Here is a 57671-nt window from a genome sequence, read left to right on the forward strand (position 1 = left end):
GTGCTACCGGTTCTGGCTTGTTAGCCACAACGGCTTCTGTTGTCAAGATAAGACTTGCAACTGAAGCTGCGTTTTGAAGGGCTGAACGGCTAACCTTAACAGGATCGATAATACCTGCTTCAATCATGTTCACCCATTCACCTGTTGCAGCGTTAAAGCCTGTACCAGCTTCTGCATTTTTCAAACGATCGATAACGATTGAACCTTCATAGCCTGCATTGTAGGCAATTTGGCGAACTGGTTCTTCCAAGGCACGAAGAACAATGCTACGTCCTGTTGCTTCATCACCTGTCAATTCTAAAGCTTCAACAGCTGGAATGACATTCACTAAGGCAGTACCACCACCTGCAACAATACCTTCTTCCACTGCTGCACGGGTAGCATTAAGGGCATCTTCGATGCGGAGTTTCATTTCTTTCAATTCAGTTTCAGTTGCAGCACCGACCTTGATAACTGCTACTCCACCTGATAATTTAGCCAAGCGTTCTTGGAGTTTTTCTCGGTCGAATTCTGAAGTTGTTGTTTCGATTTGAGACTTGATGACAGCTACACGGTTAGCAATCGCTTCAGGATTTCCTGCACCTTCAACAATGACTGTGCTATCTTTATCTACAGACACTTTAGCTGCTTGACCTAAAGCTTCGATGGTAGCATCTTTCAACTCAAGTCCAAGGTCTTCAGTAATAACGGTACCACCTGTCAAGATTGCGATATCTTCAAGCATAGCTTTACGACGGTCACCGAAACCAGGAGCCTTAACAGCAACTACGTTGAAAGTGCCACGAATTTTGTTCAAGACAAGGGTTGGTAGTGCTTCACCATCAACATCATCTGCAATAATCAAGAGCGGACGACTGCTTTGAAGAATACTTTCTAGAAGTGGCAAGATTTCTTGGATATTTGAAATCTTCTTGTCTGTGATTAAAATGTATGGATTTCCAAGGTCTGCAACCATTTTTTCATTATCAGTAACCATGTATTGTGATAGATACCCACGGTCAAATTGCATTCCTTCTACGACTTCAAGCTCTGTTTCCATACCACGTGATTCTTCAATAGTGATAACACCATCTTTACCAACTTTTTCCATGGCTTCAGAGATGTACTCACCTACTTTTTCAGAACGAGAGGATACAGCAGCAACCTGCGCGATAGCTTCTTTGTTGGCAACTGGGATAGCGTTATTCTTCAAGGCTTCTACGGCTGCAGTAACTGCCGATTCAATCCCACGACGAATCCCAATTGGATTTGCACCGGCAGTAACGTTTTTGATTCCTTCACGAACGATCGCCTGTGTCAAGACTGTTGCAGTAGTTGTACCGTCACCAGCGATATCATTGGTTTTAGAAGCTACTTCTGATACCAATTTGGCACCCATATTTTCAAAATGGTCTTCCAATTCGATTTCTTTAGCGATTGTTACACCATCATTGGTAATCAATGGAGAACCAAATGATTTTTCAAGAACAACGTTACGACCTTTAGGTCCCAAGGTTACTTTAACAGTGTCTGCTAGGATATCCACACCGCGAACCATAGCAGAACGAGCGTCTGATGAAAATTTAATGTCTTTTGCCATACTTATTTTCTCCTTCTATTCTTCAACGATTGCTAAAATACTAGCCTCACCTACGATGAGGTATTTTTCATCACCATCTTTGACATCAATGCCTGCATGAGCTTCAACTAAAACCTGATCTCCAACTTTTACACTTGGAGCAACTAGTTCACCACTCAAGGTACGAACACCTTGGCCAGTAGCCACTACTGTAGCTGTTTTTGTTTCTTCTTGGGCTGATTTTGCGAGGACAAAGCCTCCAACAGTTTGTTCTTTTTCTTCAACTTTCAAGACCACACGGTCTCCTAATGGTTTCAACATCTGTTTTCCTCCATAATTCAATCATATTATTAGCACTCTTTGCATATGAGTGCTAAACCATAGTTCTATTGTATCACTTAGTCAGAAATAGTCAAGAAAAAAACACCTCAAAATGAATGAGATGTTCCTTAAAGATCACTTTAGAATTATTAACTTTCGATTAAAATCATCGACGACTTTTTGGAGATTGATCCGTCCTCGATAGATACCATATCCAAAAACCACCATTCCCAATATTCCAACCAAGGCAAGTAAAATTCCAAAAATTAAAATTGGGAGGAAGCTTTTATGAAAGAGATAAATCAAGACCATACCTATACTGGCAATGATAAAGAGTAAGCTAAACCAACGGCCAAGATTTTCAATCATATGACGTTGATACTTAATTTCTGTTTCATATCCATTAATAAGTTCTTGTTTTGTAACCATGAGGATCCTCCTGACAAAAATTGAGAATGAAGGGTAAGAGAAGGAGGTTAGTCTACTTCATTCTCAAAATTTTCTACTAGTAAATATGTGCTTTTCTTGAGCTTAGTAATTAAGATGTGGGTCAAAGATACCTAAAGCAACACCGACCAAAGCGACAACAACTAGAAGCAACATAACTTTGTTTGGTGAAACTTTTTTCTTAGACATTAACCACCAGCAAATAGTGATGAAAGTTGCTGTCAAGAGACCTGGATAAACACCATCAATCTTTTCTTGGATATTTAAGAATACTTTCCCTTCAGAATTCTCGAATTGAAGAGCTGTTGTAACAGATACCCAAGTTGCTGCTACCGCACCGATAACCATACCGCCGACAACGCTGATTGCTTTACGAAGTGCTTGTCCTTTTGGTCCTACTAGGAATTCAACGGCTTTATCTCCTAATTGATACCCTTTAAAGAAGGCAAAGCGCATGCCAAAGTATACCAAGAGGTTCCACACGATGATATAGAAGATAGCCCCTGCAACGTTACCACCTTTAGAAAGACCGAGGGCAATCCCCAAAAGAACTGGAATCAAGGTCCCAACGACCAAAGAGTCACCAATACCAGCGATTGGTCCCATCAAACCGGCACGCATACCATTGATGGTTTCACCATCCACTGCATCTCCGTTTGCTCGCGCTTCTTCCAAACCAGCTGTAATCCCTACAACAAGAGATCCAAGTTGTGGTTCAGTATTGAAGAAAGCAGTATAAGTTTGCATGGCATCTTTTTGTTCCTCTTTTGTGTCATACATTTCTTCTACGATTGGAAGCATAGAAGTTAAGTACCCGAAGGTTTGCATGTGTTCTTGAGAGAAACAAGTCAAATGGCCATAATACCAATGATGAAATGCTTTTGCTAATGTTTTCTTTGAAATTTTCTTTCTATCAGCCATCTTAAATATCCTCCTCATCATCGTCTACGTACACCACTCCAGCTGGAGCTGCTTTCATAGATTTAATCACTTCAAGTTCATAGTAGATTACTGCAAAGATTAATGAAACAACAGCACTAGCTACCAAGTTCAATCCAAGAGATTTAGCCAAGGTAAATCCAACAAAGAATGGAATGAAATCAGTTGCTTTTGTAACAATTTGTTTCAACAAGATAGCAATACCGACACATGGGAGAAGGGCTCCAACTGTAAAGAGGGCTTTCATCCAGAAACCATCCATAGGAAGGTAAAGTTTCATCAAATCAACCATGTTTTCACCATATTTGGTGATAATCATAGTTGGAAGGAAAGAGAAGAGGAAGTGAGAAATCCAAGGATAAACCCAGTCAACTGCGTAGAGTTTTTTGAAGTTTCCTTCTGCAACAGCTTTCCAACCAATGTGTTGCCAAAGCAAGTTCATTGTAGCTGTACCGTAGAAAAGAACAGTACCGATTGTCCCAACGGCCGCACCGATTGGGGCTGCAGCTGCGGCAATTCCAGCTTCGTCTGTGATGTTATTGGCATGCACAAACAAGATAGCAAGAGGAACACCGATATAAGAGATGGCACGAACATCGGCAGATACGGTACCACCAGGTGTTACCAAGGCGATATAAACGACTTGAAGGGCAACCCCGACCATAATACCAGTTGTCACATCTCCAAGAATTAAACCTGAAATCAACCCACCGATCAAGGGACGACCGAGTGTATAGTTCCCGATACTGGTACCTCCCATACCAGGCATTGAAGACAAGCTGGCGAAAATACCAAGCAAGATTGCTTGAATCCATGAAATTGTCATAACAAACGCTCCTTTTGTTTGTAAATTTATTTACCTAACAGATAAGACTGTTAGTTTTAAAAACCAAATTTAGATTTGAAATCATCCCAGTAACCAATTGAAACATCCGGCAACAATTGGAATTTAACCTTGTAACCTGCTGCCTGAATAGCCTGAAAGGCTTCTGCTTCTTCCTGTGTGATGGATTGGTTATTGCCCAATTTCACTGCACCAGGTCGATCATTTGCAGGGCCAACGATGATTTCTTTAACATCTCCTGGGACAAAACCTTGATCCACCAAAATTTCCTTCATATCGATTGGATTTTTGGTAATCAAGAAGTACCGACTGTCAGATTCCGTTACTTTTGCTGACTTTTCTTTAAAGGCTTCTTTTGTCCATACAAAGGTTTTCTTGTCTGATGCTCCTTTGTAAGCTTGGATCAAAACCTTGTTTGATGCTGCTGCATCGTTTACGGCAATCAAACCATCACATGGTTTTTCTTTTGCCCAGCGTGTGACTGTTTGACCGTGAATCATGCGGTCATCAATCCGTACAAATGTTACTACCATAAGGTACCTCCCTATTAAATATCGTCATCATCTTCTTCAGCACTAGTGGCTGAAACTTCAAAAGGTTGTAGTGCAGATTTTGCTTCTGATAAGATAGTTGCTGACAAATCGTCTCCATCCAACACATCCTTCATCACAACTGCTGTCAGAGCCATGGTCAGGTTCATCCCACCAAGGATCAAAGCTCCATCTAGCTTTCCAGCTTCTTCTAGGACAGTGGCTGCCGTAGTTAATGGACTACCACCTACAATATCTGCTAAGACCAGCACAGAATCATCTGCTGTCAATTCTGAAATGCTCTCTCTAAAATCAACTGCAAAGTCATCGACCGATTTTCCTTCTTTAAGTCCAACTGCGATGACCTGATTCATCTTGTCACCAGCAAACATAGCTAGCGATGTTTTTAGTCCTTCTGCCAATCCACCATGACTGACAAAAATGAGATATTTCATTTTGCTACGCCTCCTTTATTTGACTCTATTGTAGAATATTTGGAAGCGCTTTTACATTGTCAAATGTCACATGATAAACATGACATTTAGCAACAAAAAAATGACATCTGTCACTTGACACAATGTCATCTTATTTTTTTTAAACTCCTACCTGAAGACTACTTTCAATTTCCCTCTGAATTTGAGGCAAGCGGTTCTCGACATCTTGATCGCGCAAAGCATTGCCAATCAAGTAGTCCAGCTTTTCCAACATTTCTTTAGAGACATTCTTGGGACTACTTTCAACAGCTTGTTCCATGATACGATTCAAGGTCTGATTGGTCAAGGAATCCGTGCCAAAATCATCTACCTGTAGAAGATCTTTACTAGATTGACTTTGTACCACCTGTGGCATAACGGAAATCCCTTGAGATTGAGCAAAGAGGAGTTGTTGAATTTCTGGATCTTCTGTCAACAATTGCATCAATTCCCAAACTAACTTGGAATGAGGAGTCCGAGCAGACATGGCAAAAGAAGTCGTCGTAACCAAAGTCGCATTGGTAGTTTTTGACTTAGCAGGCATAGGGATACAGGTCCAGGTAAAGTTTGAATATTTAGAAACGTGGTAAGGATAAGGTTTATAGGTTCTATATTGAGCCAAAGTCATGGGATAAAAAGCGACTTTCCCTTGGTCAAAATCTTTGTAACTCACCTTGTAGTTCTTATTCAGGTCTTCCAATTTTTGCAGAAAAGTCAATGATTCTTTGACTTCTGGAGCCGTAAGTTTAAGCATCCCACCTTGAAAGAGACTTCCCCCATTTGCTGCCAAAGCTTCTTTCCAGGTATATTCTGTACTCCCAAACTGATCCAATTGCCCATCTCCATTGGTATCTTTTGTTAGTTTTTTACAAATTGTATAGAACTCTTCCAAGCTCCAACCTTCCTTGGGAACATCAATGCCTTCTTTGTCCAGCAAATCTTTATTGACACACATCAAAATAGGATTACTTTCATAAGGTAAGGCATAGGATTGCCCCTGATAGACACCTGATTCAAATGCAATAGGATAAAAAGCAGCTTGGTCTTCTTGATTCATATAGCCATTTAACTTTTCTAGAACGCCACGCGCCGCCAATAAGGATAGATCTTGCTCAGAGACCATGAACACATCCGGCGTCTTTCCTGAAACAATCTTTTCTGAGAGCCAGTCTGAATAATCTGACTGTGGAATCCCATTTTCATATTCCACATGGACATTAGGATGGGACTCTTCAAATTTTTGAATCGCAAGGTCCAAAGCATGGGAGCGTTGACTGGTTGGTACATCCCAACTAGACCCTGCATAAACGCCTATATGGAGCACGATCGGTTGTTGTTTCCACCAATAAAAACCAGTACTCACAGAGACCACAAAAAGGAGAACAATTCTCAAACAAAGATGCTTTCGGTTTAATTTCATTCCGTATTTCCTTTTGAAAAATCGCGTCTAGTCACTCCTGTTTGAACTGACCAAATTGCTAATTGCGTTCGATCTCTTAGGTTTAATTTCGCCAAAATCGTTGATAGGTAATTGCGCACAGTTCCTTCTGATAAGAAGAGTTTTGCAGAAATTTCTTTGTTTGACTCGCCATAACCGACTTCCTGAATAATTCGCCATTCTGTCGTGCTCAAATCCTTGACATTGTCCTCATCCACAGCAATAGAGAAATTCGATTTGGCCATTTGAGAGAATATCTGAAAGACCTTGCTTGCGATATTGGGGTTGATCATAGCTCCACCCTGATGCACCACCTTAATAGCCTCATAGAGCTCTTCTGTCGAGGCTCCTTTTAATAGATATCCTGAAGCACCATACTTGAGTGCACTATAGATAAATTCATCATCGTCAAAAGTTGTTAAAATAATAATTTTGATATCCGGATAGTGTTCTTTTACTTCTTTTGTCGCCAAAACCCCATCCATGCCTGGCATCCGAATATCCATCAGGATCAGATCAGGATGCGTCTGTGGAATGCTGGACAAGACATGATTCCCATCTTCCACTGTAGCTACCACTTCGATGTCGGAGTGAGCCGACAAAATAATTTTCAAAGATTCTCGAATCAAGGCTTGGTCATCTGCCACCATTACTTTTATCACCATATCTTATCTCCCTTCTTTATATTTTGGTAAACTGACACGTGTGAAAAATCCATCACGACTTTCAAATTGAAGCTGTCCTCCTAGTATGGAAATACGCTCCATCATCTGTTTGAGTCCATACCCATAAGTTAAGTTTTCAAACCCAACCCCATTATCTTGCAAAGCGATCAAATAATTCTCTTTATCCTCAAAAAAATGGAGTCTTAGTTGGCTGGCGTGACCGTGGCGAACCGCATTAGTCATAGACTCTTGTATGACACGAAAGATCGTATCTTCAATCATGACATCCATATCGACATCTACCCATTCATAGTTTAGATCAACTTGTAGGTTGGAAAGAATTTGATACTCGCGGATGGTCTTTTCTAAAGCATCTTTGAGAGTTCGTCCCTCAAGGGCTCCCGGACGAAGACGATTAAGAGAACCTCTCACATCTTGGATTCCTTCACGGACCACTTCTGATACGTTTTTCACCTGCTCTTTTGCCCGATTTGGATCGATATCAATCAAGACCCCAACAGCATCTAAACCTGCTGAGATGCCTGTTAGTGCGTGCCCCAGAGTATCATGAATCTCACGAGCAATCCGCTTACGCTCCCGATCCTCTGCAATCTTCTCAGACAAGGCCATATAATTGTTCAACTCCGTATTAACCTTGGACACCATGGCCAATTCTTCCTCTACTTCGTGGTTCTCCGCAAGAACGTTCATAATATAAAACAAAAGTGAAATAATGAAGAGTACCATATTCGAGGCATAAAGGGAATTCTTTAAGAAAAAGGCCAGAATGCGGATAGATTCAGGATAAAAATGAATATAGACATCTAAGGACGGAATCGGGAAGAAAAGCGAAAAGACATCTGAATTTGTCACAAGGAGCATCAAGAAGCTCACTAGGATAAAGGCAAACCAATACTTCCGGTCTCTCTTGGTATTCAACTCTTTGGAACCATAGAAGATATCCGCAAAAACCAAGAGAATGAGCCCGTTATAAGCTACATTTTGAACCCACATTAGAAGCAGCATCAGGAGAATCTCCAGAATATTCCTCCTATCAAAAATAGACCATCGACTCGTTTGAGGCCGATATCGACTCATCGATATCAAAGCAATCCCAGCAAACAAAACTGCAGACAACCAAAAAGTCGTAGATGGAGCAAAGGGAATGCGCTCTAGGCGCTCTAATAATAGAGAGGCTTGACGTTGAGCTATGATATAGTTAGTTGCTTGAAGATAGATGATACTGTTTAGCATAACAGCGATAAAATTGACGACCATAAGAATGGCCAAACTGTATCGAACACCTCTAAACTTTCTCATTACTGCCACCCATTCACATCAAATTGATCAATGTTTTCCTTTGTCATCATTTCAACTGGAATGCTCACCTCTTTGGTATAGCTCTTCCCTTCAGCAATATCTTGAATGACCTCCATCACACGGTCTCCCATCTTCAAAGGAGACTGTGCAACAGTTCCCACAACATCATCCGTCGAGTGCAACAAAGATTTCATATCTGGTGAACCATCGATTCCATAAATCGCAATGGGGTAAGTTATTCCTTGCTCCTTAATTGCAGCCAGAGCTCCTATAGCTGAGCGGTCATTTAAGGCAACCAAAGTATTGATTTCAACCCCTAACTGTAAGAAGTTTTGGACAGCCGGCATAGCAATCTCCGTCTGCCCCTTGGTTTCCAGTTCCGAGACAATCTGATAAGAACTGTGCCCCTCTATAGTGTCTTTAAAGCCCTGAATCCTCGTATCTGCTGAAACAGTCCCCTTATGTTCCAAAAGTAGGACTCGAGCACTAAAAGAACGTTTCATCAACTCTTTAGCAATCAATACTCCCGCTTGGTAGTTATCGGATACAATACTTGCATCTGGCTTAAAATTCTTCAGTTGGGTATCGACCACAATGATTTTAATTCCTTGTTTTCTAGCTTTTTCAAGTGCAGTTAAAATTGACTGGCTATCCCCCTTGACCGGATTGATCACTATCATATCAACTTTTTGAGCACAAAAATCATCAATCTGTTGGCTCTGTCTTTCTTCGTCCAATTCTGGATCTCGGACGTAAACAAGATCTCCTCTTTCATCGGCAATTCGACTAATTTCCGAATGAATACTTTTATAGAATCCATTGTTCATGGTCATATAGGTGACACCAATTTTAGTCTGATTCTTGATGCCACTTGTTTGACAACGGCCGAAAACCCATAAGAGAACACAGACCACTGGAATCAGCAGTAATAGACGCTTTCTCAGCCATTTCAACAATTCTATTTTCTCTTTATTTTTCTTCAAATTTCATTCCTTTTCCGAAAATTTTGAATATATTTTACTTTATTTTACTATTTTTTCAAAAAAAGTGCTTGATTTTATTGTACAAATTTATTCAACTATTTTATTTCTAAGAAGTATCTTCCGAATTATTTGACTATTATAAAGTAAAAAGCCGGTCTATTGACGAACCAGCTTTCTTTATTATTACTAGAAGGGAAGTTCCTCCTCTTCCAAAACAAGATCTGCTAAGTCTTGGCCTGCATTATTTTCACGCATAGCACGCTGGGCACGGCTTTCTAAGAGTTGAAAACCTGTACAGAGAACTTCTGTTACATAGTTGGTCTGGCCATTCTTCTCAAACTTACGGGTACGAAGTTCCCCATCCACAGAAATGAGACTACCCTTGCTTCCATAACTAGCCAAGGTTTCAGCCAATTTGCCCCAGACCACAATATTGATGAAGTCTGCTTCACGTTCCCCATTTTGATCTTTATAACGGCGATTCACTGCGATAGTTGCTCGTGCAACGGACTTGTCATTGTTGGTTTTGTGCAATTCTGGTGTAGACGTTAAACGTCCAATCATAATAACTTTATTATACATTTTTCATCCTCCTACTTAATAATTCGGAAGAATACAAAAAAAGTTACAAAATTTGTAACTTTTTAAAAATAATATTAATCTCTATGAATCATAAATCCAGTTGCCTGTTGATTAGCCATGATGGTCATATCTGTGATTTGTACACGTCGTGGTTGACCGGTTACATAGATAACAGCATCTGCAATATCTTGCGCCTGCAAGGCTTCAAGTCCCTGATAGACCGTCACCGCCCGTGCCTCATCTCCATGGAAACGGACCTTAGAAAAGTCAGTCTCTACAATACCAGGCTGAATAGTTGTCACCTTGATATCTGTAGCTATGGTGTCAATCCGAATCCCATCTGAAAAAGTCTTAACTGCAGCCTTGGTTGCTGAATAGACCGCTGCACCAGCATAGGCATAAATACCTGCAGTAGATCCCATATTGATGATATGCCCTTGATTAGCTGCTACCATGGAAGGCAAAAGACAGCGCGTAACTGCCATCAAACCCTTGACATTGGTATCTAGCATGGTCAACATATCCAACTCTTCATAGTCCTGATAAGGAGCTAAGCCTAAAGCAAGTCCAGCATTATTGACCAAGATATCAATCTGACCTACAGTCTCTAATATTTCTGAACAAACAGTCTTTACCATGCTCATATCTGTAACATCTAACGGAAAGGTCCAGACTTTTTGATTTGGAAATGCTTCTGAAAACTCGTTTTTTAGGACCTCGAGTCTTTCTGTTCGACGCCCTGTGAGTACAACATTCTCACCTTTCTCTAGATATGCACGCGCAATGGCTTCACCGATACCTGATGTTGCACCTGTAATGACTACATTTTTTGCCATCCTATTTTCCTCAAGCAAAGATTATAAATCACTTTTAGTGATTAAGCAGTCCAGTGTGTAGCTGGGTCAAAGGGTGTTCCAACTACCTGGTCGTCTGATAATTCAATGACACCACGTTTTTGGGGAGCATTTGGCAAGGCAAGCTCACGAGGACTACACATCATACCAAAACTCTTTTCCCCACGAAGTTCCCCTGGGAAAATGAGATTGCCTTTTGGCATCATGGCTCCAGGAAGAGCAACAATGGTTTTCAAACCAACACGTGCATTGGGAGCACCAGCAACGATTTGCACTGTCTTATCACTCGCAACTGCCACTTGGCAGATATTGAGGTGATCACTATCTGGATGTGCCACCATCTCTACGATTTCACCAACGACAAATTTCGGTTCCTTGTCATTGATAATCTTTTCGGTAAAATCTTGAACTTGCAATTCTTGGTTCAAACGAGCTACTTGGTCGTCTGTCAAAAATATTTGGCCACGTTCCTCAATTTCGAATAAGCTAGAAACTTCAAAAATATTCCAAGCAACAGTTTCACCAGTTTCCTTTAGAAAAACTCGTGCCACATTGCCTTTACGCTCAACATCTAGTTTGGCATCTCCACTATTTTTTACGATGACCATAAGGACATCGCCTACATGTTCTTTATTATATGTAAAAATCATTCTTTCTTTTCTCCTATTTTAATCCTGCTAAAAATTCGTTAATTTGGTCCTTGGTTTTACGGTCACGATTGACAAAGCGTCCAATCTCCTTGCCCTTATCTAAGACAACAAGACTTGGAATCCCGTAAACATCCCACAGCTTGGCCAAGTCCATGTACTCATCACGGTCTACTCGTATAAAGATAAACTCTGGATTTGCCTCTTCAATCTCCGGCAATGCAGGATAGATATAGCGACAATCGCCACACCAGTCCGCAACAAAAAGGAAGACATTCTTCCCATCCTGTTCTACTAGATTTGCTAATTCTTCTAAACTGTTAGGTGAAATCATAAGACTTCCTCCTCATAGATGAGATTTTCATCTTCATAGACAAAGGTATAATGTCGCCCATCTTCAAACATGACACCTCCGACCAAGCGATTCATATCACTTTCGTAAAGCTGTACGTAAAGAGTTGCAATAACTCCCATTTTTGAGAATTCCTCTCGGACTTTACTAGTTAATTCTTCTTGACTTACCATTAGTTTATGGTCATCGGCTACTTTCTTAACTCCAAAAGCAAGAGCTCCGAGACCGATTATGGCAAGACCTGCCTTAAAAATATTTTTCGTTTTCATGCTAACATTGTAACACAAAAAGGCTCAAGGAACAATGAAAAAGGGAGTTTCCCTCCCCTTTCTAATTTCTAAAAATTAATAATTTCTCTCGCCAAACAAACCTTCTGGTAAATCATGGAATCCCTTGCCTGCCTTGAAGTTTTCAAATTTACCCAGTAAGAACTGGTAGGCATCCAAGCGACTCTCGTAGCGAATCATGGCATCTTTAGCGCGCTCATCTTGATCTTCTTCATAGACCTTTTGACTTTCCTTGTGTGCCATATCGTTAATCATGATTTGGGTATTAACCCAGGCTTCAAATTCCTTCATAAATTCTTGCTCGTAACTCATTTTTTCTCCTTATTCTAATCCACGGAAAAAGTCTGTATCAATCTCACGGTAGGGTTGGATGTCCTGGACATATTCCAAGACTCCTTGAAACTCTCCATTTTCATCGTGTACAGCAGCATAAGTGATATGGACAAACTTGCCCCGTGACTCGGACTTGAACCACATCTCGTACTTGTCTTTTTTCCCTTCACGAAGACCTTGCATAATGGTTTTTACCTTATCCAAATACTTGGGTGGATGACATAGCTCGACATTTCGTCCAACTTGAGACGGTGTCCGCTTGAAAATCATTTCATCCGCTGGAGTATTGTCATTATAATACTGGAAAATATCGTCTTTATTGACAAAGGTAATCTCCATCGGCAAATGATTAAGGATAAGATTCGCCTGTTCAACTGATAGATAGCCATTGCCAAAAGCTTGTTGGCTATGACGGTCATGGACTGCTTCCTTTTCCTTTGGTGTAAAGGTGATAGTAAACTGACCCTCTGGCGTATCGATAACTTGTTGAACTTGACCCTCTGCCGTGTCTAACTGAACGGCCTCCTCTGCACTCTTTTCATCAACAAAACTCTGTCTTTCTGACACCCATTTTTCAGACGGACGGATGATGGCATAGCCATAGGCGTCACTTTCCTCAGCAATCTGAATCCAGTCATCTTGGGTAAAAGATTCGAGCAAGATCATTAGGAGGATAGACTCTTCCTTGAAAATCATACTTTCAAACTCTGTCGCAAAAGCCTCAAAATCTGCCTTTACAATACTAATGGATGCTTCTGGTAGTGACCTAACTGTCCCCAATGCTTTTTGATAGAGTTCCCTAATCTGGTCATCGACTCCCCACATGACTTTTGGAGGCGAATCATGGCCATAACGTTCCATGATAGGAAAGAAGAGCTCTTCCTTGCGCTGGTAGTGACGGTCGAACTGACCTACAAGCCCCATCTGACGAACCAACCCCTTACGCATCTCCGCCAGCATTTCCTCGTCTTCCATAGACTCATATGTGTCTAACAATCTTCGAACACGAATCAAGGCAGCACGGAGGGCTAGATTTTCATCCTTAAAAACACGCACAGGATGACCTGGATGCTCTGTATCTTCAACTTCAACACCCTTAACAGCATTCTTAAAGAGATTGGCATGGACATCACAGAGCTCCATGACGTCTTCAAAGGTCACGCCTGAGTCAGAGTTCATCAACTCATGCTCCATGAGGGAAATCTCGATGGCCGATACACCTGTAAAGGTCGCATCAAAACGCTCCTGAACAGACTCAGGTGAGGCACCATTATGCAATTCTAATAAAATATCCCGTAGGATATGAATACGTTCATCTGCCATTAGTCTATCCCAATCACTTCGTAACCATTTGCTTCAAGTGTGCGCACAATCTTATCCATAGGAGTTCCCTCCAGCTTAGACCCCTGTTTGAGCGATACTTTTCGTCCGACTGTATTTCGCATCAAAGGATTTGCAAGAGGTTTAAAACCGAGTTCTACTAGGATATCTAAAACTTCTGGATGCTTGTCCACAACTTCCGCAACAGGAATAGATACATCAATGATATTGTCCATCATAACCTCCATCATATTCTCTAACAGTTTTTTCTTTTTTATTATACCACAAGGGCAAAGATTAAAAAACTAGCAGTAGAAGACTTGCTAGTTTATTTCGTATAATTTCATTATTTCCAATTATATAGACTTTTCCTAGTAAAACCTCAAAGTCTTATCCTTACCATGATCATCAGAGAAGTTTGAAAAACCAATCTATGATCTTGAAAAGAATCCTATAGAACAGTAATTGGACAGCGAAAGAGATGAGGAACCAGAGTATTTTTATCAGACCAACAATTGGTGTTATAAAAATAAGAGTGAAGAGTCTCAAAAGAAATTTCATTCTTTATCCTCCGGCTTCATTAACCAAGTAGCTGTATCCATAAGCTTATCTACGAGAAATAATTTTCCCAAACTAACGACTATGTTTTCATCTTTTTTTATGGTTTCTGCAACTTTTAAAGCTTGGGTTGTAAGAAGATAATTACCATAGGTTTTGGCCAACACTTTTATGAATTCCATATTACTCACCTTCGATGATTTCTGCTTCTTTTCGAATAGTTTCTATATCTTCTTGATATTGCTCTTCATTATAGTTAACTAATTTAGATAACTCCTGTTGCAAGCTTTCTCCCATTGGTTTCATGGTCGCAAATGTTAAGCCACCTGAAATAATACCACCTAGGATAGGAATAAATTTCCCCATTCCTTTGGCTAGGCCTCCCTTTGTCAGATTAACCCCAAAAATCTTCAAAACTTTTTTCAAAATTGGATACCAGAGCGTCTTTGTCAAGGCTTTCTGAGGAACAGTTTTCATCACTTGCTTAGCAACAGCAACACCTCCTGCTCGAAGCAAGGCAGCTGTACCATTTACCCCAAGCATGACACCAAGATATAGCAAGAGGGTATTTTGAGCATCCTCACTTAATTCATCACGAGAAGCCCAAAGGTCATCGTAACCGTAAATATATCCCAATTCTTGAGCTAATTTTAATGAAAAAGCATAAAATTGAGCTACATCTGCTGGTATGGTAATTGCCATGGCAAGACCGCCAGGTAAACCAGCCAAAACAGATGTCCCACTTGCTAGCAAAACATTATCTTTAATACAGGCATTGGCCACTCGATCTAAGGTTTCCTGAGGTAATAAAGCTGTCGGCCCTTCTTCCAATAATCTAGTAATATCCTTTGAAGCCACTTCCTTAGAGAATTTGTCCATTAAAAATTTTGACCGGTTCACTTTGACGACAGGAAGTTTTACTACCTGTTGCAACACTTGCATCGCCACATCTTCTTTAGCCATCTCTATCTCCATTTTTCATTCATATCAAGCTTTATCTTATCATATTTATGGAATAAATGATATTTTCAAGATTTATTTTATTTTCTGAATTTCTATTTATATAATCTGACTAGACAATGACCGACTTATAGCCACAAAAAAGAGGGTTGCCCCTCTTTCTACTTAGTTTTTATCCAGATTGCGTAGCATCTCGTCAATCTTGTTTCCATATTCGATGGATTCGTCTTTGACGAAAGTTAAGTCTGGAATTTTGTACAATTTCAAATTGCGACCAAGTTCACGTTTGATAGTACCAGTTGCTTTTTCAAGTCCGACTTGAGCTTTTTGATTATCTGAAGCCAGGTTACTCAAAATAGTGTAGTAGACCTTAGCAACAGACAAGTCACCTAGCATCTGAACATCAGTGATGGTCACACCTTGGACACGCGGGTCACGGACTTTCTTTTGCAAAATCTCATTGACTTCGCGCTTGATCTCCATGCCCACACGATCCGTACGGAAATGATTTGCCATATTTCTTCCTTTCTCTCAATTGAACCAAAAGCTAGGCCAGCAGACCTAGCTTTGTCTAGTAGATAGAGGAACTAGAGCCATTTGAATCTAGGAAACAAGCCTTAGATAGAACTAAGGGTTCATCAAGGCGCTGTTGACGACGAGTCAAATCAGCTATCGTTTCTCTATTATCGTTTGATTTCTTCCATGATATAGGCTTCAATCACATCATCCATCTTAAGATCATTGTAGCCGTCAATCATGAGACCACCTTCACGGCCGTTTGTAACTTCTTTAACGTCATCTTTATAGTGTTTCAAGCTAGCTAGAGCACCATCGTAAATAACAACACCATCACGGATAACACGGACTTTAGAGTCACGGGTAACTTTACCGCTGGTAACCATGAATCCTCCGATTGTTCCCACTTTAGATACCTTGAAGGTTTCGCGGATGATCGCTTCACCAATAACTTTTTCTTTAAATTCTGGGTCAAGCATCCCTTTCATGGCTTCTTCCATCTCTTCGATCACCTTGTAGATGATGCTGTGGAGACGGATTTCTACATCGTCAGCTTCTGCTTGTTGACGAGCTTGTGGTGTAGGACGTACGTTGAAACCAACGATAAAGGCATTTGAAGCCTCGGCAAGAGTCACGTCAGATTCGTTGATGGCACCGACAGCTGCATGGACGATAGTAACTTTCACGCCCTCAACATCAATTTTTTGAAGTGAGGCAGAAAGTGCTTCAACAGAACCTTGTACGTCTGCTTTGATAATGACGTTAACTGACTTGAGTTCGCCAGCTTTAAGGGTATCAAAGAGATTTTCAAGGCTGACACGTTGTGTAGCTTGACGTTGCTTCATAAGAGCACGTTTAGCACGTTCTTCACCAGCTGCACGAGCTGATTTTTCATCTTCGTAAACGGCAAAGTGGTCACCCGCCATTGGCGCTTCGTTCAAACCAGTGATCGATACTGGTGTTGATGGTCCTGCAACCTTCACACGACGTCCAAGGTCGTTGGTCATGGCACGGACACGTCCGAAGGTATTTCCGACAACGATTGGATCTTGAACGTTCAAAGTACCTTGTTGAACAAGGAGGGTTGCAACCGCACCTTTACCTTTATCCAAACGGGCTTCGATAACAGTACCGATGGCGCGAACTGTTGGGTCTGCTTTGAGTTCTTGGATTTCAGCCACAAGAAGTACAGTTTCCAAGAGTTCATCGATATTTTGGTTGAACTTGGCTGAGATTTCTACAAACTCAGAATCTCCACCCCAGGCAGTTGACATAACACCATGTTCAGCCAATTCACCGATCACACGTTCTGGGTTGGCACCTGGTTTATCAATCTTGTTGATGGCTACGATGATTGGAACATTAGCCGCTTTTGAGTGGTTGATGGCTTCGATAGTCTGAGGCATAACTCCGTCATCTGCCGCTACGACCAAGATAGTAATATCGGTAACAGAAGCTCCACGCGCACGCATTGAGGTAAAGGCCGCGTGTCCTGGTGTATCAAGGAAGGTAATCTTCTTGCCATTTTCCACGATTTGGTAGGCACCGATATGCTGAGTGATACCACCGGCTTCACCTGTCGCAACACGAGAGTTACGAAGGGTATCCAAGAGGGTTGTCTTACCATGGTCAACGTGTCCCATGATGGTAACAACTGGTGGACGCTCTACAAGTTCATCTTCATTGAGATAACCATCTTCAGCGAAGAAACGTTCGATATCAGCATTGTCCACTTCAACCTTTTGTTTAGCATCAATACCGTAATCGACCATGAGGAGTTCGATTGTTTCACCGTCTAAGGACTGGTTTTGTGTCGCCATCACGCCCATCATGAAGAGTTTCTTAACAATCTCAGCTGGTTCGCGCTTGATACGTTTTGCAATTTCCGCGACGGTCATACCATCTGTATATTCAAATTCTGTTGGCAATTCATGGAACTTACGCTCTGTAACAGGTTTTGGTGCCTGACTACGGTTGTTTTTGTTATTGCCTTTTTTATTCTTTTTGTTATTGTTCCAGTTACTATTTCTTTGATTTCTCACTTGATTTTGACTACTTCGATTCTTTTGTTGTTTTCTAGGACCATCTTCTTCGTGATCGAAATCATCACGTTCTTTGTCTGGTCGAGCTTGTTTTTTACGACGTGTATCCACTGGTGCTTCTTTTTTCTCAGGGACGACTTCAACCACTGCTTGAACTTGTTGCGCTTGTTCAGCTAACTTAGCCACTTCTTCAAAGATTTCCTCTGGCTCCTTGCGTTTGTTAGCTTGGGCCAAGGCTTCTTTGGCAGCCTGAGTCTGCTTGAAACGTTCCTCACTTGAACGTGCATATTCTGCATTTTGCTCTGCTTTTAGGGCTGCTGCACGGGCTTTAAAGTCAATACGTGGAGCCGCTTGATTTGAACGTTTGTCCTCTTGTTGACGACGATCGTTTCCACGATTTTGCTGACCTTGCTGTTTCTTAGCTTGGTCATTAAAGCGACGATTGTCGCGGTTTCCCTGACCTTGTTTTCCACCATTACGGCCGTCGTTTTTCTGACGGTTCCCGTTTTGTTGTTGGTCACGGCTATTGCCTTTATTTTGCTTGCGTCGCTCTGCCTGCTCTTTAGCACGGGCTTCACGCTCAGCCTTAAAGTTTCGACTCTGCGGTTTTGCTGGTGCCACTTTTTCTTCTTTAGGGACAACAGCTGTTGCTGGTTTTGCCTCTTCCTTAGCTACAGCTGGTTTAGCTGGCTCAGATTTTTCGGCTTTCTTTTCTGTACTTGCTTTTGGTGCCGCAGGTTTTGCTTCTACTTTCGGAGCAGCAGACTTAAAGCTGGCAGCGATTTTTGCAGCGACAGCTTCTTCCACACTTGATGAGTGGCTTTTCACATCCAAGCCCAACTCTTTTGCACGCGCTACAACTTCCTTACTTTCTTTTCCAAGTTCTTTTGCGATTTCGTACAATCTTTTCTTAGACAAATCATGTCCTCCTCTTCTATTCCATAAGAGACCTCATTTTCTTTGTAAATCCAGCATCTGTCACAGCCAAAACCTTTCTTGATTTCCCGACTGCTATGCTTAATTCCAGTGTTGAAAACACGGTAATAACTTCTACTTGATAATAATGACTTTTATCCTGAATCTTCTTGGTCAAGTTGGGAGCGGCATCATGAGCTAGAAATACTAGCTTTACTTTCTGGTCTTGGATAGCCTTGACGACCATTTCTTCACCCGAGATGATTTTCCCTGCTCGTTGAGCAAGACCCAAGAGATTGGTAATTTTTTGCTTATTCAAGTCCTAACTCTCTTCTTTTCACTTTGTGATCGACATAGGCAATCAACTCGTCATAAAAGCTTTCTTCAACTTCCATACTAAAGCTACGGTTAAAGACTTTTTTCTTTTTGGCCTCAAGGGCTTCTGCATTGTCTAGCTTGATATAAGCGCCACGACCATTAGCCTTGCCTGTCGGGTCGATAAAGACCTGTCCATCTTTGTTCTTGACAATACGGAGTAAATCACGCTTATCAATCACTTCGTTGGAAACAACAGACTTGCGCAAAGGGATTTTTCTAGTTTTCATCCTTCCCTCCTCTGATCAGCTCTTATTCTTCTACCAATTCGTCTGCTTCTACCTGGTCAGCTTGTTCTGCTGCTTCCATGGCTTCAAACTCACTTGCAGACTTGATATCGATACGATAGCCTGTCAAATGAGCTGCCAAACGAACGTTTTGACCACGACGACCGATGGCAAGAGAAAGCTTGTTATCTGGCACAACGACCAAGGCACGCTTGCTGTCGTTTTCATCAAAGATAACTTGGTCAACTTCAGCAGGAGCGATAGCGTTGTAGATAAATTCAGCTGGATCGGCTACCCATTCGATAACGTCGATGTTTTCTTCGATTGGAACCATACGATCGCTCTTAGCATCGTAGCGAGCTGGGTGGAATTTGCTAGTAATTTTCTTGATGTTAGCACCACCACGTCCGACGATTGTCCCGATAGCATCCACGTTTGGATTGTGGCTACGAACAGCAACCTTGGTACGGTCACCTGCTTCACGAGCAACACTCATGATTTCAACAGTTCCGTCATAGACCTCAGGAATTTCTTGTTCCATCAAACGTTTAATCATTTCTGGATGGCTACGGCTTACAAAGACGTTCACTCCGCGAGGATTGTCCTCAACCTTGTAGACATAAACTTCAATACGATCGTGAGAAGCAAAGACTTCTCCAGGGATTTGGTCTTGTTTTGACAATTGGGCTTCGATGCTGCCAAGGTTGACATAGATGAAGCGGTTGTCAAAACGCTCTACTGTACCTGACATGATCTCTTGCTCATGCTCTTTGTAGGTGTTGTAGGTGATGGCACGTGTTTGCTTGCGCATTTTTTCCATGATGGTTTGTTTGGCAGATTGGGCTGCTACACGACCAAACTCACCTGGTGCTTCTTCAAATTTAATCTTGTCCCCAAGCTCGTAAGCTGAGTTAATGGCAAGAGCATCTTTTAAGCTGATTTCCAAACGGCTATCAAATACTTCATCAACTACTTCACGAACAGTATAAACTGTAAAGTCACCTGTCTTTTCGTTGAAATCAATGGCTACACTGTCTGATTGACCATAGCGTCTGCGATAGGCTGAACGAAGTGATTCCACCACTGCATCAATGATGTCTTCTTTTTTGATTCCCTTGTCTTCTTCCAAAATGCGGAAGGCCTCTAGCATTTCTTTACTCATCTTCTATTCACTTTTGAATCTTCAAAAGCTTCCTTTCTTTTACTATAATTTTACTGCTAAACGTGCTTTTGACACCAAACTGTATGGGATTTGGACCGTTTTCTTACGTGTCTTGTCCATATACTCCATAGTCAACTCATCCTCTTCAAAGGCTAGCAAGGTTCCTTCAAATACCTTTTGCTTATCGATGGCTTGGTAAAGTCCAACATGGATGTATTTCCCAACCGCTCCAGCGACTGCTTCCTTGGTTTTCAAAGGACGCTCCAAGCCTGGACTGGTGATTTCTAGGAAATATTGTTCTGGGAAGGGATCTGGCTTGATAGTATCTAGGACAGGACTGATAATCTCTGTCAAGTCCGCTGTGTCGTTCAAGGTAATTCCCTCTGGTTTATCTACAAAAATACTAAGAATCATGTCACTGCCAATCTTTCCGTACTCGATATCAACGAGTTCAAAAGGAGCTTCAATGACAGGTTCTACGACTTCTCTGACTAATTCTACGATAGTTGCGATTGCGTCCACCTCCTCATAAGCAAGAGGCGAAGATATTTCCCCGCCTCACTTTCTCATATTCTTACTTATAGTATAGCACTTTTGACTACTTATGTAAAGTATAAGCACTCAAAAGGCTTGATTTTAAGCTTTTTCTTAAAATTCTGCACGATTTTATAGAAAGAGAGCCATTTTGGAAAGATAACAGTTTTTTCACCAAGCAATCTGAGTTCCTTACAAATCAACTGTTCCTTATCCAATCAACAGGTCCTTTTCTAGCCATCTCCCCTCTTTACTGCGAAGTCCCTAATATCCCCAAGTCATATTTCCAAGATAAAATACGTCTCACAGACTCATCAATACGCTCTTCTGTCAGCTCTCCTGAGGAGACTTTCTTTAATAAATAAGGAATTTGAGTTTGGTACGAAGATCCTAAAATTAAGTCATTTCCGGCTAAAATCACTTGGAAAGCAGCTTCATCCTGATTAACAAAATCAGCTAATCCTGCCATATCTAGATCATCCGTCATAATGACACCTTTAAAATTCAGTTCCTTGCGAAGAATTTCATTGATTTTGGGTGAGATAGAAGACGGAACTGTATCGATTTTAGTCAGGATGTTGTGAGATACTAAAACACTATCTGCACCAGCATCTATGCCAGCTTGAAAGGGGAGAAAATCTGCTTGTCTTAATTCATATAGAGAACGGTTGTCTTGGATAATAGCAGTATGACTATCTCCATTATCACCATATCCAGGAAAATGCTTCAAGGTTGACCCAACCTTGTTTTTTTGAAGTTCTGTTACAACCTGCCCAACATAACTTGCAGTCGTTTGGGCATCTTGTCCAATGGTTCGATCATAGATGAAGGCTGATGGATTGCTGGCAATATCTGCAACTGGAAAGAGTCCAGCATTGATACCAACAGATTTTAGTAGCTCCGCCTTCTGCCTAGTATCAGAACGGATTGCCTCCATCCCACCCTTTTGATAAAGTTCCAAAGGAGATTGGAAAGGAGTCTCTAAAATCGAACTGATACGAGTCACGGTTCCGCCTTCTTCATCTGAACCAATCAATAAAGGAATCTTTGAAGCAGCTTGGTAGCGATCTGTCAAAGCCTTCATATCCTCTAGGGTTTGTTCTTGAAAATCTCTCCCAAACAAGAGATAACCTCCAAAATGATAGGACTGAAGGTCTTCTAGCTGATGACTAGAAGGAACCCTAGCCCAGAACAACTGGCCTACTTTTTCTTCCAAAGTCATCGAGACTATTCTTTCTTCAACAACCTTATTCTTCTCTGTTTCACTAGTTTGAGTAGTTTTCTCAGTTTTTTCTGCTTGCGACACCACTTGTCTATGATGTTGATGGTCGGAAAAAATCAAACCACCTATCACAAGGAAAAAGAAAAGATAGACGACAATCGGTTTTATTCTTCTTCTCATAACACCTTCATTATACCACTTATCCGGTTGCAAGTATACACTTACCAAAATCTCCAATGAACTAACATCAAACTAAAAAGGCTTAGCTCTATGTACAGAACTAAACCCTTGATAAAATTATATATCTAACTTTTTGGTTATGATAGAGTTTTTGATTGATATATTTTTTACATTAAAACTGAGCCTCAACTCGATAGATAACCTGACCCTTACTTGAGAATTTTTCTTCATATTCAGTCATGACATTACCTTCAAAGTCGCTGGCATGCAAGTCCAACCAAACTCCATTGAGCTTCATGCCGTATTGAGAAAAACTCACTAGGCTATATTCAAACAAGCCACGGTTATCTGTCTTGAAATGAATCTCACCGTGTTCAGGCAAGATACGCTTGAAGGTATCCAAGAAACTCTTATAAGTTAGACGACGCTTTTCATGACGCTTTTTAGGCCACGGATCTGAAAAGTTTAGGTACAAGCGATCAATCTCACCATCTTCAAAGTAGTCGGTCAAATCAGAACCATCAACCCACAACAACTTAATATTGGGTACAGCGACTTCCAAAACCTTGTCCAAGGCATAACTCAAAACAGACTTTTGAATATCAATCCCGATATAGTTGATATTAGGGTTTTGCTTGGCCATACCTGACACAAAGGCTCCCTTACCACTACCAACCTCAACATGGATAGGATTGTCATTTCCAAAGAGGTCTCGCCATTTTCCTTTGGCTTCTAAAGGATTTAAGACAACATACTGAGGATTAGCCTCTAGTAATTCTGTTGCCCCTTTACGATTTCTAACTCTCATCTCTTCTTTCCATACTTGTCGCGGAAGATACGCAAGGCATAAATCTCCCGATTGACATTTTCTAGATCTTCATTTGTATAATATTTGGCAATCTGGCTCAAGAAGGATAACTGAGCATACCAAAATAGTTTGTTGATGACTGTCTGGTTGTATTTATAACCGTAATAAGTCAACCACTCTTTCCACTGATAGTCTGGAATATAGTGACATAGCATATGCGCTACATCAAACATGCGATCCGTTAAACGAACGGAATCCCAATCCACTAAATAAACAAGACCGCTCTCTGTCTCAATCCAATTACTATGTCGTACATCTCCATGAACGATCGTTGCATAATCTTCCCTAAAGTTTGGCAAGCTTCCTCGCAAATCCTCTACTACCATTCTTAGATATTGATTGTTCTTCAAGGATTCTGGAGCATCTTTTAACCAAGCCTGAAGCAAGTCAAAAGGTGTTTCTAAAGAATAGCCCAAACGAGTCAATTGCGTCATCAAAGGACGCGAACGATGCAAGCGACTCAGAATATTGATAATCTGCTTGCGATTCATATCATAAGGGGTCAAAATTTTACCATTCAACCATTCTTGGGCACACATATCACGCCCATCCGATAAACGGCGAGTCCATAATAATTGAGGAGCGATTTGTTCCTTGGCTAAACCAGGTAGGATTGGAGAGGTGTTCATTTTAATAAAGACGCGCTTCCCATCAGGGTAGCTTCCCATATAAGCTTTTCCGCTTTTCCCAGGTATAGGGGTCAGCGTTAGCTCAATATCACCCAAGTCCATTTCTTTCCTCCGTATAAAGTTTCCTTACTATTCTACTAGTTTTTAGCCTATTCGTCAACCAGTCTTTTAAGTTGGTAAGGTAAATAAAGAAATTGCAAAACGACACTAACTCCAATAAGTGCTAAAAGGGGCATTTTTTCTTTAAAGATAAGCAAACCCAGTAGGCTTTCAAGTAGTAGTACTAAAAGTCCAATAGCAGTTACTATTTCTTTCAACCCTTTCTCCTTCTCACCCTTGTCTAGCGGGAAAAGTTGGGTCAAATATTGGTAGTCAAAGGCATGATAGAGGGCCAATAACTGAAAGAGCAAGAGATAGTTAAATAAAACTACTACTGCTGTCGCTATCCAAGCTTGCTCGATAAAAATCAACGCCAGCAAAGAGAGGAAGAGGAGGCGAAGACTGAGGGCAAAAAGGTCTCCGTTTCGCAGATAAGAACGAAGATAGAGGTTCTGCCAAATCTTGCCCGGCACCTTCTGAACTGCTTTTAGGATAACATCTAGATAAGCTCGTCGCTTGACGCTGTTTGAAATTCCCTTGACTTGGGTAAAGAGGGCAAAGAAGCGAAGCAAGAACTGCTTGCGTTTACTTTCTTGGGCAATCACATAGTCCCAGTCCAGATGATTTGCACTAAAAAACTTGCCAGCCTTTTTCTGAAACAGGAAATATTTCCCGACTCCCAACAGAAGAACATAGACCCCAAAAACTCCTAAGCCTAAGCCCATGGCTAAAAATAGAGGGGTAAAAAGGAGCAAAAAGAGAGTCTGTACACTAACCCAAAAGATGAAGGAAGCTAAACTTTGCTTCTGAATGTGTTCTCTCACTTCTTCTTCAGCTACTAAGAGAAAGAGCTTATCAGGCGCTTCCACATAAGTCGCTATTCCTCCCCAAAGTAAGAGTAAAACAGAGACAATCCCAATTAAACATATGATTGGTAAGTGATTCTCAGGAAAATGCTGGAGCAGTTGACTATACTGATAGGCTAGAAAACCTACCAAGACCAGTAAAAACAAGACAAAGTGGTCATTGAGAACATAGCGCAGATAACCGACACACTCTTTACGAAAAGCCTGCTTTCGCTTTAGAAACAAGTCTTTCATCGGTCCTCCTCTTTGGTCAAAGCCAAATAGATATCATTGAGACTTGCTTGAGGCATGGCAAAAGCTTGTCTCAGCTCTTCAAGATCCCCTTTAGCTCTGACTTGACCTTTGTGGAGAATGACAAAAGAATCACACATTTTTTCAGCAGAGTCAAGAACGTGGGTACTCATGAGGATAGACTTGCCTTTTTTCTTTTCAAGATCCAAAAGCTGAATCAAGTCCGAAATCGCCAGGGGATCAAGACCAAGGAAAGGTTCATCGACGATAAAGAGACTCGGATCCACAACAAAGGCACAGATAATCATGACCTTCTGCTTCATCCCTTTCGAAAAATGAACAGGGAACCAATCCAACTTCTGATCCAAACGGAACATTTTTAAAAGAGGTTCTACACGTTCAAAAGCTAGGTTTTGCTCAATACCATAGGCCATGGCAACCGTCTCGATATGTTCTCTGAGAGTCAATTCCTCGTACAAACTAGGAGTTTCAGGAATATAACCAATCTGCTGACGATATTCACGAGGATTAGTACCTAAGGTTAGCCCGTCGATGTTTATTTCTCCACTATAAGGTGTCAAAAGTCCAATAATTTCATTGATGGTCGTTGATTTTCCTGCACCATTGAGACCGATCAAACCGACCAACTGTCCACTCTCGACTGTAAAGGACACATCTTTCAAGACAGGGACATGGACATAGCCACCTGTCAGGTTTTTAATTTCTAACATATTTTCTCCAAATCTGGTATAATGTAGCTATATTATATCAAAATTCAATACAGTAGAGGTGGTTTTTATGTCAGATTGTATTTTTTGTAAAATTATCACAGGAGAAATTCCTGCAGCCAAAGTTTATGAGGATGAACAAGTTCTTGCCTTCCTTGATATTTCCCAAGTAACATCAGGACATACCTTGGTCGTACCAAAAGAACACTACCGTAACCTTTTGGAAATGGATGCAGCAAGCGCCAGCCAACTTTTCGCCCAAGTACCAAAGATTGCTCAAAAAGTCATGAAAGCTACCGAAGCTGAAGGTATGAATATCATCGCCAACTGTGAAGAAGTTGCTGGACAAACGGTTTTCCATACCCATGTCCACCTCCTTCCTCGCTATAGTGCAGATGACGACCTAAAAATTGACTTTATCGCACATGAACCAGACTTCGACAAACTTGCTCAAGTTGCTGAAACAATCAAAAACGCTTAAGGAGTCACTATGAAACTATCAAATTTACTACTCTTTGCAGGCTCTGCAGTCGGTTCATACCTCCTCGTTAAAAATCGCCAAGCTATCACTAAAGAAGTTCTAGATACTACTGATCGTGTTGAAGCCATTAAGGATGACTTGGATATTATCCAAGATAGCCTGCAAATTATTGACCAACAAAAAGAACTCATCAAGGAATATCAAAAAGATTTGACCTATAAGTTTAAAGTCCTGGAAAAAGATGTTCAAACGAGACTTGCTGTACTAAAAGAAATGCAGAAAACTGAAGAGAACTAATGTAAAGAAAATCTCCAACTTTCCTTATTCCCCTTTAAATCCATTTTGGGTCAGCAGATCCTAACAGACCAGGGAGGGCATGAAAATGAAACAGTTTTTTAAAGTTTTGACGCGGATCATCCTGATTATTTGTGGTGGTCTCTGCCTTCTTGCAGCTCTGGCATTCCTAATACTGGCCAATCTTTTCAAGGCCTCACCTGGTGATATTCGAGAAGGAAATGAATCCTTAAAACAAATCTTTATCTCCCTTGACCTGCCTCCTGAGAAAGTAGAATCAAATGGAAGCTATCAATTCGAAGGCGGGGGCTTAGATTTTTATGTGACATTCTCTGATGATGTCGTCAATAGCCACCCAGTCCTAAAAGAAAGCCCAAACCTTACTAAAAACCGACTCAAAGTCTATGTCTTAAACACAGGAGATATTTCCTACCATTCAGTAGAAGACAACTTATTCAATCATGGTTTATTCCAATTTTTAGAGGAGGAAAGCAGGAAATATTTCCAAGAAATCGGAAAGAAATCAAATCCTTCTTACTTTATTCTCTCTTGGCAGGATCCAGAAAGCATGAAAAAGGGAATCGCATTCTATGAAAAAGCTTTGACCTTGGTGGATATTCAGGATAATTCGGCGATTAAGCGCATTGATACCGTCACCGTTAAGCCTGGTAAGGAAGCAGAACTCAAGCAACTCATCCATGACATGGATGAGGCTGGCTTGCTAACTCAAAAATATCAATAGTAGACCAGTTGGAGATTCTTTCTCCCATGCTAAAAGTCTTAAGATTGCACGAAAAAGAGCCCGAAGGCTCTTTTTACTTTATGCTTTATTCTCCTTCAAAGGCATCCTTAATATGGTCAAAGAAGCCTTTTTTCTTTGGACTGACTTTTAGATCACCTGCAGCTGCGAATTCCTTCAAGGCTGCTTTTTGGCGGTCATTCAAACCTGTTGGGGTAACAACATTGACAGTAACGTATTGGTCACCAAGGGCACCACCACGAAGGTTAGGCGCACCTTTCCCACGTAGGCGGAATCGTTTACCAGTCTGAGTTCCTTCTGGAATGACTAATTCTACATCACCATGAACTGTAGGAATGTCTACTGTATCACCAAGTGCTGCTTGAACAAAATTGAGGTTCAAATTGTAGAAGATAGTAGTTCCTTCACGTTCAAACTTATCACTAGCTTCAACTGAAACCACCACGTATAAGTCACCATAAGGACCTCCATTAAAACCAGCTTCACCTTGACCAGCTAGGCGGATTTGTTGACCAGTTTCCACACCAGCAGGGATTTTTACGTGTACGCTATGGGCTTGTTTTTCATGACCAGTTCCATGACAAGTTGTACATGGATCTTTGATTTCTTGACCACGACCATGACAGACATCACAGATTACCTGGCGACGCATCATACCGAGAGGTGTTTGGGTATCAACATTGATCACACCTGAACCATGACAGCGTCCACAAGTAACTGGACTTGTTCCAGGTTTAGCACCAGACCCATTACAAGTACGACAGCTTGCTTCACGATTGTATTTGACTTCCTTTTCTGTACCAAAAATAGCTTCTTCAAAAGTCAAATGAACGCGATACTGGAGGTCGTCACCTTGACGAGGGGCGTTTGGATTACGTGATGCACCGCCACCACCAAAGAAGCTTGAGAAGATATCTTCAAATCCGCCAAAGCCACCTGCTCCATCAAAGCCACCGAAACCGCCAGCACCACCAAAACCACCGTTGGCTCCAGCCGCACCATATTGGTCATAGGCAGCACGTTTCTGTTCATCACTTAAGGTCTCATAAGCTTCTTGAACTTCCTTGTACTTGTCCTCAGCACCAGGATCCTTGTTGATATCTGGGTGATATTTTTTAGATAATTTCCGATAGGCCCTCTTGATCTCATCTTGAGATGCATTCTTTGAAACGCCCAATCGGTCATAAAATTCAGTATTGTTCATAATTCAAGATACAAAGGGCGTCAAACGGACACAGACAAAATAGGAGTTTTGACGACGGACGCTTACGTCCTAGAAAAAACTATCTTTTTGGCACAGTCCGTAGCCCGTGTTCAATTTCCTGAACACACTTGTTCCTTTCTATTGATGTTGTGAATTAAACCACGATGTAGGTCGGGTTCAATTCCTTTCTTTTATATTGAGTAAGAAACTTCAGAGCTCGAGTTCAATTCCCCGAACGCTCTTTGTTCCTTTCTATAATTTTTATGTAAATCTTTAGAGGGTGTTTTCTATACTTCGCTCAACTTGATCAAACTCTTCATCTGATAGAGTAAATATCAAATCCTCTTCAGCATACTCGTTTTTTTCTTTAAAATAGTTATCCGTATTCTCTGCCAACCCTAGACTTAGAATCACTTTCCTTGCAAACTCTTGATGCGCAAAGCCTATAGCCGTAATGATATTTTTATCTCGCACAACCAGTTTGGGTTGGAAATTCTCACGTGGAAGAAATTCAAAATAGTCAAAGAAGTTTTGCCAAATTCCACCTGTAAATTTCGTGTCCTTCAACAAGCCTGCTTTGGCTAATAAAAGGGGGGCTGAAGAAATGGCTGCAATTAAGACATCTTGCTCACCAAGACCCCTCAAAAACGAAATCAATTCCTCATCCTGTAGGGCAGGACCTATATTTACCATTCCTGGCAAAATCACACAAGAATAATCTTCTATACGGATTTGATCCAATGTTTTGGTCGGTTGACAGGGTAAGCCATCCTCAGATATAACTATCGAATGTTCTGAAGCCACATAATCAATTGTTACGTCAAAAGACAGGGCTAAAGTACTTGTTAAAGTGGTTATCTCATAAAGAGAAAAATTAGGATAAATGATACAAAGTACTTTTTTCATACGCAACATCCTCTATTTTACCGAAAAACAGAGGCTGGTTTGCAACCTCTGGATTTCTTCTTATCATTATTAACATTTAAGCAAAGCACTGTAGAAGGACAATCACTTTAATGATTTGACATTCTTAACGAGTTAGGCTTAACTGAGTTTCGGCTAAAAATTTCGGAAAAAAGACAAGCCATCTTTTGTGCATCGCACAAGACGATGGCTTCCTATTTTTCTTTCGTTTTCTTAACGCCTCAACATCTTACCGAACTGAGCACGCCCTAACCTCTTGGTGAAAAAGACAAATCTTTCTAGAAACTAAAGTTTCTGCGTCAGATTTCCTATTTTCACTGTGAGGTTTTAACGGGCTTTGCATCTTACTTTTCAGTAAACTCTCCGTCTACGACGTCATCGCCTGCGTTTCCTGTTGCTTGTGCGCCTTCTGCTCCTGCTTGAGCTTGTTGCGCTGCTGCGGCTTGTTCGTAGAGTTTAACCGCAAGGCCTTGAGCTTTTTCGTTCAATGCTTCAAGTTTTGCTTTCATGTCGTCCAAGTTGTTGTCTTCTTGTGCTTTCTTAAGATCATCAAGGGCAGCTTGTGCAGCATCACGTTCTGCATCGAAGCCTTTACCTTCAGTTTCCTTGATTGTCTTTTCAGTCGCAAAGATAGCTTGGTCTACTTCGTTACGAAGATCAACTTCTTCTTTACGTTTCTTATCTGCTTCAGCGTTTGCTTCTGCATCTTTCATCATGCGATCGATTTCTTCGTCTGTCAAGCCTGAGTTCGATTGGATCACAATAGTTTGTTCTTTTTGAGTTCCAAGATCTTTTGCTTTAACAGATACGATACCGTTCTTATCGATGTCAAATGTTACTTCGATTTGTGGAATACCACGAGGTGCAGCTGGGATATCTGTCAATTGGAAACGTCCAAGAGTCTTGTTATCTGCTGCCATTGGGCGTTCCCCTTGAAGAACGTGGATATCAACGGCTGGTTGGTTGTCTGCTGCAGTTGAGAAGACTTGTGATTTAGAAGTTGGAATTGTAGTGTTGCGGTCGATGAGTTTTGTGAAGACTCCACCCATTGTTTCGATACCAAGTGACAATGGTGTTACGTCAAGAAGGACAACGTCTTTAACATCACCAGTGATGACACCACCTTGGATCGCAGCTCCCATAGCAACTACTTCATCAGGGTTAACTGATTTGTTTGGTTCTTTACCAGTTTCAGCTTTAACAGCTTCAACAACTGCTGGGATACGAGTTGAACCACCGACAAGGATCACTTCGTCGATTTCTGACAAGCTCAAACCTGCATCTGAAAGGGCTTGGCGAACTGGAACTTTTGTACGTTCTACAAGGTCACGAGTCAAGTCGTCGAATTTAGCACGAGTCAAAGTCATTTCCAAGTGAAGAGGTCCAGCTTCACCAGCAGTGATAAATGGCAAGCTGATTTGAGTTGAAGTCACTCCAGAAAGGTCTTTCTTAGCTTTTTCAGCTGCGTCTTTCAAACGTTGAAGAGCCATCTTGTCGTTTGACAAGTCGATGCCGTTTTCTTTCTTGAATTCTGCTACCAAGTGGTCGATAATTTTTTGGTCAAAGTCGTCACCACCGAGTTTGTTATCCCCTGCAGTTGCCAATACGTCAAAGACACCATCACCCAATTCAAGGATAGATACGTCGAATGTACCACCACCAAGGTCGAATACCAAGATTTTTTCTTCTTTGTCTGTCTTGTCCAAACCGTAAGCAAGAGCTGCTGCAGTTGGTTCGTTGACGATACGTTCTACTTCAAGGCCAGCGATTTTACCAGCGTCTTTAGTTGCTTGACGTTGAGCATCATTGAAGTAAGCTGGAACTGTGATAACTGCTTTCGTTACTTTTTCACCAAGGTATTCTTCAGCGTAGCCTTTCAAGTATTGAAGAATCATAGCTGAGATTTCTTGTGGAGTGTATTCTTTTCCATTAGCAGAAACTTTTTCAGAAGTTCCCATCTTAGATTTGATAGAGATAACTGTATCTGGGTTTGTGACTGCTTGGCGTTTTGCAGCGTCACCAACGATGATTTCACCGTTTTTGAATGACACAACAGATGGAGTTGTGCGATTTCCTTCTGGGTTTGCGATGATTTTGCTTTCTGTTCCTTCAAGAACTGCTACTGCTGAGTTTGTTGTACCTAAGTCAATACCGATAATTTTAGACATATGTTTTTCTCCTTGTTATTTTTCTCTTTTTTCTTTTTGATACTCTTCTTAAGTTGCGGCGCCGTCAGAGTTTGACTTCGTCAATCTCTTTGACTAAACTTTGAGCCTAAAGTCTCAAAGTTTGCGCAAATAGCGCCACGGCGAAGAATATCGCCAATAGTTCGCTTCGCTCACTATTGCAAAGCTGAATAATTTTTTATCTTTCTTCATAGTTTATTGTCATTTCGGACAAAATTTTTAAGCTCTATTGCCTAGTTATAGACTACCACCATGGCTGGGCGTAGAATGCGGTCATGGAGTTTGTAGCCTTTTTGGAAGACTTGTGCGATGGTATCTGCTGGATGTTCGTCATCTGCTGGAACTGTTTGAATAGCCATGTGGTAGTTATGATCAAATTCTCCATCTGCTGGGATTTCTTCGATACCTTCTTCTTTCAGAGCATGTACCAAACTTTCTTGAACCATTGCCAAGCCCTTCTTCACATCATCTGTCAATCCTTCGACGGCAAGGGCACGTTCGAGGTTATCAAGTGATGGCAAGATTGCTTTTGCCAAATCTTGACTGCGATAGCGTTGCAAGAGTTGGCGCTCTTCGTTGGCACGGCGCTGAATGTTTTGCATTTCTGCATGAGCACGAAGGTATTTGTTTTCAAATTCTTCGGCACGTTCATTGGCCAAGTCCAATTCAGACTTTTCAGGAGTTGTTTCTTCAGCTGTTTCCACAACTTCCTCTTCTTTTACTTCTTCATTTTTAATATCTTGGGCCATTTTCGCCTCCTTTAATGATTTCAATCTTAATTCACTTCATAGTGATTGCTGCTGAGATAGCGGTAAAAATCCGTCAACTTCATAGTCAAAACTCGATTAACTACATTGAGTTGATTGACCAATTGTTGATAATCCAGATTAACGGGACCTATAATCGCAAGGATTCCAAATCCACGATAGGGAATCAGGAACTTACTGCTAATCACTGCTAAGTCAGCTAAACAGGATTCTTGGCTATCCGCAACTCGGACACTTTGCATCTGGTCGCCAATCAGATTCTCTCGAATTTCCAAAGCAACCTTTTGTGGTTGATCAAAGAATTGATAGGCAGCTAGATTAGCGAAATTCAAAAGATTGACTTTGCCAGAAACCACGATATTTTCATTGAACATTTCTTTGAAGATATGTTCAACGAGATCCATAACATTATCCGTTGTTGTGAAGTAACGTTGGATAATTTGCGGAATCTCTGTCCGAATCTTGTAGTGAATATCCAAAACAGTCTGATCCAGGAAACGTTCTTGAATCATGGTCTTGAGGCGGTTCAAATCCTCCTGCAAGAAATTTCTCGGAATCAAAAACTGACTGGTAACTGTTCTAGACTCATCAAGCGTAAAAACAGCAAGAGCTGTATGTTGCCCGAGGACAACAATATCAAAAGCTGTCAGCTTCTGCCTACTTGGTTCTACATCCAGCGCTACAACCGTACAACCACTCAAGTCTGACAAAATTTTCGTTGCCTCTTGAAGAATATCCTCTAGCTTGAAGAATTCTTGATCAAAGGCTTTTAGAATCTCATAAACTTGATTCTCGGCTAAACGGTCGAAGGATAAGGAGTGTTTGACATAGTATTGAAAACCAGCCACACTCGGCATCCGACCACTGGAAGTATGTGCCTTTTCAAGCAAACCTTGCTTTTCTAAAGCCGCCATGTCATTTCGAATGGTAGCACTACTAGAGTTGATAGACTCTTGCAAGGCTTTGGATCCAACAGGTTCGTGCGTTTTGGTAAAGATGTCAATAATCAGATTTAAAATACTCTGCTGACGTTCCGTAACCATCTCGTCACTCCTCTCTGATAGATCATTTTAGCACTCGAAACACCCAAGTGCTAACTTATGATTCTATTATACACCCTTAGAAAAGAATGTCAAGAAAAAAACTCAAAAAATTAGCACTCTTTTACCAAGAGTGCTAAAAATCAGTCTGAGGACCTAGAAACTATTGTCAATCAACCAGATATTTCCGTTTAAGTCTATAAAAACTATAGATTAGATAAGTAATCATGAGAGCATATAGGGCAAAAATAAGGAAGAAAGACCGAGAGAGACTTTCGCGAAACAAGCTCATACAAACAACTAGACCACCAGAGATGGTTACTGTCAATGTACGAAGTCCAGATTTCACAACATCCCATCGAAGATGATTGTTCATGAAAGATTGATCATTTAAATCTACATCACAAGTTGCTTTTCGAAACACAGAATAAGAACAATTTTCCACAAATTCCCATTCTCTATCCTTAATACCTTGTAAATCTAGCTCATTTTTTCTAAGATAGCTAGTATTCCACACACGGTAAATTACATCATCAGGTTGGCATTGTTCAAAATAGAAAAATCCAAAACGATTCGATTTAAATTTCCAACCTTTCAAATGCATCTCATGCAAATAATCTTCTACCTTATCCAAATCAAAAATGGTAAACATTCGAAATTGTACTTTGCTATTCATTGTCTAACCTCCAAAATGGTTTTATTTATCAGATAATTCTTTCCACTTTTGAAACAATCTCCAAAAAATATAAGAAATCTGAATCGCAAAAACTATCAATAAAACCCAATCTATTATGACAATGAAAAACATTTCCCAACTGAAATGACTACCTCCACTGGCAAACTTTGAGAAAACCGGTAGTAGAGCTGAAAAGAGAAGCAAAATAGGAAGCATCCGCATTGTTAAAATCTTCTTGACCATTGCTAACTTCCCGGCCGCGTCATTATAAATTTCAAACTCGGCATCCGACTCAACTCCAGAATAAAGTTTTCTAAAGTAGGAAAAACCATTAAAGTCTGTAATATGCTCCCACCCACAATCTTTAAATAGTTGTAAATAGGAAGCTCTCTCTGACTTTTTCATAGGATAAAAGTCCAACTGATAAATCACCTGCTCTGGTTGGCACTTTTCAAAAGTATACTTAACCGCAACTACTAAGTTAGAGTAGCTTACTTCCTTAAGTTTCCAGCCCTGAGCATGCATTTCTCCGAGATAGAGAGCCTCTCTATCATAATCCGCAATGGTAGCAATTCTATAAACAACTTTCTTTTCCATCAAAGCTCCTCCCGACTGTTTCTATAGAGCCGCCCAATACGTTTCAACTCAATCTCTAAAACTTTTCGACCCAAGTCTGTTATCTGATAGATTTTACGTTTTTCCTCTTCTCGGACAAAGGAAACCAAACCATCTTTTTCCATCTTTGACAGGGTTCCATACATAGTTCCAGGACTAATTGATACTTGTGAATCTGTCATCTCTTTGACCTTTTGTGTAATACCATAACCATGGTTCTCCTTTTGCAGACAGAATAGAATATAAAAACCCGTTTCAGTCATGGGAAGGTAGACACGCCTAATCTTATCTGTTAATTCCATTTAACCAGACCTCCTATTTAGTTCGATATATCGCACTTCGTTACAAACAATATATCACACCTCGATATAAATTGCAAGAAAAAAAGATCGTCCTCACGGACAATCTTTCTGATTTATCATTAGTATAAATCTAGGTAGTTATCAATTTCCCATTGTGAAACGAAGGTTGCATAGCTTGCCCATTCAATTCGTTTGGCTTCAAGGAAGCTAGTGTAGATGTGTTCACCTAGAGCTGCTTTAACCACTTCGTCTTCTGTCATAGCCTTCAAAGCGTTATGAAGAGTTGATGGAAGGTCTGTGATGCCAGCCTCTTTACGCTCTTCTGCAGTCATGATATAGATGTTTTCTTCGATTGGCGCTGGTGCTTCGATTTTGTTTTCAATACCGTGCAAACCAACTTCCAAAAGAACAGCCATTGCGATATATGGATTTGCCATTGGGTCTACTGAGCGCAATTCCAAACGTGTTCCCATTCCACGAGTAGCAGGAACGCGCACCAAAGGTGAACGGTTACGACCAGCCCAAGCGATGTAAACCGGCGCTTCGTAGCCTGGAACCAAACGTTTGTATGAGTTAACTGTCGGGTTCATGATAGCTGTGTAATTGTAAGCGTGCTTGATCAAACCACCAAGGAAATGATAGGCTGTTTCTGACAATTGCATTCCTTTTGGATCATTTGGATCAAAGAAGGCGTTGTTCCCTTCAGCATCAAACAAGGACATATTGCAGTGCATCCCTGAACCAGCGATACCAAATTTAGGTTTAGCCATAAAGGTTGCATACAAACCATGTTTACGAGCAATGGTTTTTACAACGAGTTTAAAGATTTGAATCTTGTCACATGCACGAAGAACTTCATCGTACTTAAAGTCAATCTCATGTTGACCTACGGCAACTTCGTGGTGACTGGCTTCTACTTCAAATCCCATCTTGGTCAAGACGTTAACGATCTCACGGCGAGTGTTATCGGCAAGGTCTGTAGGCGCCAAATCAAAGTAACCACCCTTGTCATTCACCTCAAGAGTTGGGTCTCCATTTTCATCAAGCTTGAATAGGAAGAATTCTGGTTCCGGACCAAGGTTGAAAGATTTGAAACCAACTTTCTCCATGTGATGAAGAGCTCGTTTAAGATTGCTTCGAGGATCTCCAGCAAATGGCTCTCCTTCTGTTGTATAGACATCACAGATCAATCCTGCGACACTACCGTTCTCATCTCCCCAAGGGAAGACAGTCCATGTGTCCAGGTCAGGGTACAAGTACATATCTGATTCATTGATACGAACAAACCCTTCAATAGAAGATCCATCAAACATAGCCTTGTTTGACAAGACCTTGTCTAGTTGTTCATCTGTAGCAGGAATTTCGACGTTTTTCATTGTTCCCAAAATATCTGAAAACATGAGACGGATAAAGGTTACATTTTTTTCCTTAACTTCACGACGAATATCTGCAGCTGTGATTGGCATGTTTTTTCTCCTTATATTTGACGACTAGCGGTTGCCTAACCGCGACCAAAAGGCGATTGTTGAGAAGCAAAGCGACTTTGTTGAAGAACTTCATTCCGAAGGGCCCGACGCACCTCAGTTTGACTGACTGGTTTCTTGGCTTTCGCCTCACGTTCGGCATATTTTTTCTTGATAGCAGCAATGTTCAGACCTTCAGAGATATAGTCCTTAATCTCAAGCAATCGATCCATGTCATTCAGCGAGTACATACGGCGATTGCCTTCGTTTCGATCAGGCTTAATCAAGTCCTGATCTTCATAATAACGAATTTGGCGAGCCGAAAGATCGGTCAGCTTCATAACACTGCCAATAGGGAAAACTGCCATATTGCGACGAAATTCTTTCTCCTTCATGTGCACTTCCTTCTTTCTGTCTATTATAGTCTAATTTTTTTTAACCGTCAAACGATAATGTCACATTATATGACATTATTTTTCTTTTTTCTCAAAAATGCTACGTAAGCGGTCAATATCATAATTTACGATAATTGCCACAAAAACACCCATAAAAGTTTCAAATACTCGGGCAAATACGTACAAAACAGTCTCCCCGCTCGGAATAGAGAGAGTAATAATTAACATAGCTGAAACACCACCGATAACACCTGCTTTATTATTCATAGCTACATTTGTCATAATGGTTAACATGGTGCAAATTGGAACGATCAGCAAGGTCACCCAAAAGGCTTCTTGAAATAGAGTGTTTAAGAGGAAGAAAACAAGGGCGTAAAAACCACCGATACTATTTCCCAAAATACGCGAAGTTCCAAAATGTACACTCTTGTCAAAATCTTCTCTTAAACTAAAAACAGCGGTCAGAGCTCCAATCTGCAACCCTTTCCAGCCAAAGAACCCAAAAGTCAATAGCACTAGAAAAACTGCAATGCCCGTCTTAAAAGTACGCATGCCTAATTTGAACTTAGCCTTATCAAATCTATATTTTTTAAAATAACTCATAATTTAAACTTTCTATCTCCATTTTATCATAAATTCACCTACTTTTGAGAAAGGTATAGCAATAAACTGTAGGAAAAGACAGAAAAAGAGAGTGGGACAGAAATCGGTAATTCGTTAGAATTCGATTTCGTCGTCCCACCTCCGCACAGTTGAGTAGGGCTGTAAAAGCTGATGAAATCAGCGTAGTAGAGACCACTCAACCACTGCGTCTTGCTCGACAATCCAAAGACAATTGAGAGGCTAGGACTTTTGCCCCAGCCTCAAGCTTTTTATTCTCATTTATTTTTTAAAACAGATACAAGAAAGCCAAGGTTATAAAGCTCGCTAGCAAACCTACTCCCCAGAAGAAGAAGTCGACCTTCCACTCACTCCAGGCTTGTCCTTTTCCAGAAAAACCACCCAGTTCAAAATGGTGATGAACAGGTGTCATCCGGAAGATACGCTTACCTCCACTCAGTTTAAAATAGCTGACTTGCATCATAACAGATGTTGTTTCAAAAACATATACAATCCCAATCAAAAGCAACGTCCATTCTTGGTGAAGAGCCATGGAAATAGCAGCCAACATTCCTCCAAGGGCTAGACTTCCTACGTCCCCCATAAAGACTTTAGCTGGTTTGTGGTTAAAGACAAAGAAGCCAAGCAAACCACCAATCATGGCTAAAATTACTAACAGGATATCTAACTGGTTTTGCACATAAGCAATGACTCCGTAGGCAGATAGACTAATCACCACCGAAATACTTGCCAAACCATCAATTCCATCAGTCAGGTTAACTGCATTTGAGAAACCAACTAACCAAAAGAGGGCAAAGAGAATGTAAAGAACACCTAAATGCAAGGGATAACCAAATACATTTAAGATATCTCCACCTCTTTCATAGAAGAAATAGAAGATAACTCCTCCGACTAGTTGAAGCAAGAGTTTTTGTTTTGGATTAAGCCCTTCATTGATTTTGCGAAAGACCTTGAGGAAATCATCCAAGAAACCAACCAAACCATACAAGACCAGGATAAATAGAATCATCCCTAGATTGTTGGTCAATTGATTGGTCAAAAGTGCAAATACAAAGCTGATCACAACTCCCGTTATGAGAAAGACAAGCCCTCCCATGGTTGGTGTTCCTGCTTTTGCTTGGTGTTGCTTGACATCCTCATGCATCTGTTGACCAGTAATTTGTGCTTTTCGGTAAAAACGGATAAAGGCTGGAATCCCGATAACTGTAAGAATAAAGGCAGATATTCCAGCAAGGATAGAAATAAGCATTCTAATCTCCTAATGTTATTTTTATTTTCTCGATATCTTTCAAAGCTGTATGGGCACGAACGCTTTGTTGTTTGACAGTCTGACCTGTCCCCTCAAATTCAACCTCGATATTCAACCACTTGGCAAGGGTTTCGATATTTTTCTTAGTCCAACCGTATAAGTCAGGCATCTCCTCTACCTTATCAGACAGAAGCAAGATTTGCTCGTTAGCATCCAGATTTGTCCCTTCTGCTACAGAGCTTTCCTTGATTTTTGTCCCTGAACCGATAACAATCGGTTGGACAAGGTTACGACGTAGCTCCTCCGCCAAATCTCCAGGACTATAATCCTTCATTTCTGGCATTGCATAACTAGTTACAGTTGTCACTTGGTCCAAATTCTTAGCTGTAGATTGAAGATTGAGTGATTCTTTCATGGCCGAAGCTCTCTCCAAGATAGGGTTTGCGAATTCTCCTAACGGAATCCCAGAATAATGTTCTGGTTGTTGAACTGTCACATAGAGGATAAAATCTGGATTTTCTGCGGGATGCATAGAGACAACTGAGAAGATATAGTTTGTTTCCCCTCGCAGGTAGCCTCCATTTTTCTCATCTGCAATCTGAGCTGTTCCTGATTTCAGGGCAACATTTTGTCCTGGAACATTGATTGTTCCCTTACCAGTACTGTGATTGTACATAGTACCATAGGTAGGATCTGTACCTACCATAACCATATGATCTCTAGTTACACTTGCTGCTTCTTTAGAGACAGGATTTCCCACAACTTCTTTTTGTGATTTACGGACGGTTTGATCATTTGGGTCATAGAGAGCGCTGATAAACTTAGGCTCCAACATAACACCATCATTAGCAATCGCCGTAAAGGCACGAAGCATCTGAGTTTGTGTTACTGAAATCCCTTGACCAAAAGAACTCATGGCAATATTGACAATATTATCCTCAGGGAGTTGTCCCGCGTATTCATCAGTCATACCAAAACGAGTTGGAACTCCAAATTTGAAACGGTTGAGGTAGTCTAACCAAGTAGCATCTCCCATTTTTTGTTCTAAGAGAGTCATACCAATATTACTTGAGTGGGCAAATCCTTGTGAGAAGGTCATCATGCCACCACTTGTCAAACCTTCATTGACGTCCCAGTCCTTGATGGTAGCATCCGCCACCTTCAACTCGCTACTATTGAAATATTCTCCCCCAGGGAAGGTCTTGTTATCAATGGCTGCCGCAAGCGTCAAAACCTTCATGGTCGATCCTGGTTCGTAGTTACTTTGATAAAGGATATCACGCCAAACGAATTCCTCTGTAATCCCTTCTTTGGTATCAGCATCAAAGGTTGGTCTTTGGGTTGTGGCAAGAACTTCCCCTGTCTTGGCGCTGACCAAGGTCGCAGTCATATATTTTCCTTTTACTTTTTCATGGAAAGCGTCCATTTGACTTTCCATAAAAGATTGTAAAGGACTAGATAGGGTTGTATAGACGTCTTTCCCGTTTACGATCTGTTGAGTGACTTGATCAGTACCAGGAACGATATTCCCCAAACGATCCTTTTCATAAGTGATAATTCCATCTGTTCCGGCCAAGAGGCTATTTAGAGAACTTTCGATACCAGAAGTTCCCAAAAGTCGCTTAGTCCCGTCTTCATTTTCATGCAATTGAGCTAAGCCGATGAAAGACGATGCGAATTTCCCATTTGGATAGCTTCGATTAGGACTCGTGGTAAAATCCACCCCTTCAACCTTAGCAGCTTTTAGGTCCTTTTTAATGGACATCATATTGGCATAAGTAATACCATTTCCCTTGACACCAAAGGAGACTTGCTTCAAATTAGGTTGCGAGAGTTGTTCCTTGACGTAGGATTCATCCATATCTAGATACTTACGAAAGACTTCCGCAACTTTATTATACTGGGATTCCTCTACATAGAGAATTTTCCCATTTGCGGATTTGTATTCTTTATCAATGATCGCATAAACATTGTAGGAGGTTGCATCTTCTGCAATCGGCGTTCCATTACGATCATAAATGGTCCCCCTCTTAGCAGGGACTGTGCGAGTCGTTTGGTGGACCCTACTAGCTTCTTTGACCAAGTCAACACCAAACTTTTTCCCCGTACCAATAATCACCGCAAAGTTAACCAAAAAAACAGCAAAGAGAAAGACGGCCAAGAGACTGAGGCTCTTCCCAACTCGTCTGCGGTTTTCAAGGGGAGATTTACGATTCTTAATGGCAAAGTGTACTATTTTTTCTTTCCAGGTTTTCATATACTACTCCGCCGATCGGATATTTTCATTATTTAATTGCAAGTCTTGCGAATCCGCAATTCCTGTCAGTCGTTCTGAACGGATCAATTCATTGACTTCTTGCTTAGCATCATCTAGCTCCGTTTTCTTTTCTTCAATCTGAGTATTAACAGTTGTTAATTCACTCTGGACTTGCAAGAGCTTGGTTTGCATATAAACCACACTGATGGCTAAGACAAGGGCTGTAATGGCAATCGAAAGGTAAAAAGCCTTCTCAACACGCGAAAATCTCTTGATACGAGCTTGCAGCAATTGGCTCGTCGTTTCTCTTTTGTCTACCATTTTATCCCCTTACTTGTGAATTTTTCTAGCTACTCGTAGCTTGGCTGAGTGGGAACGATTATTGGCCTCCAACTCCTCCTTACTTGGTAGTATTGGTTTACGAGAGACTAATTCCATCTTGGGCTTAAGATCATCTGGAATGAAAGGCAAGCCTTTTGGCACCTCCACTGTTGAAGCCTCTTTGAACAATTGCTTGGTCAAACGGTCTTCCAGCGAATGAAAGGTAATGACTGAGATTCTTCCGTCCACAGCTAGTAATTCCATAGCTTGTTGGATGGACTCATCTGCAGCCCCAAGTTCATCATTGACCTCAATACGGATGGCTTGGAAAATCTGCTTGGCAGGATGACCTTTTTTCTTGAGTTCCTTGGCAGGCTTGGCGGACTTGATAATCTCGGCCAATTCTGTCGTTGTCTCAATAGGTTTCAACTCACGCGCCTGTTCAATCTTTCGAGCAATCTGCTTGGAAAACTTATCTTCTCCATATTTGAAAAAGATTCGTACCAAGTCATGATAGTCATAATGATTGACAACCTCATAAGCTGTCAAACTAGCTTCTTGGTTCATCCGCATATCCAGCGGTGCATCCTTTTTATAGGAAAAACCACGCTCACGTTGATCCAACTGTGGGCTCGAAACTCCCAAATCATAACAAATACCATCAATTTCTTCTACACCCGCTTCCTGCAAACGTGCTTGCAAATGACGGAAGTTGTCCTTGATGAAGGTAACCATTCCTTTTTCTATATAAGGCGCCAGACGTTTTTGGGCATTGTCAATGGCATTCTGGTCCTGATCAAAGGCATAGAGATGCCCCTTTTCACTTAATTTACTTAATAAATACTCGCTATGGCCTGCTCCACCCAAGGTCGCATCAACGTAAATACCGTCAGGTTTCACATCAAGCATATCAATAGTTTCATGGAGCATGACCGTTACATGATGAAATTCTTTAGTCATATCTTATCTATTTTACCACAATTCTGACCAGCTTGCACTCGCTAAAGCAAAAACCTTTCCTTGCTACTTTATTCATTATATGCAACAGGCGACTCGACAAACTAGACGGAGTTTAAGTGTTGAAGTCATCTCAGAGACTAAGACATACTCATTACATTCTTTGAAACAAACCACACAAATAGGTATTTCTCTATTCAAACAAAACAGCTGAGTAAATATGGAGAGAGCATACATCTTAAAAGATAATACTCCATTCAAATTTTTTAATTATCTACTTTAATAACTCCAACATTTTAAAAATTCATATTAAATTTCCGTATTAACAGCCCTATTATTTATTCTGACCATTTCTATGACTTTCTGGCGTTGTTCCTCACTCAGATTCAACTTCTGTAGTTGCTTTTCAATACTAAATTCTGAGGTATTGTATTTCTTATCATACATCTCTAGTAATTTATTACGGAGAAGGGGCTCGCTGATCAAATGAATTTCTTTTAATAGTTCTTCTTCATTTTCTTCCTGCTCCTCTTCTCCATTAAGTATTTCAATCATAGAATTGATCCTTGCTAAGGCAAAATCACCATAAATATTATCAATTAGATTTTCCTTCATGATTTCTTGTATATTTTTAGCAAAAGTGTTCTGTAAAACCTTCCCTTCTGAATATCCAGTTTCTTGATTCTTTTCAAGCATAATCACATTTCCTGGTTTAATATCCGAAAGCATATAAGGGGAGTGGGTTGTGAAGATGAGTTGAATTTTTTTCTCCTTTCCCTCAGTCTCTAATATTTCAGAAAGATTTTTTATAAGAATGTTAATTAATGTCCTGGACCATTCTAGATGCATTCCTGTTTCTAATTCATCAACTAACAGTATGATATCCTCAGCATGTTCTCCATACATAAGTAAGTAGGAATGAACTCGTGAAAATATTTCAATTAAGTTCCCTTCTCCAGTTGACATATGATAATCAGGAGTCTCTCCCAACACATAATAATTATTAAATTTTTTATTGAATTCATAACAAGAATCATTTACCAATTCTTTTGATTTTGTATGCTGAAATAGTCTACCATTTAGCTCTTCAAATAAATATCTATTATTATTGGAATATTTTAACAAAATTGAATTATAAGAATCTTCAATTAAAGAACTATTTTCTCGAATTTCTTTAAAAATATCAACTATATTAATTATTGATTTAACATACTGTTTTTTAACTTTTATAGTTTCATCTTTTGATTTATTCCCCTCGTTTTTATCTAATTCTTTTACTATCTCTTCAAGTAAATTTTTTCCTATACTCTCATAATCAGAAACCTCTTCTTCTAAATATTTTTTACATTTCGATAATAAAGGTTCAGATAAAAATTTTTTTATGAATTCAACTTCTTCATAAAAAATATTATATATAGACTTATATATTAAAAATCCTATAGCTTTTATCCCCCTCGGAATTGAGTTAGTATAATCTTTTAAACCATAAGGTTCAATCTCTAATGAACAAGACAAAACTGAACTAATAATTTCACGATCGTTTAACCACAGATATGAATCCACAAACATTGTTAATCCTTTTTTATTCAACGTTGTACCATATCTAAGAGTACCTCTTCTCCTATTTAATAAATCAACGTATAAGATATTTTGAGTCCTATCATAATATCCTGAATCAAGCTCAAAACTCCCATCTTGATTTCTGTAAAAAGGAGATTCTCCATATTCTGATAAATTAGCAACAGATAAATTTTGGAGAGAAACCTTAAACCTTACTTTGTCTTCTTGTTTTCCAAGTTCAAAAAGGAAAAAATATTGATTATCAGGGTCTTGTTCAAATTTATCCGGTCGGTAGCCACTAATTATATTTAAAACTGTTGTCTTCCCAGTCCCATTTATTCCAACTATAGGTGAAATATTATAAATAGACTCTCCATAAAAGTTTTCAATATAATCTGGATTTTCGGCAATTTTTAATTCACTGGTTTCAAAGTTAAAATCAACTTTATATTGGTCTGAAAAATTAAAAATCTCTTCTTTAAAAAGCTCATTATACTGTTTAATGACCAAAGCAATTAATTTCATTCTTCTTCTCCTACTAGTCCAATCTCTTTGCTAATATCTGTAACCATTTTTGAAAGTGGTCTTTTCCCATAATTTTCTTTGTCTGTGTAGTGACCTGTTATAAAGCGATTCACCTCAGCCTCACTTAATTCAAGGTTTGTTTGATTTAAGATTTCTGATAAACCTTCTCTATAACTATCTGTGTAGACTTCTTTTTTCCAAATTAATTCATTTACTACATCAATGTGGCTTTGATATAGCTCCTCTATACCCAAAATACTAATCCCATTTTTAAAGGCAGAATCATCTGAACTAATTTTGATATTAACCTCATCAACAGACTTTGGAATGTATGTAAACTTTACATCATCGAATGAAAAACTAGTATCATAGGGACTATATTCTAAATCCCTATTCGATTTCACATGATTACAACTATAGCAACTAGGGATTAAATTATAAAATGAAACAGCAAATAGTGGATAGCTGTCTTTTGGGAAAAAGTGGTCTAGTTGAGCTGTGTTTACCACTTTAGTCTGACCGTTAATTTCTTGTTTGCAACCCGGACATTCATTTTCGACCTCATCAATTACAAATGAGTCTTGATTACAATTATCACAGTGAAGTATTTTATATGTTGAGTTTATATAATTCCGATTACAATATGGACATACCGAAACGTTTTTTAAATCAATTATTCTCTTCCTTAATCTTGAATCTATCTTGCCATAAGATTTTTTTAGATACCCTGCTAATCTAGGTTCTTCATCTATGAAATTATCCAATAATCCTTTATAATTCTTTAAAATTGAAAATTCACCCTTCATTATATTTAGAAAAGCATCCTGTTCACTCTCAAGTCCCGGTATATTATTTACAACCCAGTTATTTAACTCATCTTTAAATTCAGGATAATCTGTAAAATTTAATTTTCTATATAATTCCATGCAAAATTTTTCAACTTCAGACGGATTTGATTTTTCTATAGGTATCATAACTGACTTTCCATTATATTACAATAGACTGTTCGCAAATTCTTGATAGGCATGTTAATTATTCAACTACACTAAGAATTCTGCAATTTCTGCTTCTAGGGACATCACATTGCCATAAATACTGATAAAATTGCAATTTTATGGTTCATGATTTTCCTTCTGTTTGGTAATTTACTTTTTCTTCCGCAACCTGAGCTAGTTCTACACGCTCTTGGGGATTCAAGTGTTGATGAACAGCCTCTGCTACTGCTCTTGGTATACCAACTTCGACAATCTCATCCACACTGACTTCCTTGATTTTAGTCAAGGACTTGAAATATTTCATCAAATTCTGCTTGCGTTTTGGACCCAATCCCTCGATGCCATCAAGCTGAGAGGAGAAGGAATTTGTAGAGCGCAGTTGACGGTGGAAAGTGATAGCAAAACGGTGGACTTCATCCTGAATGCGTTGGAGGAGGAAAAATTCCTGAGAATTACGAGACAACTCCACTACCTCAAGCGGATCTCCAAAGAGTAATTCATGGGTTTGGTGCTTGTCATTTTTTTGCAAACCTGCGATAGGAATATCCAAGCCTAGCTCCTCTTGGACAACCTGCTTAGCAATATTTACCTGACCTTGTCCTCCATCAATAACGATTAAGTCAGGCGGTGTCAAACCATCTCGTTGGACCCGTCCATAACGTCTACGAATAACCTCTCGCATACTTGCATAATCATCTGGTCCGACAACAGTTTTTATCTTGTACTTGCGGTAATCCTTCTTGCTCGGTTTACCGTTAACAAAAACTACCATGGCAGAAACTGGACTAGTCCCCATGATATTGGAGTTATCAAAGGACTCGATGCGAACTGGGGTTGGAATTTGTAGAAGTCGTCCCAAGTTTTCAATGGCACCTTGAGTCTTTTCAACTGATTTTTCTAGCAGGTTAAATTTCTGCTCCAAGCTTACACGCGCATTTTTGATAGCCAGATTAACCAGTTGTTTCTTCTCCCCTCGTTGGGGCTTGAGAACCTTTGTATCCACCAAAGCCTTGATAGCTTCTTCGTCAATATCTTGAGGAATCAAAATCTCATTGGGAACCAGGTGAGATTTTTCTTGATAAAACTGTCCCACATAGGTCAAGAAATCCTCGTCTGGATCATTGTAGTAAGGAAAGAGATTGACATCGCGTTCAATCAACTTGCCCTGACGGACAAAGAAAACCTGAACACACATCCAGCCCTTGTCTACATAGTAGCCAAAGACATCACGATTTTGGAGATCCTTGGCCATCACCCGTTGCTTGGTCCGAAGGGTGCCAATGGCCTGAATCAAATCTCGGTACTCAGCCGCACGCTCAAATTCCATCGTCTGAGCTGCAGTAGTCATCTTTTCCTTGAGTCCATCGATAATCTTATCATCCTGACCTTTCAAGAAATCAGAGACCTCCTGGGCCATAGACTTGAAAAAAGTCTCGTCTTTCTTACAGATGGTGTGAGCCATGCACTGGCCGATATGGTAGTAAAAACAGACTTTTGACGGTGGATTGGTACACTTGCGAAAAGGAAAAATCCGATCCAACAACCGCTTGATTTCATTGGCTGCCCCCACATCCGGATAGGGACCAAAATAGAGACCTCCGTCTTTTTTGACCTGACGGGTGATAATCAAGCGAGGATAGCGCTCATTTGTGATTTTGATGAAAGGATAGGACTTGTCATCCTTAAGCATGATATTGTACTTGGGCTTGTTTTCCTTAATGAGATTAATCTCTAAAAGAAGGGCCTCAATATTGGACTCCGTGACAATAAACTCAAAATCTACAATCTCAGACACCAAGGCTTCTGTCTTGGTATCATGGCTCCCACGGAAGTAGGACCGTACACGATTGCGTAGATTTTTGGCCTTTCCTACATAGATAATCGTGCCGTTTTTATCCTTGTGAATGTAACAACCAGGGCTGGTCGGCAAGAGCTCCAGTTTTGATTTAATCAAGTTATTCATAGTTCCATTATAGCAAAAAGCTCCCCTCATTGCTTACATCAGGGAGCTCTATTTTTCGTTTGAAAATCACTTATTCTTCAGACTCATAGAGTTCTTGAACTGCTTGAACATCTTGTGCCTGAATACCATAATAAGAACCTGCTGATTGCATGACTGACACTTCATTAGTGTGTTCCAAACCAATCGCATGACCTAGTTCATGCTCTGCTGTATGCAAGATGCGATCATAGGTATAGCCATAGTTTGGATTAGATAGATAATAATGATTCAAGCGAACGGTTACTGAAGTAAATTGTTTGGTTAGGAGATTTGTCTGACTCTCCGCCTCACCGGCAACAGATGTGGAACCATCATTCATTTCAGTCGCAAAAATAGTTGCTTGGTCAGGTTCTGTCACAAGTACAAAATTAAAAGCGCCAGTCTGATTCCAATTGGTAATAGCCTCAACGTAAGCCTTTTGAAAGGTTGCATCCATTTGAGGATCAATATAAATTGTCGCCTGCGCTTGGGGCCATTTTACTCCTGAATCTTGATGATGATCAGTCTGAGACAAGCCTTGCAACTTACCAGTTTCTTGCCATTGATGCCAACCTGCTTGACCAACTTGAACAAGTTGCCCCGCTTGATTGAAGACACCAGATAAATCTCCCGTCACATACCAGAGAATCCCTAAAGCAATAAGAATTAAGACTACAAGAGTCCACACAAGGCGCCAGAACATGCGCCAAATCCCTAGTAACAATCGACATAGAACACGTATAATCCAGAACATGATTCCCCGCCTTTCTAAAAAAATAAGAATCCACCTTTAAACCATGGATTCCCATTCTAAAGATAGATTCTTTATTCTACTGAATCAAACTGAAAGAAAGCTAAAACTAGCTCAATCTCTCTTCCAAAACAAAATCAATCGGCAGCGTAGCCAAAAAACGTTCCAATTGTTTTTCCCAGTAATACCACTCGTGGTTGCCTGGACTATGACTATAAGAAATATCAAAACCTAGCTTCTTGAGATTCTTCACCGCTAGGTTATTGGCAGCATACAAGAAATCTTGCTCGCCACACCAAACCCAGAGCTTGGTCTTCTTGTCTGACTTTTTAGCAAGGCTTTCAAGTGAATAAGGACTAGTTTCCCAGTTATCAAGCTTACCAAAAACACCTCGCCAATAGGCAAGCGTCCCAAGATTTTGGTTCTCAGGCGAAAACTCTTCGAAGCTGAGAGCTCCAGAAAGACTAGTGGCGTGTGAGAAACTATTGGTTGACAAAGCCAACTTGAAGGAACCGTAGCCTCCCATTGAAAGGCCAGCGATAAAAGTTTTTTCACGCTTGCTAGACATATTAGGGAAGAAACGTTTGAGCACTTTAGGTAGTTCTTCTGCTAGAGCTGTATAGTAGTTATAGCCATACTGAGTATCTGTATACCAGCCATTACTTGTATTAGGCATGACAACAATCAGATTAGTCCCCCTCAACAAGCGCTCTACATTGGTTCGTTTGAGCCAACTGTTGTGATTCCCTGACATCCCATGTAAGAGATAGAGGACAGGAATATCTGTAGAATCTGGCTCCTCAACTCGAGACGCATCGGGGTAGAGAACATTAACGCCCCACTCCATGTCTAAAACTTCTGAGTAATACTCAATCTTCATTACTGCCATCATTTTCTCCTTCTAAGCTTAAGATAAGAAAAAGCCGAAATTCGACTTTTTCTCCTTCTATCCGATACTTATTTCGCTTCCATAACAACTGGTAAAATAGCTGGGCGGCGTTTTGTTTGATCAAAGAGGAATTTAGACAAATTGTCACGAACCTTACCTTTGAGTTCTGCCCAATCAAACTCTTCACCTTGAAGATATTCTTCAACCGTTTGGTTAATCAACTCTGAACTTTCACGCAGAATATCTCGACTCTTCTTGAGATAGACAAATCCACGCGTATGCACTCGAGCCTTGGCGATAATTTTCTTCTCACGACGGTTGACAGTAATCGCAACGATGAAAATTCCATCCTCCGACAAAACCTTACGGTCACGAAGAACGACATTGCCGACATCTCCGATGGCATTCCCATCAATCAAGACATCTCCTGCGGTAACGGCACCAGATGGGACAAAATCTCCATGCTCATAAGACATGGTTGTGCCCTTTTTAGGGATGAAAATCCGTTCTGGCAACATGCCAACTGCCATAGCAGCTCTGGCATGGGCATCCAACTCACGATATTCACCCTGGATTGGGAAAAGATACTTGGGTTGCAAGAGATTGATCATCAATTGAAGATCACGCGCATTTCCGTGTCCAGACACTCGCAAACTTTGGGTAATGGTTTTAACCACACCTCCAGCTTGGTAGATCATATTTTCCACACGCGCCATCATAGCCTCTTTGGCAATCGATGGTGTTGTAACGATATAGACCAAGTCTCCTTCCTTGATTTCAACATAACGGTGACGGCCGATAGACATCTTACGAAGCCCATTAATCGGTTCCCCCATTCGACCTGTCTCAAGGATAATCAACTCATGGTCTTCAAATTGGGACATCTCTTTGGGCTTAATCAAAAGTCTCTCATTTGCCAGAGATAGTTTTTTAAGGCGAATGGCTGTGCGGACGATATTTTCAATGTCGAATCCTGTCAAAACAACACGGCGTCCTGTCTCCGCAGCTGCGTCAAAAACCTGCTGGATACGGGAAAGATTACTTGCAACTGCAGCAACGATGATGCGTCCATCCCAGTCAGAGATGGTTTGCGTGATTTCTACACCAACTTCATTTTCACTGGCTACTTGGATATTGCTATCTGCATTTGCTGAGTCACTAAGCAAAGCCAAGACCCCTTCGCGCCCAATCTCTGCCAAACGACCAAAATCAGTGGCATAAGATTCACTCGCTGTTTGGTCAAACTTGAAATCTCCTGTATAGACGATGTTGCCTTCAGATGTTTTTAAGACCACACCCAAACTTTCTGGGATAGAGTGGGTTGTACGGAAGAAGGATACTACCGTTCCACCAAAATCAATCTCTGTATTTTCATCAATGACATGGAAATCATCAAATTTCTTGACACTGTCATTCCCCTTAACAAAAAGCTTGGCAAGTTCGATGGTCAGCTCTGAGCCAAATACAGGAACCTTAGCTTCTGCCAAGAGATAAGGAAGGGCACCAATCGCATCCGCATGCCCGTGTGTTAAGAAAACCCCAGCAATACGGTCGCTATTTTCAAACAGATATTCCATATTTGGAATAACGACATCGACACCCAACTGTTCGTTTTCAGGATATTTCAAACCTGCGTCCAATACAAAAATCGAGTCGTTAATTTCTGCGATGTACATGTTTTTACCATTTTCACGTACACCCCCAAGTGTTGTTAATTTAATAGTATTCATTTTTCCTCCGAATAGTCACTTCAACTGTTTGTAGAGCTTTAAAAACTCTCTTTTTCTGAAAGTCCAATTCACTTTCAGCCGAATCTTTTCCATTCATTATACCATTTTTTTAGTAATTTTCAAAATGAATCTTACAGAACCTAACACTTCAAATATCTATTTTTATCTTATAAAGCCAAGTTGGCTAAATCCCAACTAAGCCGTCAGATTACTTCTAATCTTCAACTGTTTTAACAAGATCCAAAAGGGATTCTCAGCCACAGCAGGTTCTCTTTTCTCCCAAAATCCTTATCCTCCATCAACCTTTATATCACACACTTTTTCACATTACCTTCTAATAGAAAATCATCCTGGCAAGCAGCTTTATCTCTTATTACAAAAATCATACATATCCAAAAGTATCCCTTTAGCAAAGATGAAGCCACTTCAACCCTTTTCCCTGTCAGTGTTTATAATCTACCACGAATTCCTTTCTCCATTTTATCCTCCAGCCAACTTCCACTTGACAGAAAACAAAAAGAGTCAGCAAGCCAACTCTTTCGATCTCTATTCACTTTTTTCCATTAAGAAATCGTAGATTTCCTGGACTGTTCCAAGCGCCATTATCTCTTGCTCTTTAACAGTTTGTTTCAGTTTTTGATAAATCTGACTTTCATCCATATCACGCTTTTCAGCCTCTTTATTCACCCTCATGACACCATTTTCAATGGTCACAAAGCCAAGTTCTTCAAAAATCTGGATCATTTTAACTAACAGGATTTGTTCAATCTTGAGATAGGCCGCCAAATCCTTGAGTTTATAGCGAATGTCAAACTCTGGGAACTGATAGATGGTTTTATACAATTTTGCAAACTGCTCTCTTGTACCATATCCCGTCAAGTAGTAAGCCTTGGCTATATCATTTTTAAAGTAAAGAGCTGAAAATTCCTGCTCCTGACAGATTTTCTTAAGGAGGGATATATCTTCAGGGATATTTTTTATGACAATAGCTAAACAAGAGGTCACATCAGGTAACTCTTGCGTAAAGTCCAAAACAGGTACCCCTTCTGGTAATAGGGCATTCTTGCCACGGATGTTAAAGAGCTGGACACCTTCTACACGGGCATCAACCATCATCAACTGCAAGCTTGTTTGTCCATTCCATTGGTTGACAGAAAGAGTCACTGCCAATTCCAGTTGCTTGGTCTGTGAGAATTCAGTCGCCCATTTCCCTTGACCAAAAGCAACCACCTCAAAACTAGCCTCACCTTTGGAAATTTTCAGCTTGAGATGAGCATTACCAGCCCCCATAACGCGAGCATTCTCAACTTGAAAATCTCGAATATAGAAGACAGGTTTTTGGTTATCCATCCCAAAAGGAGCTAGACGTTCAAAACTTTTCACCGTCTCCAAACTCAAGGTCTCTAAATCCAGTTCTTCATCTAAAAATAGATTGTTTTTTCCTTGGACATCTGCGCCTTTTTCTCGGATATAGGCTTCCAAAACATCAGATAAGGCTTCCAACTTATCCACTTCAAGGGTCATACCTGCAGCACCTGCGTGACCACCAAAGGCGATAAACAGTTCTCGATGCGGGTCCAAGGCTTCAAAGATATCGACTGCTTCAATGCTACGAGCGCTACCCTTGACTCGTCCATCTTCGATATTCAAGACAATGACTGTCTGACCCAGTTCTTCAAGTAAGCGCCCAGCTACAATTCCAAGAACTCCTGGATTCCAGCCTTCCTTAGCCAAAACTTGAACACTTCTCTCAGGATCTACCATGCCTTTGGCTTCATCGTAAATGGACTGAACAATTTCCTTACGTTCTTCATTCTTTTGATGAATCAAAAGGGCGATTTCATGCACTTCCTCATCGTCAAATCCAGTCAACAAATCAATAGCTGGATTGGGGTCATCCAAGCGTCCTAGGGCATTTAAACGTGGCGCTAACTGAAAACCGACCGTCTCTTCTGTCACATCGCTACTCGAAATCCCAGCGATTTCAAACATTTCCTGCAGGCCCATTCGCTGAGTATTGCGCAAGACCTCAAGACCATATTGGACCATGATACGATTTTCATCCGTCAGGCTGACCATATCGGCAATTGTACCGATAGCAACCAAGTCCAACAACTCAACCTGCACTTCTTCCAAAAGGGCACAAGCCAACTTAAAAGCGACACCACAACCCGCTAGATGCTTGAAAGGATAGTCCGCCCCTGGATGTTCAGGATGAATAATAGCATAGGCATCTGGTAAAACTTCAGGCATAGAATGGTGGTCGGTCACAATGACGTCCACTCCCATCGACTGAGCCAAATCAATAGCTTCATGCCCCGCCACACCATTGTCCACCGTCACAATCAAAGACACGCCCTGTTGTTCAATGAAATATTTATAGACACTGGCATTTGGACCATAACCATCTGTAAAGCGATTGGGAAGGTAAACCAGACACTCAGCACCTATCTGCTCTAAACTTTCCTTGACAATGGAAGCCGAAGTCATTCCATCCGCATCGTAGTCACCATAAATGAGAATCAACTCCCCTTGCTCAATAGCCTGACGAATCCGCTCCACTGCTTTTTCCATATCATGCAGAAGATAGGGATCATGCAAATCATCTAAAGAAGGTTCTAAAAATTTTTTCAGACTGGTTTCATCCTGAATACCTCGTTCAAATAACAAACGAGCCACTTCAGGGCCCAAACCAGCTTTCTTAGCTATCTTTGTAAAATCCGCATCCTCAACTTGCGGAGCAAATTGCCAATTATAAGTAGGAATTATCAAAAAATCATCCACTCTTTCTTACGATTCTATCGTTTTATTATAACATGATTTTCAGTTTTTCTCTATCCAGTTTGCTTTTATCAAAGTTTTACTAATTTCTTTGTAATATCATTTGACAGGAAAACGCTTTTGTTGTAGAATCTATGTTAAAAAATCTAACACAAAGGAGAATGATTATGACTTTAGTAGAATTTAAAGCTGTTGAAAAGTATTACGGAGACTACCACGCACTCCAGAATATCAACCTTCGTTTTGAAAAAGGCCAAGTCGTTGTGTTACTTGGACCATCTGGTTCTGGAAAGTCAACCCTTATCCGTACTATCAATGGTCTAGAGGCGATTGATAGTGGAAGTCTCTTGGTAAATGGACACCAAGTAGCAGGTGCTAGCCAAAAAGATTTAGTCCCTCTCCGCAAGGAAGTAGGGATGGTTTTCCAACATTTTAATCTTTATCCACATAAGACTGTGTTAGAAAATGTAACTCTTGCACCGATTAAAGTACTAGGCAAAGATCCAAAAGAGGCTCAAAAAACTGCGCAAAAATATTTAGAATTTGTAAATATGTGGGATAAGAAAGATTCCTATCCAGCTACCCTTTCAGGTGGACAAAAGCAACGAGTAGCTATCGCTAGAGGCCTAGCTATGAAACCTGAACTCCTACTCTTTGATGAACCAACCTCAGCTCTCGACCCCGAAACAATCGGTGATGTCCTTGCTGTTATGCAAAAATTAGCCCACGACGGCATGAATATGATGATCGTCACACACGAAATGGGCTTCGCTCGCAAGGTAGCTGATCGCATCATCTTTATGGCAGATGGACAAGTCCTGGTCGATACAACAGATGTGGATGCATTTTTTGATCACCCAAGTGAGCCGCGCGCCCAACAATTTCTCAGCAAGATTATCAACCACGAAAGTGACAAGGTCAAATAAGGAGAAGCCTATGAAAAAGAATTTCTTTCTTGCAATAGTAGTTACCAGCCTTTTAAGTTTTGGATTTGTGACATCAATTCAAGCAGATACCAGTATCGCAGATATCCAAAAAAGGGGAGAAATCGTTGTCGGCGTCAAACAAGACGTCCCGAATTTCGGCTATAAAAATCCGAAAACAGGAGAATTCTCAGGTATTGAAACAGATTTAGCTAAACTGATTGCAGACCAACTCAAGGTCAAGGTCCGCTATGTTCCAGTTACTGCCCAAACGCGAGGTCCTCTATTAGACAACGAACAAGTGGATATGGACATCGCCACCTTCACAATCACAGATGAGCGGAAAAAGCTCTACAACTTCACCAGCCCTTACTATACAGACGCCTGTGGATTTTTGGTAAATAAATCAGGTAAGATTAAAAATATTGAGGATTTGAACGGAAAAACCATTGGAGTCGCACAAGGATCCATCACCCAAAAACTGATTAGCGACTTGGGTAAGAAAAAAGGCCTTGCCTTTAAATTTGTCGAACTCGGATCTTATCCTGAATTAATCACCTCCCTCCACGCCCATCGGATTGATGCCTTCTCGGTAGACCGTTCTATCCTTTCCGGCTATACCAGCAAAAGAACAGAACTACTTGACGATAGCTTCAAACCTTCTGACTATGGTATTGTAACTAAAAAAACGAACACGCAACTGAATGACTATCTAGATCAATTGGTTGTCAAATGGAGTCAGGATGGGACCTTGCAGAACTTATACGATCGCTACAATCTCAAACCTTCCAAACACTCAGCAGAATAAGGAGGTAGCTACATGATAGATTCATCATCTTGGACAGCTTATTTTCAACATTTTGGTCAATTTTTTAACGGATTTCTCTTTACTATAGCTATCGCTCTAGGTTCTTTTGCCCTAGCCATGCTATTGGGCATCCTATTCGGTACATTATCCACTAGCAAACATGGCAGTTTACGGATCTTGTCCCGTATCTTTGTCGAATTTTATCAAAACACCCCTCTCCTAGTTCAGTTCGTTATTGTATTTTACGGCTTGCCTCTGATTAGTAACCATACTATCATGATTCCCATCTACTGGACTGCCGTTCTTTGTGTCGGACTCTACCACGGCGCATATATCGCTGAAGTCATTCGGTCAGGAATTCAATCTATCCCTAGAGGCCAACTCGAAGCCGCTCTTTCTCAGGGATTCACCTATGCAAATGCAATGCACTTGATTATCCTACCGCAGGCTTTTCGCATCATTCTCCCTCCCTTGACCAACCAAGTCGTCAACCTGATTAAGAATACTTCGACAGTAGCTATCATTTCTGGAGTTGACCTCATGTTTGTCACCAAATCTTGGTCCGCACTCAACGGAAACTATGTCCCTGCCTTTTTAGGCGCCGCCTTCTTCTACTTTGCCCTCTGCTTCCCTGTAGCCCAATTTGGACGAAAAATGGAGCAAGCTAACAAAAAAGCTTATTCACTTTAGGAGGTTTTTATGGAAAGTATTCTTGAAGTTCTCAGTCTAGACAACCTCATCTTTATTTTAAAAGGTTTTGGTCTAACCCTCTATATCTCTTTGATTGCTATCACGCTTTCAACAGCAATTGGAACCATCCTTGCTGTCATGCGTAACGGAAAAAACACCCTATTACGAATCCTTGCTAGTGTCTACATTGAATTTGTCCGAAATGTTCCTAATCTACTCTGGATTTTCACTATTTTTTTAGTCTTTAAAATGAAGTCTACCCCAGCTGGAATCACCGCCTTTACTCTCTTTACATCTGCAGCCCTTGCTGAAATTATCCGAGGTGGTCTTAACGCAGTGGATCAAGGACAATACGAGGCTGGAATGGCACAAGGTTTCTCCTATCGCCAAATCCTCTATCATATCATCCTACCGCAAGCCATCCGCAAGATGCTCCCTGCCATCATCTCTCAATTTGTAACAGTGATTAAGGATACAAGTCTTCTATACTCTGTAATCGCCCTCCAAGAGCTTTTTGGTGCCAGTCAAATCCTCATGGGCCGATACTTTGAACCGGAACAGGTTTTCAGCTTATATATCCTGATCGCCCTAATCTACTTCAGCTTCAATCTAGCTATTTCAAGCCTTTCACGGACTCTAGCAAAACGTTGGCAACAAGCTGCAGAATAACAAGAGGTTGGGACAAAAAATCCCGGCCTCACTTTTTATTAACAATCAAACTTTGACGCGGTAGCTGATTGAACTTTTTGTTCGTCTTTTAGACTCCAAAAAGCTCCTAATCATCCTCGCGGGGCTGGGACTACGAAATCGAGACTTTGTCTATCGATTTCTGTCCCACCGCCTTTTGAGAGAAATCTTTTTGCCTATTCCTTTACTAGAATAAAGCTAGGGAATTTAAAAAAGCCATACTTTATGCTAGACTAGAAATATGGAACATCATTTTAATCATCGAGCAGAATCATTTGATTCTTCAAAAAATCAATTTTTGACCGATCTTGTTTGTCAGCAAGTAGAAAAACAAGTGCCTGATTTGTCGAACAAATCAGTCTTAGACTTTGGAGGCGGAACTGGCCTTATCGCCCTTCCTCTTGCCAAACAAGCTAAATCAGTGACCTTGGTTGATATTGCAGACAAGATGCTTGCGCAAGCTCGTCTCAAGATTGAAAGTCAAAAGCTTGCAAACCTAGACTTGATTCAACAGGATTTATTACTTGAACCACTTGAAGAAGAGTTCGATCTTATTATCGTCAGTCGAGTTCTTCATCATATGCCTAATCTTGATGACAGTTTATCTATGTTCAAGGAACATTTGACTCATGGCGGGCAACTCTTTATCGCTGATTTTACTCTACCAGATGGAGAGACACACGGTTTTATCATTTCTGAACTTGAAGAAAGTCTCAGCCAACAAGGTTTCTCGGAAATAACAAGTCAAATACTCTACAGCTCAGACCATCTCTTTCTCCATAAACCTTCCCAATTATTTCTTACAAGCAGCAAGAATATTTAGCCCTTAGAGTA

Annotated in this window: 62 protein-coding genes (1 of these 62 running past the window's edge); 8 read left to right on the forward strand and 54 right to left on the reverse strand. The window is 40.6% G+C overall.

The features are described 5' to 3' along the window. The 32 genes from groL to HMPREF2987_RS07740 all read right to left on the reverse strand — a co-directional run. Positions 1–1579: the 5' portion of a chaperonin GroEL gene (gene groL, locus HMPREF2987_RS07585; protein ID WP_075230012.1), read on the reverse strand. Its footprint begins 41 nt before the window's first position; only the first 1579 of its 1620 coding nucleotides appear in the window; it begins with the start codon at positions 1577–1579; the stop codon falls past the left edge of the window. Between the two features lie 15 nt (positions 1580–1594). Next, positions 1595–1879, reverse strand: coding sequence for a co-chaperone GroES (gene groES / locus HMPREF2987_RS07590; protein WP_075230013.1), 285 nt, complete (start codon positions 1877–1879; stop codon positions 1595–1597). A gap of 135 nt (positions 1880–2014) precedes the next feature. Then, entirely contained in the window at positions 2015–2308 is a 294-nt protein-coding gene (locus tag HMPREF2987_RS07595; RefSeq protein ID WP_075230014.1) for a PTS fructose transporter subunit IA, read from the reverse strand. Between the two features lie 102 nt (positions 2309–2410). Beyond that, positions 2411–3265: a PTS system mannose/fructose/sorbose family transporter subunit IID gene (locus tag HMPREF2987_RS07600; protein ID WP_180364511.1), complete on the reverse strand. Its 855-nt coding sequence runs from the start codon at positions 3263–3265 to the stop codon at positions 2411–2413. Next, on the reverse strand, positions 3249–4091 hold the full coding sequence (locus tag HMPREF2987_RS07605; RefSeq protein WP_075230016.1) for a PTS mannose/fructose/sorbose/N-acetylgalactosamine transporter subunit IIC: 843 nt from the start codon (positions 4089–4091) through the stop codon (positions 3249–3251). Before HMPREF2987_RS07605 ends, HMPREF2987_RS07600 begins: the two co-directional genes overlap by 17 nt. Positions 4092–4147: 56 nt before the next feature. Beyond that, on the reverse strand, positions 4148–4642 hold the full coding sequence (locus tag HMPREF2987_RS07610; protein ID WP_000261775.1) for a PTS sugar transporter subunit IIB: 495 nt from the start codon (positions 4640–4642) through the stop codon (positions 4148–4150). A 14-nt stretch (positions 4643–4656) separates the two neighbouring features. Further along, positions 4657–5094 carry a PTS sugar transporter subunit IIA gene (locus HMPREF2987_RS07615; RefSeq protein ID WP_075230017.1) on the reverse strand — a complete coding sequence of 146 codons (438 nt, stop codon included), beginning with the start codon at positions 5092–5094 and terminating at the stop codon, positions 4657–4659. 139 nt (positions 5095–5233) lie between these two features. After that, the gene (locus tag HMPREF2987_RS07620) at positions 5234–6532 is read right to left on the reverse strand and encodes an ABC transporter substrate-binding protein (RefSeq protein ID WP_075230018.1); all 1299 of its coding nucleotides are present in this window, start codon (positions 6530–6532) and stop codon (positions 5234–5236) included. Further along, positions 6529–7212 (reverse strand): response regulator transcription factor, encoded by a 684-nt coding sequence (locus tag HMPREF2987_RS07625; RefSeq protein WP_075230066.1) that lies wholly within the window; start codon positions 7210–7212, stop codon positions 6529–6531. Before HMPREF2987_RS07625 ends, HMPREF2987_RS07620 begins: the two co-directional genes overlap by 4 nt. 6 nt (positions 7213–7218) lie before the next feature. Continuing rightward, entirely contained in the window at positions 7219–8535 is a 1317-nt protein-coding gene (locus HMPREF2987_RS07630) for a sensor histidine kinase (RefSeq protein WP_075230019.1), read from the reverse strand. Continuing rightward, positions 8535–9518, reverse strand: a complete 984-nt coding sequence (locus tag HMPREF2987_RS07635; RefSeq protein WP_075230020.1) for a substrate-binding domain-containing protein — start codon at positions 9516–9518, stop codon at positions 8535–8537. The genes HMPREF2987_RS07630 and HMPREF2987_RS07635 overlap by 1 nt, the downstream gene beginning before the upstream one ends. 186 nt (positions 9519–9704) lie before the next feature. Next, positions 9705–10100: a single-stranded DNA-binding protein gene (locus HMPREF2987_RS07640; RefSeq protein ID WP_000282453.1), complete on the reverse strand. Its 396-nt coding sequence runs from the start codon at positions 10098–10100 to the stop codon at positions 9705–9707. Positions 10101–10174: 74 nt separating this feature from the next. Then, complete coding sequence (locus tag HMPREF2987_RS07645) at positions 10175–10936, reverse strand: SDR family NAD(P)-dependent oxidoreductase (RefSeq protein ID WP_075230021.1); 762 nt, start codon at positions 10934–10936, stop codon at positions 10175–10177. Positions 10937–10977: 41 nt separating this feature from the next. Further along, complete coding sequence (gene ytpR, locus HMPREF2987_RS07650) at positions 10978–11604, reverse strand: YtpR family tRNA-binding protein (RefSeq protein ID WP_075230022.1); 627 nt, start codon at positions 11602–11604, stop codon at positions 10978–10980. A 13-nt stretch (positions 11605–11617) separates the two neighbouring features. After that, positions 11618–11935 (reverse strand): thioredoxin family protein, encoded by a 318-nt coding sequence (locus tag HMPREF2987_RS07655; RefSeq protein ID WP_075230023.1) that lies wholly within the window; start codon positions 11933–11935, stop codon positions 11618–11620. Continuing rightward, on the reverse strand, positions 11932–12222 hold the full coding sequence (locus HMPREF2987_RS07660; protein WP_075230024.1) for a DUF4651 domain-containing protein: 291 nt from the start codon (positions 12220–12222) through the stop codon (positions 11932–11934). The genes HMPREF2987_RS07655 and HMPREF2987_RS07660 overlap by 4 nt, the downstream gene beginning before the upstream one ends. A 75-nt stretch (positions 12223–12297) precedes the next feature. After that, positions 12298–12552 carry a DUF1912 family protein gene (locus HMPREF2987_RS07665; RefSeq protein ID WP_000119707.1) on the reverse strand — a complete coding sequence of 85 codons (255 nt, stop codon included), beginning with the start codon at positions 12550–12552 and terminating at the stop codon, positions 12298–12300. 9 nt (positions 12553–12561) lie between these two features. Beyond that, positions 12562–13896, reverse strand: coding sequence for a DUF438 domain-containing protein (locus HMPREF2987_RS07670; RefSeq protein ID WP_075230025.1), 1335 nt, complete (start codon positions 13894–13896; stop codon positions 12562–12564). Next, positions 13896–14129 (reverse strand): DUF1858 domain-containing protein, encoded by a 234-nt coding sequence (locus HMPREF2987_RS07675; RefSeq protein WP_000368731.1) that lies wholly within the window; start codon positions 14127–14129, stop codon positions 13896–13898. The genes HMPREF2987_RS07670 and HMPREF2987_RS07675 overlap by 1 nt, the downstream gene beginning before the upstream one ends. A gap of 321 nt (positions 14130–14450) precedes the next feature. After that, positions 14451–14633, reverse strand: a complete 183-nt coding sequence (locus HMPREF2987_RS07680; protein WP_075230026.1) for a hypothetical protein — start codon at positions 14631–14633, stop codon at positions 14451–14453. Between the two features lies 1 nt (position 14634). Further along, positions 14635–15414, reverse strand: coding sequence for a hypothetical protein (locus HMPREF2987_RS07685; RefSeq protein WP_075230027.1), 780 nt, complete (start codon positions 15412–15414; stop codon positions 14635–14637). Positions 15415–15576: 162 nt separating this feature from the next. Then, positions 15577–15927, reverse strand: a complete 351-nt coding sequence (gene rbfA / locus HMPREF2987_RS07690) for a 30S ribosome-binding factor RbfA (protein ID WP_001273602.1) — start codon at positions 15925–15927, stop codon at positions 15577–15579. A 167-nt stretch (positions 15928–16094) separates the two neighbouring features. Continuing rightward, complete coding sequence (infB, locus tag HMPREF2987_RS07695) at positions 16095–18887, reverse strand: translation initiation factor IF-2 (protein ID WP_075230028.1); 2793 nt, start codon at positions 18885–18887, stop codon at positions 16095–16097. A gap of 16 nt (positions 18888–18903) precedes the next feature. Continuing rightward, positions 18904–19203 (reverse strand): YlxQ-related RNA-binding protein, encoded by a 300-nt coding sequence (locus HMPREF2987_RS07700; RefSeq protein ID WP_049530127.1) that lies wholly within the window; start codon positions 19201–19203, stop codon positions 18904–18906. Continuing rightward, the gene (rnpM, locus tag HMPREF2987_RS07705) at positions 19196–19489 is read right to left on the reverse strand and encodes an RNase P modulator RnpM (RefSeq protein WP_075230029.1); all 294 of its coding nucleotides are present in this window, start codon (positions 19487–19489) and stop codon (positions 19196–19198) included. Before rnpM ends, HMPREF2987_RS07700 begins: the two co-directional genes overlap by 8 nt. 22 nt (positions 19490–19511) lie before the next feature. After that, positions 19512–20648 carry a transcription termination factor NusA gene (gene nusA, locus HMPREF2987_RS07710; RefSeq protein WP_075230030.1) on the reverse strand — a complete coding sequence of 379 codons (1137 nt, stop codon included), beginning with the start codon at positions 20646–20648 and terminating at the stop codon, positions 19512–19514. A 42-nt stretch (positions 20649–20690) separates the two neighbouring features. Next, the gene (rimP, locus tag HMPREF2987_RS07715; RefSeq protein ID WP_000338687.1) at positions 20691–21170 is read right to left on the reverse strand and encodes a ribosome maturation factor RimP; all 480 of its coding nucleotides are present in this window, start codon (positions 21168–21170) and stop codon (positions 20691–20693) included. Between the two features lie 262 nt (positions 21171–21432). Next, positions 21433–22584: a glycoside hydrolase family 3 protein gene (locus HMPREF2987_RS07720; RefSeq protein WP_075230031.1), complete on the reverse strand. Its 1152-nt coding sequence runs from the start codon at positions 22582–22584 to the stop codon at positions 21433–21435. Positions 22585–22756: 172 nt separating this feature from the next. Continuing rightward, complete coding sequence (gene trmB / locus HMPREF2987_RS07725; protein WP_075230032.1) at positions 22757–23392, reverse strand: tRNA (guanosine(46)-N7)-methyltransferase TrmB; 636 nt, start codon at positions 23390–23392, stop codon at positions 22757–22759. Next, the gene (ccrZ, locus tag HMPREF2987_RS07730; protein ID WP_000362994.1) at positions 23389–24183 is read right to left on the reverse strand and encodes a cell cycle regulator CcrZ; all 795 of its coding nucleotides are present in this window, start codon (positions 24181–24183) and stop codon (positions 23389–23391) included. Before ccrZ ends, trmB begins: the two co-directional genes overlap by 4 nt. A gap of 47 nt (positions 24184–24230) precedes the next feature. After that, entirely contained in the window at positions 24231–25280 is a 1050-nt protein-coding gene (locus tag HMPREF2987_RS07735) for an ABC transporter permease (RefSeq protein WP_075230033.1), read from the reverse strand. Further along, complete coding sequence (locus HMPREF2987_RS07740; protein WP_075230034.1) at positions 25277–26008, reverse strand: ABC transporter ATP-binding protein; 732 nt, start codon at positions 26006–26008, stop codon at positions 25277–25279. The genes HMPREF2987_RS07735 and HMPREF2987_RS07740 overlap by 4 nt, the downstream gene beginning before the upstream one ends. Before the next feature lie 67 nt (positions 26009–26075). On the opposite strand from HMPREF2987_RS07740, the gene HMPREF2987_RS07745 reads away from it, so the two are divergent. The 3 genes from HMPREF2987_RS07745 to HMPREF2987_RS07755 all read left to right on the forward strand — a co-directional run bounded on the left by HMPREF2987_RS07745 (position 26076) and on the right by HMPREF2987_RS07755 (position 27522). Then, positions 26076–26486: an HIT family protein gene (locus tag HMPREF2987_RS07745; protein ID WP_075230035.1), complete on the forward strand. Its 411-nt coding sequence runs from the start codon at positions 26076–26078 to the stop codon at positions 26484–26486. A 9-nt stretch (positions 26487–26495) separates the two neighbouring features. Continuing rightward, positions 26496–26783 carry a hypothetical protein gene (locus HMPREF2987_RS07750; RefSeq protein ID WP_075230036.1) on the forward strand — a complete coding sequence of 96 codons (288 nt, stop codon included), beginning with the start codon at positions 26496–26498 and terminating at the stop codon, positions 26781–26783. A gap of 85 nt (positions 26784–26868) precedes the next feature. Next, complete coding sequence (locus HMPREF2987_RS07755; RefSeq protein ID WP_075230037.1) at positions 26869–27522, forward strand: hypothetical protein; 654 nt, start codon at positions 26869–26871, stop codon at positions 27520–27522. 85 nt (positions 27523–27607) lie between these two features. Here the strand turns inward: HMPREF2987_RS07755 and dnaJ are convergent, their stop codons facing one another. The 22 genes from dnaJ to recJ form a co-directional block, all read right to left on the reverse strand. Further along, complete coding sequence (dnaJ, locus tag HMPREF2987_RS07760; RefSeq protein WP_075230038.1) at positions 27608–28744, reverse strand: molecular chaperone DnaJ; 1137 nt, start codon at positions 28742–28744, stop codon at positions 27608–27610. Between the two features lie 273 nt (positions 28745–29017). Further along, complete coding sequence (locus HMPREF2987_RS07765; RefSeq protein ID WP_075230039.1) at positions 29018–29650, reverse strand: DJ-1/PfpI family protein; 633 nt, start codon at positions 29648–29650, stop codon at positions 29018–29020. Between the two features lie 362 nt (positions 29651–30012). After that, the gene (gene dnaK, locus HMPREF2987_RS07770) at positions 30013–31836 is read right to left on the reverse strand and encodes a molecular chaperone DnaK (protein ID WP_049504311.1); all 1824 of its coding nucleotides are present in this window, start codon (positions 31834–31836) and stop codon (positions 30013–30015) included. Positions 31837–32087: 251 nt separating this feature from the next. Beyond that, on the reverse strand, positions 32088–32603 hold the full coding sequence (gene grpE, locus HMPREF2987_RS07775; protein WP_075230040.1) for a nucleotide exchange factor GrpE: 516 nt from the start codon (positions 32601–32603) through the stop codon (positions 32088–32090). Between the two features lie 26 nt (positions 32604–32629). Then, positions 32630–33664, reverse strand: a complete 1035-nt coding sequence (hrcA, locus tag HMPREF2987_RS07780; protein ID WP_075230041.1) for a heat-inducible transcriptional repressor HrcA — start codon at positions 33662–33664, stop codon at positions 32630–32632. Positions 33665–33830: 166 nt separating this feature from the next. Beyond that, positions 33831–34337 (reverse strand): DUF2812 domain-containing protein, encoded by a 507-nt coding sequence (locus HMPREF2987_RS07785; RefSeq protein ID WP_075230042.1) that lies wholly within the window; start codon positions 34335–34337, stop codon positions 33831–33833. Positions 34338–34358: 21 nt separating this feature from the next. Next, positions 34359–34934, reverse strand: a complete 576-nt coding sequence (locus HMPREF2987_RS07790) for a DUF2812 domain-containing protein (protein WP_075230043.1) — start codon at positions 34932–34934, stop codon at positions 34359–34361. Beyond that, entirely contained in the window at positions 34934–35254 is a 321-nt protein-coding gene (locus tag HMPREF2987_RS07795) for a PadR family transcriptional regulator (RefSeq protein WP_075230044.1), read from the reverse strand. The genes HMPREF2987_RS07790 and HMPREF2987_RS07795 overlap by 1 nt, the downstream gene beginning before the upstream one ends. 119 nt (positions 35255–35373) lie before the next feature. Next, entirely contained in the window at positions 35374–36720 is a 1347-nt protein-coding gene (gene glnA, locus HMPREF2987_RS07800) for a type I glutamate--ammonia ligase (RefSeq protein ID WP_075230045.1), read from the reverse strand. A 35-nt stretch (positions 36721–36755) separates the two neighbouring features. Beyond that, positions 36756–37112, reverse strand: a complete 357-nt coding sequence (locus HMPREF2987_RS07805) for a MerR family transcriptional regulator (RefSeq protein WP_075230046.1) — start codon at positions 37110–37112, stop codon at positions 36756–36758. Between the two features lie 75 nt (positions 37113–37187). Continuing rightward, positions 37188–37715, reverse strand: a complete 528-nt coding sequence (locus HMPREF2987_RS07810; RefSeq protein ID WP_075230047.1) for an FUSC family protein — start codon at positions 37713–37715, stop codon at positions 37188–37190. A 286-nt stretch (positions 37716–38001) separates the two neighbouring features. Continuing rightward, positions 38002–38982 (reverse strand): phospho-N-acetylmuramoyl-pentapeptide-transferase, encoded by a 981-nt coding sequence (gene mraY / locus HMPREF2987_RS07815; protein ID WP_075230048.1) that lies wholly within the window; start codon positions 38980–38982, stop codon positions 38002–38004. A 1-nt stretch (position 38983) separates the two neighbouring features. Continuing rightward, positions 38984–41239, reverse strand: coding sequence for a penicillin-binding protein PBP2X (gene pbp2X, locus HMPREF2987_RS07820; RefSeq protein WP_075230049.1), 2256 nt, complete (start codon positions 41237–41239; stop codon positions 38984–38986). A 3-nt stretch (positions 41240–41242) separates the two neighbouring features. Further along, the gene (gene ftsL / locus HMPREF2987_RS07825) at positions 41243–41560 is read right to left on the reverse strand and encodes a cell division protein FtsL (RefSeq protein WP_075230050.1); all 318 of its coding nucleotides are present in this window, start codon (positions 41558–41560) and stop codon (positions 41243–41245) included. A 9-nt stretch (positions 41561–41569) separates the two neighbouring features. Then, the gene (rsmH, locus tag HMPREF2987_RS07830) at positions 41570–42520 is read right to left on the reverse strand and encodes a 16S rRNA (cytosine(1402)-N(4))-methyltransferase RsmH (RefSeq protein WP_075228524.1); all 951 of its coding nucleotides are present in this window, start codon (positions 42518–42520) and stop codon (positions 41570–41572) included. Between the two features lie 306 nt (positions 42521–42826). Next, positions 42827–44602: an AAA family ATPase gene (locus HMPREF2987_RS07835; RefSeq protein ID WP_075230051.1), complete on the reverse strand. Its 1776-nt coding sequence runs from the start codon at positions 44600–44602 to the stop codon at positions 42827–42829. Beyond that, positions 44599–45576 carry a hypothetical protein gene (locus HMPREF2987_RS07840; protein ID WP_075230052.1) on the reverse strand — a complete coding sequence of 326 codons (978 nt, stop codon included), beginning with the start codon at positions 45574–45576 and terminating at the stop codon, positions 44599–44601. Before HMPREF2987_RS07840 ends, HMPREF2987_RS07835 begins: the two co-directional genes overlap by 4 nt. 145 nt (positions 45577–45721) lie before the next feature. Continuing rightward, a complete protein-coding gene (gene uvrC, locus HMPREF2987_RS07845; RefSeq protein ID WP_075230053.1) occupies positions 45722–47560 on the reverse strand; it encodes an excinuclease ABC subunit UvrC in 1839 nt (612 codons plus the stop codon). Positions 47561–47630: 70 nt separating this feature from the next. Continuing rightward, a complete protein-coding gene (locus HMPREF2987_RS07850; RefSeq protein WP_075230054.1) occupies positions 47631–48332 on the reverse strand; it encodes a M57 family metalloprotease in 702 nt (233 codons plus the stop codon). A gap of 106 nt (positions 48333–48438) precedes the next feature. Further along, positions 48439–49218 carry an alpha/beta hydrolase gene (locus tag HMPREF2987_RS07855; protein ID WP_075230055.1) on the reverse strand — a complete coding sequence of 260 codons (780 nt, stop codon included), beginning with the start codon at positions 49216–49218 and terminating at the stop codon, positions 48439–48441. 68 nt (positions 49219–49286) lie between these two features. After that, on the reverse strand, positions 49287–50948 hold the full coding sequence (locus HMPREF2987_RS07860; protein ID WP_075230056.1) for a ribonuclease J: 1662 nt from the start codon (positions 50946–50948) through the stop codon (positions 49287–49289). Between the two features lie 546 nt (positions 50949–51494). Then, positions 51495–53720, reverse strand: coding sequence for a single-stranded-DNA-specific exonuclease RecJ (recJ, locus tag HMPREF2987_RS07865; protein ID WP_075230057.1), 2226 nt, complete (start codon positions 53718–53720; stop codon positions 51495–51497). Positions 53721–53896: 176 nt separating this feature from the next. Here recJ and HMPREF2987_RS07870 point away from each other — a divergent pair, with 176 nt between their 5' ends. From HMPREF2987_RS07870 to HMPREF2987_RS07890, 5 genes are all read left to right on the forward strand, one after another. Beyond that, positions 53897–54655 carry an amino acid ABC transporter ATP-binding protein gene (locus HMPREF2987_RS07870; protein ID WP_075230058.1) on the forward strand — a complete coding sequence of 253 codons (759 nt, stop codon included), beginning with the start codon at positions 53897–53899 and terminating at the stop codon, positions 54653–54655. Between the two features lie 10 nt (positions 54656–54665). Beyond that, positions 54666–55460 carry a transporter substrate-binding domain-containing protein gene (locus tag HMPREF2987_RS07875; RefSeq protein ID WP_075230059.1) on the forward strand — a complete coding sequence of 265 codons (795 nt, stop codon included), beginning with the start codon at positions 54666–54668 and terminating at the stop codon, positions 55458–55460. Between the two features lie 12 nt (positions 55461–55472). After that, the gene (locus tag HMPREF2987_RS07880) at positions 55473–56150 is read left to right on the forward strand and encodes an amino acid ABC transporter permease (protein ID WP_075230060.1); all 678 of its coding nucleotides are present in this window, start codon (positions 55473–55475) and stop codon (positions 56148–56150) included. 9 nt (positions 56151–56159) lie between these two features. Further along, positions 56160–56819 carry an amino acid ABC transporter permease gene (locus tag HMPREF2987_RS07885; RefSeq protein WP_075230061.1) on the forward strand — a complete coding sequence of 220 codons (660 nt, stop codon included), beginning with the start codon at positions 56160–56162 and terminating at the stop codon, positions 56817–56819. Positions 56820–57078: 259 nt separating this feature from the next. Further along, positions 57079–57660, forward strand: a complete 582-nt coding sequence (locus HMPREF2987_RS07890) for a class I SAM-dependent DNA methyltransferase (RefSeq protein WP_075230062.1) — start codon at positions 57079–57081, stop codon at positions 57658–57660. Positions 57661–57671 lie beyond the last annotated feature (11 nt).

It is taken from the genome of Streptococcus sp. HMSC067H01 (assembly GCF_001814775.1).
Classification (GTDB): Bacteria; Bacillota; Bacilli; order Lactobacillales; family Streptococcaceae; genus Streptococcus.

Bases quoted from the DNA above. Each gene is read 5' to 3' on its own strand.
- HMPREF2987_RS07890 (WP_075230062.1), top strand. From the start codon at position 57,079: ATGGAACATCATTTTAATCATCGAGCAGAATCATTTGATTCTTCAAAA.
- HMPREF2987_RS07620 (WP_075230018.1), bottom strand. From the start codon at position 6,532: ATGAAATTAAACCGAAAGCATCTTTGTTTGAGAATTGTTCTCCTTTTT.
- dnaJ (WP_075230038.1), bottom strand. From the start codon at position 28,744: ATGAACAATACTGAATTTTATGACCGATTGGGCGTTTCAAAGAATGCA.
- HMPREF2987_RS07785 (WP_075230042.1), bottom strand. From the start codon at position 34,337: ATGAATAGCAAAGTACAATTTCGAATGTTTACCATTTTTGATTTGGAT.
- HMPREF2987_RS07885 (WP_075230061.1), top strand. From the start codon at position 56,160: ATGGAAAGTATTCTTGAAGTTCTCAGTCTAGACAACCTCATCTTTATT.
- HMPREF2987_RS07735 (WP_075230033.1), bottom strand. From the start codon at position 25,280: ATGAAAGACTTGTTTCTAAAGCGAAAGCAGGCTTTTCGTAAAGAGTGT.
- HMPREF2987_RS07685 (WP_075230027.1), bottom strand. From the start codon at position 15,414: ATGGCTAAAGAAGATGTGGCGATGCAAGTGTTGCAACAGGTAGTAAAA.
- ftsL (WP_075230050.1), bottom strand. From the start codon at position 41,560: ATGGTAGACAAAAGAGAAACGACGAGCCAATTGCTGCAAGCTCGTATC.
- HMPREF2987_RS07655 (WP_075230023.1), bottom strand. From the start codon at position 11,935: ATGATTTCACCTAACAGTTTAGAAGAATTAGCAAATCTAGTAGAACAG.
- pbp2X (WP_075230049.1), bottom strand. From the start codon at position 41,239: ATGAAAACCTGGAAAGAAAAAATAGTACACTTTGCCATTAAGAATCGT.
- HMPREF2987_RS07680 (WP_075230026.1), bottom strand. From the start codon at position 14,633: ATGGAATTCATAAAAGTGTTGGCCAAAACCTATGGTAATTATCTTCTT.
- groES (WP_075230013.1), bottom strand. From the start codon at position 1,879: ATGTTGAAACCATTAGGAGACCGTGTGGTCTTGAAAGTTGAAGAAAAA.
- HMPREF2987_RS07605 (WP_075230016.1), bottom strand. From the start codon at position 4,091: ATGACAATTTCATGGATTCAAGCAATCTTGCTTGGTATTTTCGCCAGC.
- HMPREF2987_RS07610 (WP_000261775.1), bottom strand. From the start codon at position 4,642: ATGGTAGTAACATTTGTACGGATTGATGACCGCATGATTCACGGTCAA.
- trmB (WP_075230032.1), bottom strand. From the start codon at position 23,392: ATGAGAGTTAGAAATCGTAAAGGGGCAACAGAATTACTAGAGGCTAAT.
- HMPREF2987_RS07600 (WP_180364511.1), bottom strand. From the start codon at position 3,265: ATGAGGAGGATATTTAAGATGGCTGATAGAAAGAAAATTTCAAAGAAA.
- HMPREF2987_RS07675 (WP_000368731.1), bottom strand. From the start codon at position 14,129: ATGGACAATATCATTGATGTATCTATTCCTGTTGCGGAAGTTGTGGAC.
- HMPREF2987_RS07720 (WP_075230031.1), bottom strand. From the start codon at position 22,584: ATGAGAAGAAGAATAAAACCGATTGTCGTCTATCTTTTCTTTTTCCTT.
- HMPREF2987_RS07615 (WP_075230017.1), bottom strand. From the start codon at position 5,094: ATGAAATATCTCATTTTTGTCAGTCATGGTGGATTGGCAGAAGGACTA.
- HMPREF2987_RS07765 (WP_075230039.1), bottom strand. From the start codon at position 29,650: ATGAAAAAAGTACTTTGTATCATTTATCCTAATTTTTCTCTTTATGAG.
- dnaK (WP_049504311.1), bottom strand. From the start codon at position 31,836: ATGTCTAAAATTATCGGTATTGACTTAGGTACAACAAACTCAGCAGTA.
- ytpR (WP_075230022.1), bottom strand. From the start codon at position 11,604: ATGATTTTTACATATAATAAAGAACATGTAGGCGATGTCCTTATGGTC.
- HMPREF2987_RS07670 (WP_075230025.1), bottom strand. From the start codon at position 13,896: ATGGCAGATGAACGTATTCATATCCTACGGGATATTTTATTAGAATTG.
- HMPREF2987_RS07850 (WP_075230054.1), bottom strand. From the start codon at position 48,332: ATGTTCTGGATTATACGTGTTCTATGTCGATTGTTACTAGGGATTTGG.
- HMPREF2987_RS07645 (WP_075230021.1), bottom strand. From the start codon at position 10,936: ATGGCAAAAAATGTAGTCATTACAGGTGCAACATCAGGTATCGGTGAA.
- HMPREF2987_RS07660 (WP_075230024.1), bottom strand. From the start codon at position 12,222: ATGAAAACGAAAAATATTTTTAAGGCAGGTCTTGCCATAATCGGTCTC.
- HMPREF2987_RS07790 (WP_075230043.1), bottom strand. From the start codon at position 34,934: ATGGAAAAGAAAGTTGTTTATAGAATTGCTACCATTGCGGATTATGAT.
- HMPREF2987_RS07665 (WP_000119707.1), bottom strand. From the start codon at position 12,552: ATGAGTTACGAGCAAGAATTTATGAAGGAATTTGAAGCCTGGGTTAAT.
- mraY (WP_075230048.1), bottom strand. From the start codon at position 38,982: ATGCTTATTTCTATCCTTGCTGGAATATCTGCCTTTATTCTTACAGTT.
- HMPREF2987_RS07810 (WP_075230047.1), bottom strand. From the start codon at position 37,715: ATGAGTTATTTTAAAAAATATAGATTTGATAAGGCTAAGTTCAAATTA.
- HMPREF2987_RS07795 (WP_075230044.1), bottom strand. From the start codon at position 35,254: ATGGAATTAACAGATAAGATTAGGCGTGTCTACCTTCCCATGACTGAA.
- uvrC (WP_075230053.1), bottom strand. From the start codon at position 47,560: ATGAATAACTTGATTAAATCAAAACTGGAGCTCTTGCCGACCAGCCCT.
- HMPREF2987_RS07740 (WP_075230034.1), bottom strand. From the start codon at position 26,008: ATGTTAGAAATTAAAAACCTGACAGGTGGCTATGTCCATGTCCCTGTC.
- HMPREF2987_RS07880 (WP_075230060.1), top strand. From the start codon at position 55,473: ATGATAGATTCATCATCTTGGACAGCTTATTTTCAACATTTTGGTCAA.
- HMPREF2987_RS07860 (WP_075230056.1), bottom strand. From the start codon at position 50,948: ATGAATACTATTAAATTAACAACACTTGGGGGTGTACGTGAAAATGGT.
- HMPREF2987_RS07640 (WP_000282453.1), bottom strand. From the start codon at position 10,100: ATGTATAATAAAGTTATTATGATTGGACGTTTAACGTCTACACCAGAA.
- grpE (WP_075230040.1), bottom strand. From the start codon at position 32,603: ATGGCCCAAGATATTAAAAATGAAGAAGTAAAAGAAGAGGAAGTTGTG.
- HMPREF2987_RS07835 (WP_075230051.1), bottom strand. From the start codon at position 44,602: ATGAAATTAATTGCTTTGGTCATTAAACAGTATAATGAGCTTTTTAAA.
- HMPREF2987_RS07755 (WP_075230037.1), top strand. From the start codon at position 26,869: ATGAAACAGTTTTTTAAAGTTTTGACGCGGATCATCCTGATTATTTGT.
- rsmH (WP_075228524.1), bottom strand. From the start codon at position 42,520: ATGACTAAAGAATTTCATCATGTAACGGTCATGCTCCATGAAACTATT.
- HMPREF2987_RS07745 (WP_075230035.1), top strand. From the start codon at position 26,076: ATGTCAGATTGTATTTTTTGTAAAATTATCACAGGAGAAATTCCTGCA.
- HMPREF2987_RS07840 (WP_075230052.1), bottom strand. From the start codon at position 45,576: ATGATACCTATAGAAAAATCAAATCCGTCTGAAGTTGAAAAATTTTGC.
- rnpM (WP_075230029.1), bottom strand. From the start codon at position 19,489: ATGAAAACTAGAAAAATCCCTTTGCGCAAGTCTGTTGTTTCCAACGAA.
- nusA (WP_075230030.1), bottom strand. From the start codon at position 20,648: ATGAGTAAAGAAATGCTAGAGGCCTTCCGCATTTTGGAAGAAGACAAG.
- glnA (WP_075230045.1), bottom strand. From the start codon at position 36,720: ATGCCAATCACAGCTGCAGATATTCGTCGTGAAGTTAAGGAAAAAAAT.
- HMPREF2987_RS07875 (WP_075230059.1), top strand. From the start codon at position 54,666: ATGAAAAAGAATTTCTTTCTTGCAATAGTAGTTACCAGCCTTTTAAGT.
- rbfA (WP_001273602.1), bottom strand. From the start codon at position 15,927: ATGGCAAATCATTTCCGTACGGATCGTGTGGGCATGGAGATCAAGCGC.
- HMPREF2987_RS07870 (WP_075230058.1), top strand. From the start codon at position 53,897: ATGACTTTAGTAGAATTTAAAGCTGTTGAAAAGTATTACGGAGACTAC.
- ccrZ (WP_000362994.1), bottom strand. From the start codon at position 24,183: ATGGACTTGGGTGATATTGAGCTAACGCTGACCCCTATACCTGGGAAA.
- HMPREF2987_RS07750 (WP_075230036.1), top strand. From the start codon at position 26,496: ATGAAACTATCAAATTTACTACTCTTTGCAGGCTCTGCAGTCGGTTCA.
- HMPREF2987_RS07595 (WP_075230014.1), bottom strand. From the start codon at position 2,308: ATGGTTACAAAACAAGAACTTATTAATGGATATGAAACAGAAATTAAG.
- HMPREF2987_RS07805 (WP_075230046.1), bottom strand. From the start codon at position 37,112: ATGAAGGAGAAAGAATTTCGTCGCAATATGGCAGTTTTCCCTATTGGC.
- HMPREF2987_RS07855 (WP_075230055.1), bottom strand. From the start codon at position 49,218: ATGGCAGTAATGAAGATTGAGTATTACTCAGAAGTTTTAGACATGGAG.
- HMPREF2987_RS07630 (WP_075230019.1), bottom strand. From the start codon at position 8,535: ATGAGAAAGTTTAGAGGTGTTCGATACAGTTTGGCCATTCTTATGGTC.
- hrcA (WP_075230041.1), bottom strand. From the start codon at position 33,664: ATGGTTACGGAACGTCAGCAGAGTATTTTAAATCTGATTATTGACATC.